50 protein-coding genes and 1 other RNA gene (2 of these 51 running past the window's edge) are annotated in these 57,671 nt (G+C 29.7%); 3 read left to right on the top strand and 48 right to left on the bottom strand.

The window, feature by feature from the left end:
• Positions 1 to 398: the 5' portion of a transglutaminase domain-containing protein gene (locus tag F3K33_RS04680; RefSeq protein ID WP_039769723.1), read on the bottom strand. It extends 370 nt beyond the left edge of the window; the window shows 398 of its 768 coding nt (coding positions 1-398); it begins with the start codon at positions 396 to 398; its stop codon lies off the left edge, out of view.
• Positions 399 to 836: 438 nt separating this feature from the next.
• On the opposite strand from F3K33_RS04680, the gene F3K33_RS04675 reads away from it, so the two are divergent.
• Positions 837 to 1,589, top strand: a complete 753-nt coding sequence (locus F3K33_RS04675) for a gamma-glutamyl-gamma-aminobutyrate hydrolase family protein (protein WP_023973994.1) — start codon at positions 837 to 839, stop codon at positions 1,587 to 1,589.
• A 141-nt stretch (positions 1,590 to 1,730) separates the two neighbouring features.
• Here the strand turns inward: F3K33_RS04675 and F3K33_RS04670 are convergent, their stop codons facing one another.
• The 9 genes from F3K33_RS04670 to F3K33_RS04630 form a co-directional block, all read right to left on the bottom strand.
• Positions 1,731 to 3,449, bottom strand: coding sequence for a S8 family peptidase (locus F3K33_RS04670; protein ID WP_023973995.1), 1,719 nt, complete (start codon positions 3,447 to 3,449; stop codon positions 1,731 to 1,733).
• On the bottom strand, positions 3,446 to 5,296 hold the full coding sequence (locus tag F3K33_RS04665; RefSeq protein ID WP_023973996.1) for a S8 family peptidase: 1,851 nt from the start codon (positions 5,294 to 5,296) through the stop codon (positions 3,446 to 3,448). The genes F3K33_RS04670 and F3K33_RS04665 overlap by 4 nt, the downstream gene beginning before the upstream one ends.
• Before the next feature lie 356 nt (positions 5,297 to 5,652).
• Positions 5,653 to 6,000: RNase P RNA component class A (gene rnpB / locus F3K33_RS04660), an RNA gene on the bottom strand.
• Between the two features lie 70 nt (positions 6,001 to 6,070).
• A complete protein-coding gene (locus F3K33_RS04655; RefSeq protein WP_023973997.1) occupies positions 6,071 to 6,376 on the bottom strand; it encodes a hypothetical protein in 306 nt (101 codons plus the stop codon).
• A 156-nt stretch (positions 6,377 to 6,532) separates the two neighbouring features.
• A complete protein-coding gene (locus tag F3K33_RS04650) occupies positions 6,533 to 7,324 on the bottom strand; it encodes a Nif3-like dinuclear metal center hexameric protein (RefSeq protein ID WP_039769724.1) in 792 nt (263 codons plus the stop codon).
• An 11-nt stretch (positions 7,325 to 7,335) separates the two neighbouring features.
• Positions 7,336 to 8,028: a tRNA (adenine(22)-N(1))-methyltransferase gene (locus tag F3K33_RS04645; protein WP_039769725.1), complete on the bottom strand. Its 693-nt coding sequence runs from the start codon at positions 8,026 to 8,028 to the stop codon at positions 7,336 to 7,338.
• A 304-nt stretch (positions 8,029 to 8,332) separates the two neighbouring features.
• A complete protein-coding gene (gene rpoD, locus F3K33_RS04640; protein WP_011968196.1) occupies positions 8,333 to 9,463 on the bottom strand; it encodes an RNA polymerase sigma factor RpoD in 1,131 nt (376 codons plus the stop codon).
• A 5-nt stretch (positions 9,464 to 9,468) separates the two neighbouring features.
• The gene (dnaG, locus tag F3K33_RS04635; protein ID WP_039769726.1) at positions 9,469 to 11,259 is read right to left on the bottom strand and encodes a DNA primase; all 1,791 of its coding nucleotides are present in this window, start codon (positions 11,257 to 11,259) and stop codon (positions 9,469 to 9,471) included.
• A 273-nt stretch (positions 11,260 to 11,532) separates the two neighbouring features.
• A complete protein-coding gene (locus F3K33_RS04630) occupies positions 11,533 to 12,558 on the bottom strand; it encodes a deoxyguanosinetriphosphate triphosphohydrolase (RefSeq protein ID WP_017211787.1) in 1,026 nt (341 codons plus the stop codon).
• A gap of 339 nt (positions 12,559 to 12,897) precedes the next feature.
• Here F3K33_RS04630 and F3K33_RS04625 point away from each other — a divergent pair, with 339 nt between their 5' ends.
• The gene (locus F3K33_RS04625) at positions 12,898 to 13,965 is read left to right on the top strand and encodes a CotS family spore coat protein (RefSeq protein ID WP_011968193.1); all 1,068 of its coding nucleotides are present in this window, start codon (positions 12,898 to 12,900) and stop codon (positions 13,963 to 13,965) included.
• A 278-nt stretch (positions 13,966 to 14,243) separates the two neighbouring features.
• Here the strand turns inward: F3K33_RS04625 and ppdK are convergent, their stop codons facing one another.
• The 28 genes from ppdK to gpr form a co-directional block, all read right to left on the bottom strand.
• Entirely contained in the window at positions 14,244 to 16,871 is a 2,628-nt protein-coding gene (gene ppdK / locus F3K33_RS04620; RefSeq protein WP_023974002.1) for a pyruvate, phosphate dikinase, read from the bottom strand.
• Positions 16,872 to 17,113: 242 nt separating this feature from the next.
• Positions 17,114 to 17,752: a transcriptional regulator CcpN gene (gene ccpN / locus F3K33_RS04615; protein ID WP_017211784.1), complete on the bottom strand. Its 639-nt coding sequence runs from the start codon at positions 17,750 to 17,752 to the stop codon at positions 17,114 to 17,116.
• Between the two features lie 199 nt (positions 17,753 to 17,951).
• Positions 17,952 to 18,581 carry a DUF4342 domain-containing protein gene (locus F3K33_RS04610; protein WP_023974003.1) on the bottom strand — a complete coding sequence of 210 codons (630 nt, stop codon included), beginning with the start codon at positions 18,579 to 18,581 and terminating at the stop codon, positions 17,952 to 17,954.
• Between the two features lie 6 nt (positions 18,582 to 18,587).
• On the bottom strand, positions 18,588 to 19,337 hold the full coding sequence (gene recO / locus F3K33_RS04605) for a DNA repair protein RecO (RefSeq protein ID WP_039771895.1): 750 nt from the start codon (positions 19,335 to 19,337) through the stop codon (positions 18,588 to 18,590).
• 47 nt (positions 19,338 to 19,384) lie between these two features.
• On the bottom strand, positions 19,385 to 20,281 hold the full coding sequence (gene era / locus F3K33_RS04600; RefSeq protein WP_011968188.1) for a GTPase Era: 897 nt from the start codon (positions 20,279 to 20,281) through the stop codon (positions 19,385 to 19,387).
• Positions 20,282 to 20,536: 255 nt separating this feature from the next.
• Positions 20,537 to 21,238, bottom strand: coding sequence for a diacylglycerol kinase (locus tag F3K33_RS04595; RefSeq protein WP_011968187.1), 702 nt, complete (start codon positions 21,236 to 21,238; stop codon positions 20,537 to 20,539).
• A 35-nt stretch (positions 21,239 to 21,273) separates the two neighbouring features.
• A complete protein-coding gene (ybeY, locus tag F3K33_RS04590; protein WP_011968186.1) occupies positions 21,274 to 21,777 on the bottom strand; it encodes an rRNA maturation RNase YbeY in 504 nt (167 codons plus the stop codon).
• 26 nt (positions 21,778 to 21,803) lie between these two features.
• A complete protein-coding gene (locus F3K33_RS04585; protein WP_011968185.1) occupies positions 21,804 to 23,888 on the bottom strand; it encodes an HD family phosphohydrolase in 2,085 nt (694 codons plus the stop codon).
• Positions 23,889 to 23,948: 60 nt separating this feature from the next.
• A complete protein-coding gene (gene yqfD, locus F3K33_RS04580) occupies positions 23,949 to 25,076 on the bottom strand; it encodes a sporulation protein YqfD (RefSeq protein WP_039771893.1) in 1,128 nt (375 codons plus the stop codon).
• A gap of 6 nt (positions 25,077 to 25,082) precedes the next feature.
• Complete coding sequence (yqfC, locus tag F3K33_RS04575; RefSeq protein ID WP_011968183.1) at positions 25,083 to 25,361, bottom strand: sporulation protein YqfC; 279 nt, start codon at positions 25,359 to 25,361, stop codon at positions 25,083 to 25,085.
• 288 nt (positions 25,362 to 25,649) lie between these two features.
• Positions 25,650 to 26,102, bottom strand: a complete 453-nt coding sequence (locus F3K33_RS04570) for a GatB/YqeY domain-containing protein (RefSeq protein WP_011968182.1) — start codon at positions 26,100 to 26,102, stop codon at positions 25,650 to 25,652.
• 30 nt (positions 26,103 to 26,132) lie between these two features.
• Positions 26,133 to 26,309, bottom strand: coding sequence for a 30S ribosomal protein S21 (gene rpsU / locus F3K33_RS04565; protein ID WP_008429643.1), 177 nt, complete (start codon positions 26,307 to 26,309; stop codon positions 26,133 to 26,135).
• A 142-nt stretch (positions 26,310 to 26,451) separates the two neighbouring features.
• Positions 26,452 to 26,796, bottom strand: a complete 345-nt coding sequence (locus tag F3K33_RS04560) for a histidine triad nucleotide-binding protein (protein ID WP_011968181.1) — start codon at positions 26,794 to 26,796, stop codon at positions 26,452 to 26,454.
• 149 nt (positions 26,797 to 26,945) lie between these two features.
• Positions 26,946 to 28,349, bottom strand: a complete 1,404-nt coding sequence (gene mtaB, locus F3K33_RS04555; protein WP_039771885.1) for a tRNA (N(6)-L-threonylcarbamoyladenosine(37)-C(2))-methylthiotransferase MtaB — start codon at positions 28,347 to 28,349, stop codon at positions 26,946 to 26,948.
• Positions 28,349 to 29,116 carry a 16S rRNA (uracil(1498)-N(3))-methyltransferase gene (locus F3K33_RS04550; RefSeq protein ID WP_039771882.1) on the bottom strand — a complete coding sequence of 256 codons (768 nt, stop codon included), beginning with the start codon at positions 29,114 to 29,116 and terminating at the stop codon, positions 28,349 to 28,351. Before F3K33_RS04550 ends, mtaB begins: the two co-directional genes overlap by 1 nt.
• Positions 29,117 to 29,322: 206 nt before the next feature.
• Positions 29,323 to 30,267, bottom strand: coding sequence for a 50S ribosomal protein L11 methyltransferase (prmA, locus tag F3K33_RS04545; protein WP_011968178.1), 945 nt, complete (start codon positions 30,265 to 30,267; stop codon positions 29,323 to 29,325).
• A 641-nt stretch (positions 30,268 to 30,908) separates the two neighbouring features.
• Entirely contained in the window at positions 30,909 to 31,568 is a 660-nt protein-coding gene (trmB, locus tag F3K33_RS04540; RefSeq protein ID WP_011968177.1) for a tRNA (guanosine(46)-N7)-methyltransferase TrmB, read from the bottom strand.
• 420 nt (positions 31,569 to 31,988) lie between these two features.
• Positions 31,989 to 33,539, bottom strand: a complete 1,551-nt coding sequence (locus F3K33_RS04535) for a nitrite/sulfite reductase (protein ID WP_011968176.1) — start codon at positions 33,537 to 33,539, stop codon at positions 31,989 to 31,991.
• Between the two features lie 160 nt (positions 33,540 to 33,699).
• Positions 33,700 to 34,833 (bottom strand): molecular chaperone DnaJ, encoded by a 1,134-nt coding sequence (dnaJ, locus tag F3K33_RS04530; protein ID WP_011968175.1) that lies wholly within the window; start codon positions 34,831 to 34,833, stop codon positions 33,700 to 33,702.
• 313 nt (positions 34,834 to 35,146) lie between these two features.
• Positions 35,147 to 36,991, bottom strand: a complete 1,845-nt coding sequence (gene dnaK, locus F3K33_RS04525; protein ID WP_011968174.1) for a molecular chaperone DnaK — start codon at positions 36,989 to 36,991, stop codon at positions 35,147 to 35,149.
• 105 nt (positions 36,992 to 37,096) lie between these two features.
• The gene (grpE, locus tag F3K33_RS04520) at positions 37,097 to 37,720 is read right to left on the bottom strand and encodes a nucleotide exchange factor GrpE (RefSeq protein ID WP_011968173.1); all 624 of its coding nucleotides are present in this window, start codon (positions 37,718 to 37,720) and stop codon (positions 37,097 to 37,099) included.
• 37 nt (positions 37,721 to 37,757) lie between these two features.
• Positions 37,758 to 38,786, bottom strand: coding sequence for a heat-inducible transcriptional repressor HrcA (hrcA, locus tag F3K33_RS04515; protein ID WP_011968172.1), 1,029 nt, complete (start codon positions 38,784 to 38,786; stop codon positions 37,758 to 37,760).
• 238 nt (positions 38,787 to 39,024) lie between these two features.
• Positions 39,025 to 40,152: a radical SAM family heme chaperone HemW gene (hemW, locus tag F3K33_RS04510; protein WP_023974009.1), complete on the bottom strand. Its 1,128-nt coding sequence runs from the start codon at positions 40,150 to 40,152 to the stop codon at positions 39,025 to 39,027.
• Positions 40,153 to 40,368: 216 nt separating this feature from the next.
• Entirely contained in the window at positions 40,369 to 40,809 is a 441-nt protein-coding gene (locus F3K33_RS04505; protein ID WP_023974010.1) for a hypothetical protein, read from the bottom strand.
• A gap of 182 nt (positions 40,810 to 40,991) precedes the next feature.
• Complete coding sequence (lepA, locus tag F3K33_RS04500; protein WP_039771898.1) at positions 40,992 to 42,797, bottom strand: translation elongation factor 4; 1,806 nt, start codon at positions 42,795 to 42,797, stop codon at positions 40,992 to 40,994.
• A 171-nt stretch (positions 42,798 to 42,968) separates the two neighbouring features.
• Positions 42,969 to 43,298: a sporulation-related protein NgaS gene (locus F3K33_RS04495; protein ID WP_011968168.1), complete on the bottom strand. Its 330-nt coding sequence runs from the start codon at positions 43,296 to 43,298 to the stop codon at positions 42,969 to 42,971.
• A 338-nt stretch (positions 43,299 to 43,636) separates the two neighbouring features.
• Complete coding sequence (locus F3K33_RS04490) at positions 43,637 to 44,710, bottom strand: stage II sporulation protein P (RefSeq protein ID WP_023974012.1); 1,074 nt, start codon at positions 44,708 to 44,710, stop codon at positions 43,637 to 43,639.
• Between the two features lie 206 nt (positions 44,711 to 44,916).
• Positions 44,917 to 45,900, bottom strand: a complete 984-nt coding sequence (gpr, locus tag F3K33_RS04485) for a GPR endopeptidase (protein WP_023974013.1) — start codon at positions 45,898 to 45,900, stop codon at positions 44,917 to 44,919.
• Between the two features lie 172 nt (positions 45,901 to 46,072).
• On the opposite strand from gpr, the gene rpsT reads away from it, so the two are divergent.
• Positions 46,073 to 46,336: a 30S ribosomal protein S20 gene (gene rpsT / locus F3K33_RS04480; protein WP_011968165.1), complete on the top strand. Its 264-nt coding sequence runs from the start codon at positions 46,073 to 46,075 to the stop codon at positions 46,334 to 46,336.
• 52 nt (positions 46,337 to 46,388) lie between these two features.
• Here the strand turns inward: rpsT and holA are convergent, their stop codons facing one another.
• The 10 genes from holA to F3K33_RS04430 form a co-directional block, all read right to left on the bottom strand.
• A complete protein-coding gene (holA, locus tag F3K33_RS04475; RefSeq protein WP_039771879.1) occupies positions 46,389 to 47,423 on the bottom strand; it encodes a DNA polymerase III subunit delta in 1,035 nt (344 codons plus the stop codon).
• 60 nt (positions 47,424 to 47,483) lie between these two features.
• A complete protein-coding gene (locus F3K33_RS04470; protein WP_039771877.1) occupies positions 47,484 to 49,175 on the bottom strand; it encodes a ComEC/Rec2 family competence protein in 1,692 nt (563 codons plus the stop codon).
• Positions 49,176 to 49,179: 4 nt separating this feature from the next.
• Entirely contained in the window at positions 49,180 to 51,699 is a 2,520-nt protein-coding gene (locus F3K33_RS04465) for a P-type ATPase actuator domain-containing protein (RefSeq protein WP_039771875.1), read from the bottom strand.
• Between the two features lie 234 nt (positions 51,700 to 51,933).
• Positions 51,934 to 52,290 carry a stage V sporulation protein AE gene (gene spoVAE / locus F3K33_RS04460; protein WP_011968161.1) on the bottom strand — a complete coding sequence of 119 codons (357 nt, stop codon included), beginning with the start codon at positions 52,288 to 52,290 and terminating at the stop codon, positions 51,934 to 51,936.
• A 72-nt stretch (positions 52,291 to 52,362) separates the two neighbouring features.
• Complete coding sequence (gene spoVAD / locus F3K33_RS04455; RefSeq protein ID WP_023974017.1) at positions 52,363 to 53,388, bottom strand: stage V sporulation protein AD; 1,026 nt, start codon at positions 53,386 to 53,388, stop codon at positions 52,363 to 52,365.
• A 96-nt stretch (positions 53,389 to 53,484) separates the two neighbouring features.
• Positions 53,485 to 53,898 (bottom strand): stage V sporulation protein AC, encoded by a 414-nt coding sequence (gene spoVAC, locus F3K33_RS04450; RefSeq protein WP_406585040.1) that lies wholly within the window; start codon positions 53,896 to 53,898, stop codon positions 53,485 to 53,487.
• Positions 53,899 to 54,154: 256 nt separating this feature from the next.
• The gene (gene sigF / locus F3K33_RS04445; protein ID WP_011968158.1) at positions 54,155 to 54,910 is read right to left on the bottom strand and encodes an RNA polymerase sporulation sigma factor SigF; all 756 of its coding nucleotides are present in this window, start codon (positions 54,908 to 54,910) and stop codon (positions 54,155 to 54,157) included.
• A 10-nt stretch (positions 54,911 to 54,920) separates the two neighbouring features.
• Positions 54,921 to 55,352 carry an anti-sigma F factor gene (spoIIAB, locus tag F3K33_RS04440; RefSeq protein WP_011968157.1) on the bottom strand — a complete coding sequence of 144 codons (432 nt, stop codon included), beginning with the start codon at positions 55,350 to 55,352 and terminating at the stop codon, positions 54,921 to 54,923.
• Positions 55,353 to 55,366: 14 nt separating this feature from the next.
• Positions 55,367 to 55,702: an anti-sigma F factor antagonist gene (spoIIAA, locus tag F3K33_RS04435; RefSeq protein WP_011968156.1), complete on the bottom strand. Its 336-nt coding sequence runs from the start codon at positions 55,700 to 55,702 to the stop codon at positions 55,367 to 55,369.
• A 407-nt stretch (positions 55,703 to 56,109) separates the two neighbouring features.
• On the bottom strand, positions 56,110 to 57,671 hold the 3' portion of the coding sequence (locus F3K33_RS04430) for an AAA family ATPase (protein WP_039771872.1). Its footprint extends 745 nt past the window's final position; 1,562 of the gene's 2,307 nt are visible here — the last part of the coding sequence; its start codon lies beyond the right edge, outside the window; its stop codon occupies positions 56,110 to 56,112.

Here is a 57,671-nt window from a genome sequence, read left to right as displayed (position 1 = left end):
AACTCTGACATATCCTTATTAATTAAAGAATTAGTAATTCTCTTTAATTCATTATCTACATAATTTTCCTGTTCCTTAGTTGTCAGATATTTTACATCTAAAGTTGTCTCGATACCATTTTCAGTCACCTTTGCTTTAGGCTTTATCTCTAGCCAAGATCTCTCTAAGTAATCATCTTTTGAATATGCATCCTTAATACAATTACTTATATTCTCTTCAAATTCCGACCTTGCCCCTGTATATAAAATAGTAAAATCAGTATCTCTATTTTCGAGATGATTATAAATATGATTTTCCATACTCTTCATATTATTAACTTTATCATACGCAAATGCAGTTACAGTTATAGCTTGTATAATAACAACTGCTATCATTATTGTTTTGAAAAACTTTTTCATAATTAATATGTTCCCCCATGTCATTTCAACACTTTCAATTTCATCATATGTAGACCAAACTCGCTTGCGACTCTGACTCTTGAGATTTTTTACTCAGCTGCCTTTTTTAAGCATATGTGAGAGAAATCTGCCAAGCGAATATATTTTCCTTTTGAACGTAAATTTTAAATCAATCTTTTTCATAATTTATACTCACAAAAGGCACAATATTAGCAGATTATCTAATACCATGACTTTCTAGAGAGTAACAAATAAGTTATCATTACTTCTATTGTACTTACTTTATTCATTTTGTAAATATAAATTAATACTTTATTTATATTTTGTTTATAAATTGTTGACTTTTCCCTATTTTCCCTCCATTTATGCACAATTGACAATCTTTATTTATACATATATATTATAAGTTATATATATGCTAAGGGAGGTATACAAATCATGAATAAACCAATTATAGGCATAAATTCAAACAGAGTTATTAAACATGAAACTCAATATTCGCACTCAGTTGTAGAATCACTTGGCAATGATTATGTTGAATCCGTAATTAAAGCAGGCGGTGTTCCAATTATACTTCCTATTCTTTCTGATGAAGAATCCATTAGAAGACAAGTCGAACTACTTGACGGCATCGTTCTTTCTGGTGGAATAGATATAAATCCTTTATTATATAATGAAGAACCATCGCCTAAATTAGGTTATATTTACCCTGATAAAGATGAGTTTGATCTGGCACTTGTAAAAATAGCTTATGAACTTAATAAACCTATTTTAGCAATTTGTAGAGGTCATCAAATTCTAAATGTAGCTTTTGGCGGCACATTATATCAAGATTTATCTGATATGAGTGGTTGTTATATAAAACATCATCAACAAACAAAAGATGGAGCGGCTAGCCATACTTTAGAAATTATTGAGGGCTCAATTTTATATGAGATCTTGGGAAATACTGCGCTAATTAATTCCTTTCATCATCAAGCAATTAAAGATTTAGCTCCCGGTTTTAAAGTTACGGCTTACTCTAAGGATAAAGTGATTGAGGCTATTGAGAGTTGTGAGAAAAATTTTGTTGTCGGTGTGCAATTTCATCCTGAAATTATGACTGCTTATAACGATAAAAATATGCTTAAACTTTTTGAAGCTTTTATAAATGCTTCATATAAAAATAATTCATTAGATCATAAAAAATAATTTAAAATCCCTAAATTCAAGTTGCCTTATGCAATTAAATCTTTGTATACTTGCCTTTCATAAGATTTACTTTAGGGATTCTAATTTATCTAAACTATAAAAGAATGTGCCTATATTATACTATAAATATGGAGTTGCAATTTATCGCATATTTTGAAACATTTTCAGCACATTAAGTATTCCATACCCCCATACTGGATTTGGGTATAAATCTCCACTTCTTTGAACTGCACCTCTTTGAATATATGTTTTTATTGTTTGCGAATATATATTAGGGTCATTTCCTTCTACAATTCCCCATTGAAATAACATAGCGCAAGCCCCTGCTAATATAGCCGCTGATACACTTGTTCCATTAACGATAGCCGTTTGATTATTAGGTGCTACAGTTAATGCATTTATCCCACCTGCAGCCACATCAATTCTATTAATATAGTCTTCTAAAAATGCTATTCCAGAATAATCTAAGACATTATTATTTAGCTGATTGTACGCTGCTGCAGTAATCGTATATTCTGAACATGCTGAATTACTTATAGTCCCATAAGGATCCGAAGCAATAAACCTAGTTCCTCCGATACTAACACCTTCTTGTGGTATCCATGCATTAAATCTACCATTTAGAATTGACTGTCCTGTCAGGGTAAAACGCCAAATTCCTTCTGTTATATTTAATAACCTTACTCTCATTAACTGATCACCTGTGTATTCTTCTGGAACATAATAATTTACTACCATTGAAGTGGTTTCAAATACAAATGAATAAGTTTCTATAGCCGTTATTTCTGCATTTATAGTTCCAGTACTTTCTCCTGATGGTGATATTATATTTAGTGTCATTATATTAGGTGATTCAACCCAAATATCAACTATTATATTTTTTTGCTCTGGCGATATATATAGCTGTATTGTTCTCGATTCATTAACTTGAGATATTGTACCTGATGTATGTGTCCCACTTGCACCTTGGTTTCCTGAGCCATTAACTATTGCAATCCCACTACTTTGAGACATAAAATCCATATATTGTTCTAAAAAACCATTTCCTTTATGGCCTCCTAAATTACTTTCTAAAGGCATATATATAACCATAGGTTTATTATTTTCTAGTGAATATCTGTTTAAAAATTCTAATGCTGAGAAAACTGATAACATACTATATATAGGTATTTGTATATTATACCGCCTTTTGTAAGCAATATTTTCAAGAAGCTTTATCACCACAAAATCGCATTCTGGAACCATCCCCTTTAAATCAGGATTTTTTCCAACTGATCCAATTATTCCAGCCATATTTGTTCCATGACCTATTTCATCTTTGGTTGGAACTATATCGTAAGGAGATTGTCCAGACCTAAAAGCATCTATTGCTTGTTGTATTGTGCTTTTATTGTAGACACTTCCAAACGGAACTCCATTCTTTCCAGTTTGCTGCTCAGAATTTATAGTTTGATCCCAAATATACTCTATTTTAGTCTGACCATTTCCTCTTATAAATTCATCATTTAAATAATCAATGCCTGAATCTATAATTGCTACATCTACTCCTCTCCCTGTAAGTCTTAATGGCAGCTCTAATTGCAAAAAATTAGCTTGGGATGCTTCAATTGGAGAAACTTCTTCTAGAGTAAATATATCTGGAAAAGCCATATATATTACTGTAGAAAAAACTGGAATCGGTATACCTGTATCAAGCTCTACAGGTGCAGATAATATGGCATATTGATTATTAATTATGGTCGCATAATACCCTGGCTGTTTTGAAACTTCATCCTCAATGTTACCTTCATATTGAACTATATAATGATAATAATTTGCATCAGAAAAAATATTTATTGGAGCTCTAAAACCTTCCTTCATCTAAACTTTACATCTCCTGCCTTTGGAATTCTTATAAATAATTTATTTACATAATACTCATCAAACTCATGATTTTCATTTGTATATTTTTTATCAGTAATATTCATTCTAAATCTTTGGTTGCTATTTCTATATAAACCACTAATTATATTGAAAATACCTAGTAAATCAAAATCACCATATCCTGTTTCTCTACTGGGATATCTATTAGCTGAATTTCTGTTAGCACCATACATTATGTATGTTCTAATTTTTTTAGTATACATAGTAGGATCATTATGATCTACAATCCCCCATTGTAATAAAAGCGCACACGCCCCAGTCACTACCGCTGTAGCAGCTGAGCTGCCTGAAAATGTTGTTACTCCTCCTCCAACTTTTGTTGTTAATATATTTACACCTATAGTTGAAATATCTGGGTTAATCAATCCATTAGTATTAAATCCTTTACCAGAAGCCGCAATTAATGCATTATTATTTCCATAGTAAGATACTGTGATAACATTAACAGCTGTTGATGGTATTGTTAGAGTCGTAAAAGGATCCGATTCGAGAAATATTGTATTTTCTGGTAAAGTACTTTTGGGCGGCAGCCATATGTCATACCTACCATTTGTTATATATTCGCCTATCAAGTTGAAAGACCATGTCCCTGGCTTTATATTACTAAACGTAAGACTTATTACTTGATGTCCTGTGAAATGTTCTGGTGAATAGAATCTTACTAGCATATCTGTATTTAAAAAAACAAATCTCACCGGTTGAACCTTATTTATTTTAGATTGTATAACTGCTGAAGCCTCACCTGTCGGAGAAATTACATTTATTGATGCGATATTAGGTCTTCGTATCCATATATAAATTGGAAGAAATTTCATTTCCCTTGGTATTCTCAGTTCTATTACTTTTGCATCTCCTACATTCCTCATATATCCTGATACATGACCTTGAGAATCCCCCTCATTTCCCACTCCATTTACTACGCACAATCCTCTACTATTTCCAATTGATGTTATATATCTTGAAATCAAGTTGTTACCATCATGGCTACCTTCTGTGCTTCCAACACCTAGATAGATAACCATTGGTTGCTTACGTTCTACTGCGACTCTTCTCAAATATTCTACTCCTGCTACAATTTCAGATGCATTATATACCGGAGTATAAGGAATTCCATTTTCTTTCAATTGTCTTTTAAAATTAGTAGATTCCAAAAGCTTAACAATAACAAAATCACTTGCATTAGCAATTCCTTGAAACTCAGTATTATATCCTCTTGCTCCTATAATCCCAGCAACTTTTGTTCCATGTCCAACTTCATCTCTGGAAGGAACTATTTGATACGGATCTCCATTATTTCTTTTAGCTGCAATAGCACTATTAATTTGATTATTTGAATAAATTTGTCCTATATATACAGAGTCACTAGTATTACTTTGAACGGATTGATCCCATATACTTATTATTCTTGATGTATCATCTTCTCTTATAAACTCATCATTTAAATAATCTATACCTGTATCGACTATTCCTATTAGCACTCCCCTCCCATTCAAATCTAAAAAAGGATTTATCTTTATGTTATTTATATTATCTACAGATGATGGTGAGATATCTTGTAATACATAAATTGTCCTAAAATCATAAAATACAATTGCTGGAACATCATTTAGGAGCCTATCAAAATCATTACTTCGTACAGATATTACTCCGATAGTGCCTGTAATTATATCCCCACAAGCATAAGATAACTTATCTATTTGTTCTTTGAAATTCCCTCTATACTCAATCAAATAATTTGCCGAATCGGGATCATAATATAAATTACAGTCACGTAAATCAGACATATCTAACTCCTAATATTACTTGCATTAATATTATATATATTTTTATATTGTTTATTTGATGATTGAAATTATTTGTTCATCTCTAAATTAATAACTGTAATATTCCTTAATATTTAAATTAAATTTTTATCCTCTCATAATTTCTAATAAAGTAATCAAAAAAAGCAACAAACATTATAATGCTTATTGCTTAAAATACTTTTAATTATATATTATTTAGAAAACTTAGTCTAAACCTTTATATTCAAACCAGTCAACATCATTAACTATCTTCATGTAAATTAACACAAAAAAATAGCCGTCGGAAGAATATCGGAAGAAATTAACCTTCCATTCTCTCAACTGCCTATTTTACATATGCGAGATAAGCCATAAGCCGAGTTCTGTATTAAGCAATCATCTATCTAGGCCTACTGTTGCCAGTAAGCTCAAGCGACGCACCCAGAGGCGGGACGGGCAGCCCCTTCAATTGCCTCTCTATTCGGTCTTGCTCCAAGTGGGGTTTACATAGCCGTGAAGTCTCCATCACGCTGGTGAGCTCTTACCATCACCTTTCCACCCTTACCTAAGTAAACTTAGGCGGTATATCTCTGTTGCACTTTCCTTCAAGTCGCCTTGACTGGACGTTATCCAGCACCCTGCCCTATGGAGCTCGGACTTTCCTCTCCTAGATCAAGTCTAGCAGCGATTGCACGTCTCACTCGCAAAATCTATATTAACATATATCTTTTTAAGATGCAAATATATTTTTTATACAACATTTCTAAATTATAGTTATATTAAAAAAAATATTATTGTTAATAATAGTATTACTATTATTCCATATAAACTTACGCCACAGAATAGAAGCGTTAATAATATAAGTCCACCAACAATTAATTTAGGATAAAGTAAAAATAAAAGAGGATTCTTGCTAGGAAAAAATGGTGGAAATCTACCATTCCATCCACCATATTTACTTCTTCTGCTTCCTCCCCTAAAAAAATTTCGTACTGTTTTCTTACTATGTTTAAAGAAATTTTTCAAGTCATCTTTTAAATCTTCACTATTTTTATTATTAAAATCATGATCTTTCCCCATAATTCACCGCACAATTATTATTACACTATTAGTATATGCACCTATTCATTTTTTTAGTAAACTCTTTTTCAATTAATTATATGCATTAGAACTTAACATTTAAATAATTTAGTGCAGTTATAGCCTTAATATAAAGTTTTACTAAATATTAATTTATCAAACAAACTCATAAGGATCTTCACTTTTTTTTGAAGCGATGAACTCTACATCTTTAAATTTTCCCCTTAAAAAATCCAATGTTTTTAAGAACACAAGGTATTCTGTTGAGAAATGACCTGCATCTATTATGCTTATACCTAATTCTTTGAAATCCGATGCAAAATGATATGTTGTATCCCCTGTTATTATACAGTCTGCACCAAGATCTTTTGCTTTATAAAAGAAATCTTGCCCACTGCCATTAATTATAGCTATTGTCTTTGCTTTATTTTTTCCCCTAACAATCCTCATATTTTTTATATTTAAATTTTTTTTAATAATTTCTATAAGATCATTCAACATTATTTCTTCGTCTAATTTAACCAGTCTTCCAATTCCGCCATCTTTATAATTATTAGATTCATTAGGTTCAATAATTTCTTGTGACTCAAATCCTAGCATTCTAACTATAGTTTCGTTAATTCCACCTTTAGCACTATCTAAATTGGTATGGCAAGAGTATAATGCTATATCCTCTTTGATTAGATTTATCAACTTGTTCCCCAATAAATCTCCTTTAACTATACTCTTAGGTCTTTTGAATAGCAGTGGGTGATGAGTTATTATTAACTCACATCTTAAATCTACTGCCTCCTCAATTACTTCATTTGTGCAATCTAAAGATAATAAAACCTTGTTTATAGTCTTCTCTTCATCTCCAACCGTTAGACCAACATTATCATAAGACTCCATTAAAAACTTTGGTGCAACTCTTTCTATTTCTCTTCCTATATCTTTTACTTGGACCATAATCTCACCGCCTAAAAACTTTTTAGTAGTTTCTTTAACTTCTCATTTTTTTCTATTAACTCATTTCTTCTTGAAATTGCATGTTCAGTATTATCTTTAATAAAATCCATTACTTTTTCATTTTTTTCAATTTTACTTTCTATGTATGATTTAAATAGTGGTGATTTTTTATTTAATATAAATGGGCTTATTTCATAAAATATATTATCTAATTTTATATAATCACCTTTTTTATACTTAACTTTAAATATCTCATAATACTTGTCTTCATCCAAACAAATATCCTCTTCTAATATTTCATAATCGCTAGTATATAAATATTCTCTTAATACTTCTGGATTTTGTGCTGGTTGAAGCACTAAATATTCTAATTTTTTCACCTTATCCAAATCATTTTCTAATATATCTCTAATTAAATTACCACCCATTCCTGCAATTATTACAGATTGAGCTTCTTTATTTTTTAATACAGCTAAACCACTTCCTAATCTTAAATCTACCTTGTCTAACACTCCATCAAGTGCTGCATTAATTTTAGCTTTTTTCAGTGGATCCTTATTAATATCTGATGCAATAACTTTTTTAGCTATATCATGTTTAACTAAATATATTGGTATATATCCATGGTCTGTTCCAACATCCATTATTACTTCCACTTTATTAATTTTTTCTATAATCCATTTTAGTCTTTTACTTAATTCCATATTTACCTCTTTTTGTCTTACTTATAAATTTTAGATATCCAATTTAAGGATTCGACTTATTAGATGAATGTATTTACAAAGTTGCTAAAACCTTAAGTTCATATCTTCACTAGAAATCATAAATATATTTGTAACCTCAAGGGTCATAATATGAAGAAAATATTTGAAAATGAACTCTTAAAAGTTCTTAGCTTTTCTGAATCAAAATATTTATGATTTCGGTAAGTCACTACACAAATCTAGTTTTAAAGTTTGGTAATTCCTTATTTAAAAAGAAGCACCTAATTTTAGGTGCTTTTAGATACTAATCTAGATAATCTTTTAATTTCTTGCTTCTTGACGGATGTCTTAATTTTCTTAAAGCTTTTGCTTCAATTTGTCTAATTCTTTCTCTAGTAACATTGAACTCTTTTCCTACTTCTTCAAGTGTTCTGGCTCTTCCGTCATCAAGTCCAAATCTTAATCTTAATACTTTTTCTTCTCTAGGAGTTAATGTATCTAAGACATTGATTAATTGTTCCTTAAGCATTGTAAATGCTGCTGCTTCAGCTGGTGCTGGTGCTTCATCATCTGGAATAAAGTCTCCTAAATGAGAGTCTTCCTCTTCACCTATTGGAGTTTCTAACGAAACTGGTTCTTGTGCAATTTTTTGAATTTCGCGAACCTTATCCACTGGAAGTTCCATAACCTTCGAGATTTCTTCTGGGAATGGATCTCTACCTAATTCTTGGAGCAATTGTCTTTGTACTCTAATAAGCTTATTTATAGTTTCTACCATATGAACAGGTATTCTTATTGTTCTAGCTTGATCTGCAATTGCTCTTGTTATTGCTTGCCTAATCCACCATGTAGCATAAGTCGAAAATTTATATCCTTTTCTGTAATCAAATTTTTCAACAGCTTTAATAAGACCTAAATTTCCTTCTTGAATTAAATCCAAGAATAACATACCTCTTCCAACATATCTTTTAGCTATACTTACAACTAATCTTAAATTCGCTTCAGCTAATTTTTTCTTAGCCTTTTGGTTTCCTTCTTCAATTTCTTTCGCATAAGTTATTTCCTGTTCAGAAGACAATAAAGGCACTTTTCCAATTTCTTTCAAATACATTCGAACTGGATCATCTATAGCTATACCTTCTGGGACCGATAAATCAATTTCTTCTTCAGTTTCTGTATCCGCAATTTCACCTATTATTTCAACACCTGTCATTTCCAAAACTTCATATATTTTTTCTATTTGCTCTGGGCTCAAATCAATATGATCCATAGCTTCCATGATTTCTTTATATGTTAGTGAACCATTCTTTTTACCCTTGTCAATTAATTCCTTCACAGCCGCCATTTTAGCATTTTTATCTTTTTTATCGTCTTTTGGCTTTGTTACTTTTCCATTCGCTTTTTGTTCCATCTTATTATTGCCTCCTTCCGTCATAACCTTCAACCTCTCTCTCCCTTTTTAAGTGCTTCAGATAATTTAGTAAGCTCTATTGCAATCTTTATAGATTCTTCAATTTTCCCCTCTTTTTCGAATCTATTTTGCTTTTTCTTTAAATCCTCAATTTGCAGCTTAAGTTTAAAGCCTCTTACCTCTTTTAAATAATCTTTTATTAGTCGCTCTCTATCAGTAAAATCTAAAATCTCATGTTCCCTTATCTTGGTCAACTCTTTAGAACTTTCTATATCGTCACATCTACTTTCTACATAGGATTCTATATTACCTATATCATTAGTATCCTCACTTTTGCCTTTTAATATTAATGAATAAATTTTATTATGTGATTCTATTACAAAATCTCCTGATTTTATGGAGCTTTTAATCTCATCATAAAATTCATCTTTGAACATCAATTTTAATAATGCTCTTTCGGCCTTTAAGTATGCGGGTTCTACATATAATTTTGTTCCAAAATATTCCTTTTTATTCACAAAATTGTCTTCTTTTTGTTTTTTTGTTATTACTTGTGAAAGTAAGTCATATAATGCCTGTTCTTTAATTGCTGTTTCTTCTGAAATTTTCCTTATATATACATCTTTTTCTATAGGATTTAGATCTGCTAGAATTTCTGCAAATTTTTCTCCATATTCTACTAGATCATTTCCACTATTTAGATTTATGCCTTCAGCTGCTTTCTTAATTCTATATTCAATTAAAGGAAGCGCTTCATTTGCCAACTTCAGAAATGACTCCTTTCCATGATTCCTCACAAACTCATCTGGATCTTTTCCATCTGGTACTATCAATACTTTTACATCAAATCCAGCACCTCTTAAAATTTCTAGACCTCTTAAGGTAGCAGTCTGTCCAGCCAAATCAGCATCATAAGAAATTATTACCTTATTAACATACCTTTTAAGAAGCCTTGCTTGGTTTACTGTAAGTGCAGTTCCAAGTGATGCTACAACATTTGTTATACCAGATTGGTGAAGTGATATTAAATCCATATATCCTTCAACTATAATGATGTAATCCTCTTTTAGCTTATTCTTAATTGCAAAATTTAATCCATAAAGATTTATCCCTTTTTGAAAAATCATGGTCTCTGGTGAATTTAAATATTTTGGTTTTGAATCATCTAAAACCCTACCTCCAAATCCAATAACTTTTCCTCTTACATCAAACACGGGAAACATTACTCTATTTCTAAATTTATCATAAACATTCCCTGATTTCTCACTTTTTGAAATCAATCCAGCTTCAAGTAATAGATTATCTTTATATCCTTTTGTTCTTAAGTAGTTTGTTAATCCATGCCAACTATCTTGAGAGTAGCCTAACCCAAATCTCTTTATGGTTTCTTCTTTTATCCCTCTCTTCAAAAAATACTCTTTTGCCATTTTAATTCTTTGTAAATTAGCAAAATAATATCTAGCTGTTTCAACATTTACTTTATATAAAACTTCTTTCTTTCTAGAAACTGCGCTATTTTCATTATCATTTATCTGTAGCGGAATATTAGCTTTATCTGCTAGATACTTTGCAGCTTCTACAAAAGTGAGTTTTTTATATTTCATAACAAACGTAAGCACATTTCCTGCTTCTCCACATGAAAAACATTTGTATATCTGTTTTTCACTTGAAACACTAAATGATGGAGATTTATCATTATGGAATGGACATAATCCCATAAAATTTCTACCTGATTTTTTTAGCCTTACATCCTCTGAAATAATATCAACAATGTCATTTTGTTCTTTTATCCTTTCAAGAACTTCTTCTGATATTTGCAAGGAGACATCTCCTTCCTCTGCTTTTTTTGGCAATTATATATTATTCGACATAATAACGAGTTTTCCTTCTAAAATAATTAGAAAACTATTAATTTTTTTTAATTTAAAGTTTCACCAGTTATAAAATAATATTTATTGAATAATACTATATATTAAAGTAATTCTTTTTATTAATTTAAAATCCTCTTTTTTTATTGCAAATCTTTATTCATTGAGAATATTATTAAATTCATTATAGTTTTAAACTTTCTAAGACATGAATCTCATATATAATTAATCTATTACAAACTTAGGGATAAATATTTTATTAAATAGTGATAAGCAATAATCATCACTCATTCCCGCCACATAATCAGCAACTCCTCGTTTCAAGCCTTCGTTTTTAGCTATGCTCACATAAATATCTGGCATCTCATAAGGATTTTCCTCAAAATGTTTAATTAATTGATTTAAAACAAATTTCGCCTTATTTCTTTCAACCTTTAATGTATCCCCTAAATATATATTTTTAAACATAAATTGTCTAAGTTCAGTCATTGCTTCACTTATTTCTGGACTTAACCCAATTTCCTTTACCCCATTATTAAGATTATCATTTGATTTTTTTATAAAATCTTTAATTAAGACATTTAATCTTTCGTTTGAAGTATCTCCAAATACTTTAACAATTTCTCTTGGAATCTCTTCTTTGCTTAATAAACCTGCTCTTATAGAATCATCAATGTCATGATTCAAGTACGCCATTTTATCGCTAAATTTCACCACTATTCCTTCTAATGTAATTATATCTTTAACGCTTCCAAGCCCACTATGATTTAATATTCCATTAATTACTTCTTCAGTTAGATTAAGCCCCTGCCCGTTATTTTCGAGTTTAGTAACAACTCTAACGCTTTGTTCATTGTGACGGAATCCATCTTCTAAATATTCATTTAGCACTTCTTCTCCATTGTGTGCAAAAGCAACATGCCCAAGATCATGCCCTAACGCTATAGCTTCAATTAAATTTTCATTTAATCCGATTCCAGCTCCAATATTTCTTGCAACTTGAGATACCTCTAATGTATGAGTTAATCTAGTCCTATAATGATCTCCAAATGTTTTTATATATACTTGTGTTTTATGCTTGAGGCGTCTGAATGATTTGCTTTGAATAATTCTATCTCTATCAAGCATATAACAAGTTCTAATATCATCATCTTCTTCTCTAATTTTTCTGCCAATAGAATTTTTTGAAAAAGCAGCTTCTTTAATTAATGTCAAGCTTTCAAAATTTTGAATTTTTTCTCTTACATTCATATATTATCACCTCTTTTTATGTATTCTATCTATATCATTATATTCCTCTATTTATTAACTATATTTATTATTTGCAAATAACTAAAAAATAATATCTTTATATTCATTAATTTTTATTTTTTATTATTTTTAGTCTAATACTAAGATTAAATTAATATTATTTAATAATTAGGAATTTTTTTATATAGAAATCTTACCTATATATATATATATATATATTTCTATATCTTAATTAAAATTTAAAAACATGTTAATTTTACTTAAAGGTATAACTTTCAATCAAAGTTTACCTTGTATCATAAAAGTTCAATAAAAATCACCTTATAAAGGAGTGTATTTATGGGTACTGAAGTTTTATCTTTACAAGAATCTAATCTTTCCCCAGAAATTATAAAACAAAATGTTTTACCATACTATAATTTACAAAACTCTCAGATTTCAATAATTAAATTTAAAGATACTGATAAGCAAAGAGCAGTTTATAGGGTAAATTATAAAGATAAAAATTACTGTCTAAAAAAAGTTTATTATAATTTGAATGACTTGCTATATGTATATTCAGCTATTGAGTGGCTATATAGAAATAATATTAGGGTCTCAAAACTTTTACCTACAATTGATAATAATAGATTTGTATCTTATCGAGATATGCTTTTTATATTAACTCCTTGGATTGAGGGTGAGAAATGTAATTTCGATAATTTGGATCATGTTTTAATCTCTGTAAGAAAACTCTCTGAGATTCATTCAGTATCTCGTAAATTTAGACCTATTTTAGGAAGTTCAGCAAAAGAAGGATTTGAGGATTATTACATATCTACCTTAAAACATTTTGAAGATTTACTTAAAGCATCAAATGAATCGTTTAAATACAAAGATTCATTTTCAAGACAATTTATTTCAAGTTTTGATATAAATTTACGCCTTGCTAAACTCTCTCTAGACATATCAAATAAAATTGACAATAATGAATTAAGTAAATCTTTATGCCATGGTGACTATGTAAACAAAAACCTAATTTTTCCTCCTGATCTAGATCCTTGGGTGATAGATTTTGATAAGTGCAAAGTAGATTACAGTGCAAAAGATCTAGCATATTTTATGCGAAGATTACTTAAACGAGAAAACACAAAATGGAATGTTGAGTTAGCTCTCTCTATATTAGATGCCTATAATGAATTGTGTCCTTTAACACACTCAGATTTACGTTACTTAATTTCTTATATTTGCTTTCCGCAAAAATATTGGAGGATATCAAGAGACTACTATAGGAATATTCACAAGTGTAATAAATCTGCTTTCTTAACTTTAATAATAAACGCGACATCAAAAACAAATCTTCAATATGATTTTGCGCTAGATATAATAAATCAAGTACAAAAAAAATTCAATATGACTTTACTTTGAAATTGTTTCTGTAAAGCACCATCTTTTATTAGGTTGAGCCAATCTTCTCTTCATGATTTTATAAAAACTAACTGCATCAGGCTGTCTATATTGTAAAATATTAGGCAGCCTGCATTCTAAATAATTTCATAATAACAGCTTAAAAGTACGATAATAAAAGAGCATTGTAATTAAAATCACATGTGATTTCAAATTACAATGCTCTATATTTTTTCACTTTAAATCTTCTTTTACTAAGATTTATATGCTACTTTATCATAATCTTTAATTTTTTAAAGTTATCTTGGATTTTTTACTTGCGCTTGTGCTGCTGCAAGTCTTGCTAGTGGAACTCTAAATGGTGAACAAGATACATAGTTAAGTCCTATATTATGGCAGAATTCAATTGATGAAGGATCTCCACCATGCTCTCCACAGATTCCTAAATGGATATCTGAACGAGTAGATTTTCCTTTTTCTACTGCTATTTTAATTAGAGAACCAACTCCTGTTTGATCTAATTTACCAAATGGATCTTGTTCATAAATCTTCTTTTCATAATAAGCAGATAAGAACTTAGCTGCATCATCTCTTGAGAATCCAAATGTCATTTGAGTTAAGTCATTTGTACCAAATGAGAAGAATTCTGCTTCTTTTGCTATTTCATCAGCTGTTAATGCTGCTCTTGGAATTTCAATCATAGTTCCAACCTTATAATCTAAAGTTACTCCTTTTTCTTCCATAACAGCTTTAACTGTTGATACAATTACATCTTTAACATATTTTAATTCTTTAATTTCTCCAACTAATGGAATCATTATTTCAGGTACAATATCGTAGCCTTTAGTTGTTTTAACTTCTATTGCTGCCTCTATAATAGCTCTTGCTTGCATTTCAGCAATTTCAGGGTAAGAAACTGCAAGACGGCATCCTCTATGACCCATCATAGGATTAAACTCATGTAATTCTGAAACAGTAGATTTTAATTCCTCATAAGTTATTCCCATTTCTCTTGCTAATTCTTTTATATCTGAATCCACAGTTGGCAAGAATTCATGTAGCGGTGGATCTAATAATCTTATTGTAACTGCTTTTCCTTCTAATGCTTCATAAATTCCTATGAAATCTGATTTTTGCATTGGCAAAATCTTATCTAAAGCTACTTTTCTTTGTTCTAAATCTTTAGATGTAATCATTTGTCTTACAGCCATAATTCTATCTTCTGCAAAGAACATATGCTCTGTTCTGCAAAGACCTATGCCTTCTGCTCCAAACTCAACAGCTTGTTTTGCATCTCTTGGACTATCTGCATTAGCTCTAACTTTCAATTTTCTTATTTCATCAGCCCATCCCATGAATGTCGCAAAATGTCCTGAAATTTCTGGTGTAACTGTTTTTATTTTTTCTCCATATACATTTCCTGAAGTACCGTCAATTGAAATGTAGTCTTCAGATGTATAAACTTTTCCGTTAACTTCTACAGTTCTCTTTACTTCATCAACTTTTATAGTTCCACATCCAGCTACACAACAAGTTCCCATTCCTCTTGCAACAACCGCAGCATGAGAAGTCATTCCCCCTCTTACTGTAAGGATACCTTGTGCTGCTATCATTCCCTCTATATCTTCTGGTGAAGTTTCAAGTCTTACAAGTACAACATCTTCTCCAAGTGCTGCTCTATCTTTAGCTTCATCAGCAGTAAATGCTATCTTACCACATGCAGCTCCAGGAGATGCAGGTAATCCTTTTGCAATTGGTGTAGCTTTCTTTAAATCTTCAGTATAAAAAGCAGGGTGTAATAATGTATCTAATTGTTTTGGTTCAACTTTTAAAATTGCTTCTTCCTTGCTTAGCATTCCTTCTTCTACTAAATCAACAGCAATCTTTAAAGCAGCTTGAGCTGTTCTCTTACCATTTCTAGTTTGTAAGAAATATAATTTACCTTCTTCTATAGTAAACTCCATGTCTTGCATATCTTTATAGTGATCTTCTAGTGTGTTAACAATTCCTTCAAATTGTGCATATATTTCTGGATTTTGTTCTTTTAATTTTCCAATTTCAAGTGGAGTTCTAATACCAGCAACAACATCTTCACCTTGTGCATTCATTAGATATTCACCATATATAGCATTGTCACCATTTGCAGGGTTTCTTGAGAATGCAACTCCTGTTCCTGATGTTTCTCCCTTATTACCAAATACCATTTGTTGCACATTTACAGCTGTACCCCATTCACCTGGAATATCATTTAATCTTCTATATACTATAGCTCTTGGATTATCCCATGATCTAAATACGGCTGTAATTGCTTCTATTAATTGAGCTTTAGGATCACTTGGGAATTCCTCACCCTTTTCTTTTTTGTAGATTTCTTTGAATTCACTAACTAATTCTTTTAAATCATCTGCTGTTAAATCTGTATCAAATTCAACACCTTTCTTCTCCTTAAGTTCATCAATCTTATTTTCGAATAATCTCTTTTCTATTCCCATAACAACATCAGAGAACATTTGAATGAATCTTCTGTAAGAATCATATGCAAATCTTGGATTATTGGTCAATTCTGCCATTGCTTCTACAGCTATATCATTTAATCCTAAGTTTAAGATAGTATCCATCATACCCGGCATTGAAACTCTTGCACCAGATCTTACTGAAACTAGTAAAGGATTTGTATTATCTCCAAATTTCTTACCTGTAGATTCTTCAAGCTTTGATAAACTTTCATAGATTTGACCTATTATTTCATCAGAAATCTTTCTACCATCTTCATAATATTTATTACAAGATTCTGTTGTAACAATAAAACCATCTGGCACTGGAATTCCTAGACTAGTCATTTCTGCTAAGTTAGCGCCTTTTCCTCCAAGTAGATTTTTCATTGAAGCATTTCCTTCACTAAAAAGATATACATACTTATTTGACATCTCAATACTCCCTCTTTTCTTATTATTTCTCACTATATTTACTATCGATGCCTATCCTAAGCATATTCAACAAAAAATAAATCAGCATGCTAATCTATTTCTTGTTATACTTCGTCGTTCTGTTTACCTAATAGTCCACTATGAGATAAACAGACTTCCTTGTCTAACAAGAAATATATATCGCATCATAGACTTATTTTTTATTTCAGATGCTTAAAGACTTCGTAGTTACCCTTAATTAATTAATCCTCATTTTCTCCAATTTTAACAAATAATTTTGTTATGTTAGTCTTAGAAACCTTTCCGATTATCTTCATCTGATCTTTTCCATCAGACTTTTCTATTATTTCAACAACCGGAATACTATCGATCTCATGTTCAATAATTTTCTTAGCCAAATCATATGCGTTGTCATTCTTATTCGCACAAATTATATTTGGCATTCTTGTCATAATTACTCCAACGGGAACTCTATGTATATCAGTCCCCCCTATTGAAATTTTGAGAAAGTCTTTTCTAGAGACTGCACCTGTAAGCACCCCATTATTTTCTATAAATAATGTCCCTACATCATTCAGAAATAGGTATACGATTGCATCATATACCATCGTATCTTCACTGACAGTCACAGGTTTTGACATTATTTCGGATACTTTAATTTTGTTAATGTTTGAATAAATCAATCCATTAGATGTTTTTCCTGTATATACATATCCTACCTTCGGTCTAGCATCCAAAGTTCCTATCATAGTCAGTACTGCCAAATCAGCCCTGAGCGCAGCTCTAGTAACTCCAATTTTTTCTGCAAGAGCTTCACTAGTTATAGGTGCATTTTCTTTTACTAAGCATACTATTTCTTCTTGCCTAGGTGATAATTTCAATCTTATCCCTCTTTCTGTAAATACAAGAAATATTTAGTTCAAATTCATTAATTTTTACTACTCTCTAATTATATCATGTAATTATTGTTTGACTAGACTTAATTTTCAGAAAAATCAAATAAATTCGCTAAATATTTCTTGTATATTAATTTTATATCACTGATATATCTATTTTTCTTTATATTACTCTCAATATCACTTAATTTTCTGAATTTTCTTTATCTTCATCAAAATTAACTGTATAGGTATATACAGTATCTGAACCAGTATATACTTTTTGTTTTGAATCATCACTATGTTTACCTATGTCATTCTTCATTTCATTAACCTTAGTCTTAATTTTATCAGCAAAATCAGTAGCTTTATTTTTAACATTGCTTGCCATTTCTGAAACATACGTGTTTACAACTTCCACAGATCCATCTTCCATAGTTATCTCTATTGTAATTTGAGTCGCTATTGCCGCAATAACTCCTGCTGCAAGTATTGGTGGAATTATAATAGCTACAACTCCTGCTGCAATTCCTGCATTAACTGGAATATCTACAAGTTCCTTATCATCTTTCTTAACCTTTATCCTAGTAACATTTCCCTTTTCTATTATTTGTTTAATCAAAACCCTTAGTTCCTCTATAGATATAGGAGCCCTATTTACTTCCTCATCAACAAATTCATCATTAATATCTGATAACTTTTGAGACTTTTCAATGTATATTAAAGCCTCTAATACGTCTCCTTCGCATACTTCTAAAGCTTCCTTTGCCTTTTCATAGCTTACTCCTGTTCTCTCACGTATCATATCAACTTTTTCTAATGTTATATTTTCCATAAATCATCACTCCTTAATAAATTTTAACATCTCCAAACTTTTAGGCTTTTTAGCATAGCTATTCGATACTAAAAAAGTAATTACTTTTTCAATCTCACTTTTTATTTCATGATTTAAATTTAGTCTATATAATTTATCTATATCCATATTCATCAAAAACCTCAAGGCATTATATGCACCTTTTGAAATAAATACTCCATGTTCTTTGGGACATTCATCACATATACCTCCATAGTGGGATAAACTTATATAATTAGATGAAGATATCTTTTTTCTACATACGCTACAATTATTCAATGTTAGATTATATCCAGTTGTTTTTAATAATCTTAATTCAAATGCTCTTATTAGTAGTTCGTAATCTAGGGCATCTGTATTCAGTAGGTATAATGTTGTAATCAATGTCTTAAAAAGTTTCATATTAATTTCATTATCAGTACAAGCAATATCTATTAATTCGCATAAGTATGAGGAATATGTAAGCTTATGTAAATCATTTAAAAGACCTTGAAAAGATTGAATTATTTTTCCTTCTTGAAGAGTGTACAAGCTCTTACCTTTATATACCATATATTCTCCATAACATAATGGCAATGTCAATGCTAAGAACTTACTTTTACTTTTTTTAGCGCCTCTAACTATAGCTGTAATTTTACCTAACTTCTCAGTATAAAACCAAACTAGTTTGTCATTCTCTTTAAAATCTTGCGTTTTTATAATTACAGCTTTTGTTTCAACTATTGACAGGTCAACCATCTCCCACTTGGAATATATAAAAAAAAATAATATGTTAGGCTAATTATCTATTTCTTTGAATTCGCTTTATATCCTAATTCTTTTAATAAAAGCTGATTATCTCTCCATTCTTTTCTAACTTTCACCCATATTTTTAGATTAACCTTGGATCTTAAAAATCTTTCTAATTCATATCTTGAATTTTCGCCTATTCTTTTAAGTGTTTGACCATTCTTTCCAATTATTATTCCTTTATGGGAATCTTTTTCACAGATTAAATCTACTTCTATATGATATGTACCTATTTCATTTTGTTTCATTTGAATTATATCTACTGCTATACCATGAGGCACTTCATCTCTCAAGGTTCTTAAAGCTTTTTCTCTAATTATTTCTGATACTACAAACTTTTCTTGAACATCTGTTATCATGTCGTCTGGATAATATTTAGGTCCTTCTGGCATTGCTTTCTTCATAAGTTCTACTAATACATCAACGTTTTTCCCTTTTATTGCAGAAATAGGTACTATCTCTGCAAATTTAAATTCTTTTGAATACATTTCTAAACTTTTTGCCACTCTATCTTGTGTACTTTCATCAACCTTATTTAAAACTAAAAATACAGGACACTTTTTATCCCTTAAGGTTTCTAATATAAATTTATCGCCCTTTCCAATCTCCTCATCTGGATTTGTTAAGAATAATACTAAATCAACATCTTTAGTAGATTCTTTTGCCGAATTTACCATGTATTCTCCTAACTTATGTTTAGGTTTATGTATACCTGGTGTATCAACAAATATCATTTGATAATCATCGCCTGTCAATATTGTTTGTATGTTATTTCTTGTTGTCTGAGGTTTATTAGAAACTATTGATAACTTTTCCCCCATTATATAATTTAATAAAGTCGATTTCCCTACATTAGGTCTTCCAACTATTGTAACAAATCCTGATTTAAACATTTTTTCCTCCTCAAAATAAGCTTAAAAAAGCTTAACTAACGTTATCCTATTTTACAAATAGTATACTCTATTTATAAGTAAATTGACAATCTACTATTCTTAATTTGATCATATAATAATTTAATAATCACTTCCAATTGTTTCCTTATGAATTAAATCATTAATTCTTATAATTTAAGAAATAGGAGACAATATAAGTTTTATTTCATCTTATATCTTCTCCTATAAATATTATTTTTATTATTCTATATTTAATTAAAGCCTAAATAATGTAAAAATAAACAAAGTTAATAATATACCAAATATAGCTCCAACTATTACCTCTAAAATACTATGAACTTCTGAATCCACTCTACTTTGTGCAGTTATAAACGCCAATAAAAAACTCAATAGAATGCAAATTGGTTCCTCCGTTATTAATGATATTGCAGTTGCTATTGAAAATCCCAAAGCACTGTGGCCACTGGGCATTCCCCCTTTTAACGGAGTTCCTTCTCCAAATATTGCTTTCGCTATTATAGTTACTATACATACTATTACTAGAACAATCAATATCGTATATGGCTCTGAATTCTTTACTTTATTAATTAAAGAAAATGAAAATCTACTGAGCCTATCCCAAAATATAATATAACCAACTAATAATGCATTTATGGCTGTTATTAATACCGCACCTGCCGCCGCATTCTTAGCGATTTTAGCCAAAGGGTGGTAATAATTAGTTGTCATATCTATAGTCGCCTCTATGGCTGTATTTATAAGTTCAGCAGCTATTACCATAGTTATTGTAACAGCTAATATCAGAAACTCATATTTTGTTATGTCAAAGAAAAAGCTTGCAATTAGTACTACTAACGCCACTATTAAATGGATTTTCATATTTCGTTCAGTTCTTACAGTATCGATAATCCCAGTTATGGCATTATTGAAGCTTTCCAGTGTTTTTTTCATTTTCATTATTTACCCCTACTTCTATTACATAATAAAAAATATTACCCTCTGATTATGTTAAGTTTATTTAAAATATCTTCTTCTCTACTTCTCATAATTATTTTATCATCATCCTCCATATGATCGTATCCCAATAGATGCAATACTGAATGTACAACTAAGTATGAGGCTTCCCTTTCATATGAATGATTAAATTCTTTACTCTGTTCTAATGCTTTTTCTAATGAAAGAACTATATCCCCAAGTACAAGTTCGTCACCATCAAAATCAGATTGAGAAAACTTATAATCTTTATACATATCCTTAAATACTTTCTTATCTTCGTATTCTAACATAGGAAAAGATAATACATCTGTTTCTCTATTTATTCCTCTTGTTTCATTATTAATTTCCTTTATTTCATTATTATCAACGAACAATAATGAAATTTCACATTTCATATTTACTTCCTCTTCTTTTAATGCAAATTCTATTACTTCTGTTAATCTTTCTATTAATTTTTCACTTGCTTCCACTTTATTTTGTCTATTATCTACATAAATCATTATTTAAATTACTCCTTAGTTTTAAATTAACCTTTATTGCTTTCACCATTGAAATCCTTCATTTTTTCTTTAGGGTATTCTATTCTTTGATGGTATATGCTATTTAACGAAGTCAAAAAACATACTCTTATTTTTTCTATATCTTTTAATGTTAAATCACAATCATTTAATTGTCCTGATGATAATTTATCATCTATAATGCAATTAACCATTTGGTTAATTGCATCCTTAGTAGGTTTCTTAATTGATCTTACAGCCGCTTCAACACTATCAGATAGCATTACTATCCCAGCTTCTTTTGAGCTTGGTATTGGGCCTTCATATCTATAATCTTCTTCTTTTATTTCCTCTGGATTTTCAGCACTATTTTTCATAGTATAGTAAAAATACTTTACTAATGTTTTACCATGATGCTCTAATATAATATCTTGGATAACCTTAGGAAGCTTATATTTTTTAGCTAACTCCAGACCATCTTTAACATGAGATTTTATTATCATAGCACTTAAATTTGGAGGTATATTCTCATGTGGATTATCTATCCCCATTTGATTCTCTCCAAAGAAATATGGCCTCTCTGTTTTTCCAATATCATGATAATATGATCCTATCCTTGTAATTACCGAATTAGCACCAACTTCTTCTGCTGCCATTTCTGAGAGATTTGCAACAAGCATACTATGGTGATATGTTCCTGGAGCTTCCATTAATAATTTTTTTAACAGTGGTGTATTAGGATTTGATAATTCTAGCAGCTTTAATGTAGTAACCTCATTAAATGTACCTTCTAAAAACGGTAATATTCCTAATGCAAATATACCTGATAAAAGGCCTCCAATGAATGTGATTCCACCCTTTACTAACACATCTCCGAAATTGCTCGATATTAATATTCCCGTAGACAATGTAAGTATTACGGTAACAACAGCAGTATACAATGTTGAATATAGCAATTCATTTCTTTGTTGCATCTTTTTCAAAAATGCCGCTCCTAATACCGAACTTACTATTCCTAGAATAATAATCTGAACATCAAAACCATTTAATGCTCCTATAACTATTGCATTTAAAGCGCTAAGTACAAATGATATCTTATAATTTAGTAATAGCGTAAGCATCATAGGCGCGCACGCAAACGGAATTAGAAAAGGCGATATAACCCCTACAGTTCTAGCTAACACAAGTGAAATCAAATTAATTGTACTTATAAGAATAAGCTTTTTATTGTTCTTATATATTTCACCATAATTTATTCTCACATATCCATATTGAAGAAACAATATTATCATCCAAAATATTGCAAGCGCTAAATAAATATATACATAAGCGGTTACATTTTCATCGTTAAGCATTCCAAGATCTGATAGAATATCAATTTGATCTTGTGTTACAGGCTCTCCTTCTTTAACTATAATCTGATTTTGTTTTATTATTACTTTAGATACATTCTTCTTGACTTCCTGTATCTTTTCTTGTGTTTTTTCTTCATCAAAAAACACATTCGGGTTTATTTGTGTTTGAGCTATTTGCTTTAAAGCACTTGATACATCTTTATCCAAGTTTAAATTATCTATTTGAGTTGAAACAGCTCCTTTTGCTTCTTTTAAGGCACCTTCATCTTTTTCCTGTATATTTTTTTCATATGCACTGTCAATTATATTTACTATTTTGTCTTCTATGCCCGGCAAAGTATCTTTTGATATTCCTATCAACGCCTTACATTGTTCATCTGTTAATTGAAATATAGTTAATTTCTTAAGCTCAGTTTGCTTATCAGCTACGGTAGAGCTCGCCATATTGCTTAATGATACAAGTTTATCGAACAATGCCCTTACATTATCCTCAGCTTCTTTCTTAACTTCTGGCTTTGATGTATACTGTTTCCCTACCTTTTCGGCCGCTTGATCTTCTTTTTCCTTTGTAGCTTTTTCATCCACTATATCTCTTGGAGCTTTTATATCTACTCTTGGTATATCTCCTTCTTTTAAGCTATATTGCTTAGGAGTTATTGCGGTAACAAGCAATAAATAGCCTATACTAAATACAAGTATAAATAATACAATTCTTTGAATTCTATTATTTTTCCATTTATTATTTTGTTTTATATCCATGTAATTCACCTTTTCATCTTAATAATAAGTAATAGGCATAAAAACAACTTTGAATACCCCTTATGATACGTTTTTAGCAATATCCTGTTCTACAGTAAATTTAACATTAATTAAGATCTTTCCGCCTTCAATATCTTCTACTGCAGTTTTCTTATCTATTATCTTTGCATCGTTGCTAAGTGTTTTTCTCAATGAACCCTCTAACTTTTCTGTAGCTTCTTTAACTGTACTTTCTTTATCTAAGTTTACATTTATACCTTTTTTTTCGAAATATGTTATCTTATTAACGAAACCATCCTTCTCTTCTATTTTATCATAATATTCAAATTGATTTATAGCTTTTTTCAAGTAAACTTTTTTCCCAAAAAAGTTTAAGTATATGTCACTATTCTTGTTACCAGTTCTCTCAAGCTTTTCTCCACTTATTTGAACCTCCATAAATTTATCATAAAAAGTATTTGCTATAACTGTTCCACTCGGTTTTACTTCCATCTGAAAGCCTTCCCTTCCTTGGATAGGCAATATTAGATCGTCACCTTTCTTTACTATATCTCCTGGCACAACTGCTGGATTTCCTGAATTCGTATATACTCTCTTTACTTCTCCATCCATTTTAGCAACAACTTGATTATATAATGTTTTTTCTGTAGACGGAGGATTTACTTTTTCCTTTATAACCAATTTTAATGTAGACCCCTCTATCCTAACCCTAATCCACATTATCTGGCTATTTAAATCTTCCATCTTTTTTTCTATTTGATATACATTAACTTGTGATTTGCTAAGCCCTGGTTTGATTCCAATTGATGAGAGCTGTTGTCTAACTTCAAATGGACTTAAATTCCTCTGTGTCTCTATATCTATAGCCCATATATAATTTGATAATATATATATCACAGCAAAAAATAATCCCATTCCTATAACTAGAGAAATCTTTCTTCTCATTTTCATAAGTAAAACTATTATTCCACTAGTTCTTACTATCTTAACTTTTCCTTTATATTTTTTTATTAATATTTCTGCATCTTTATAATCTCTGTAATATATAGTTACTCTTACCGTTGTCAAGCTTACTTTCACTATATTACAGGTATAGATTTGGCTATTCCAAAAGGCATTTAATATTTTTTCTGGCACTAAAGCATTAATTTCTATGGTTACTTGTCCCGATTTCAAGCTGCTAAACATAATATTCTACCTCTCATATGAAATACCTTTAAAGATTCCGCTTATTGTTATACTCGTTTCTGCAATAAAAAGTATTTCGAACTCTTTCCCCTCAATTATGATTGCACCTATTCTGGAATTTATTTTGACCATATTAGTTTCGAAAAATATAATGCCCTTATGATTTTCAATAGTTATTTCTCTGTTTCCCACGACTATTATCTTTGGTAGATCTAATGAAATGTCACTTGGAAAATCTAACTTGCTAAGTATCTTTTCTTTACCTCTTTGAAATTTTTCTTCCATACTTTCCTCCCACATAAACTTTCTCATTGTAATTTATGATAGGATTTGCGAATTAATTCTATAATTTAATAATAATGATAATTTCCTGCAAAAAAATAAAGCCAATCATTACTATTATGGCTTTATCTAATTCATTTACGATAATGTATTCTAGTTATATGAACCAAATATTATCCTTTCATTGCTAGTCCAATTTTAGATAACAATGAAACAGGACATAGGATACTATTTATAATCCTATGTCCTGTTATATTAGTATAAAACTCAAAACAATCTTGAATTTTATTCTTATTTATTATTTAAATATTCCTTAACAAGCTGACTTACAAGTTTACCATCAGCTTTTCCTACTACTTTAGGTTTAACAGCTGACATAACTTTTCCCATATCTTTAATGCTATTTGCACCCACTTCTTCAGCTGATTCTTTTACTAATTGTTTTATCTCTTCTTCACTTAACTGCTGAGGAAGGTATTTCAACAAAATTTCAATCTCAGCCTTAGACTGATCTATTAAATCTTGCCTATTCCCCTTTTCAAATTCAAGCATAGCTTCTCTTCTTTGCTTGATTTCTTTAGCTAATATTGTAATAACTTCATCATCTTCAAGCTTTCTATTATCAGTTTTTTCAACCAATAATACTGCAGCTTTAGCTGTACTAATTACACTAGATGTGAACTTATCTTTTGCTTTTAAAGCAATTTTCCAATCATCTTGCAATCTATCTTTAATTGATGACATTTTTGTACCTTCTTTCAAAAGAAAATATCATTATTTGAACTTTCTCTTTCTAGCAGCTTCTGATTTCTTCTTTTTCTTAACGCTTGGCTTTTCATAATGTTCTCTCTTCCTAACTTCAGAAAGAACCCCAGCTCTAGCACATTTTCTCTTAAATCTTCTTAACGCACTTTCAAGTGTTTCGTTTTCTCCAACTTTAATTTCTGACATTTACTATCCCTCCCTCCGCTAGCTTAAATTAACTCAGCTATGGGCTTAATAACACATGCTATATTATACAATATTTAAATTAATAATGTCAAGAAATTAAGAAAAAATCTCCAGTTACTATTGATCAAATAACAACTCAAATTTAGCCTGGTGGCCACTGTAAACTTCGCCCTCCAAGTACATGGAAATGAATATGTTTTACTGTCTGTCCTGCATCCTCACCACAATTATTTACAACCCTATATCCTTTATCTGATATTCCAAGATCTACTACTAATTTACCAATAACTTTAAATATATGTGATACAATATCAATATTGCTGTCATCTAAAGTATTAGCACTTTCGATATGTTCTTTTGGAATAACTAAGAAATGAGTTGGAGCTTCAGGATTTATGTCATAAAAAGCATAAACTTTATCATCTTCATATATTTTTTTACTAGGGATATCCCCACTTATAATTTTGCAAAATATACAACCTTCCATAAATTCACCTCCTTCTAAGTAACAATCTCAATTCACAAACGTAAGAATCGAGATTTTATAATTCATATTTAGAAATTCTCTTTGAATTATATATCTTATTCCAAAAATGATCCTTAATCAATCTTATCTTGATTTATATTATACCAAAACTATATAATTTTTCCAACAACATATTCCGCATCTGAGGCCATTATTTTACATAAAATTATTTTTCCTATCATGTCTCTGCTTCCATTTGGAATTTCAACTTTTACATAATTTCTTGTATACCCCTCAAATACCCCAGGCTTATTAGATACTTCTTGCTCAACTAATACATCTAGTTCTCTTCCAACTAAAGATTTACTAAAATCGCCTTCATTCTTTGCATTTAGTTCAATTAAAGCCTTACTTCTCTTGTCTTTTACATTTCCATCTATTTGATTAGGCATATCTGAAGCCTTCGTACCTTTTCTTGGGCTGAATTTGAATATATGTGTTTTAGTTAATTTAATTCTCTTTAAGTATTCATAAGTTTCGTTAAATTCCTCATCAGTTTCACCTGGGAAACCTACGATTACATCAGTAGTTATTGAGGCATCTTTAAGGTTTTCTCTTATTCTATTAACTGCATCTTCGTATTCTTTAGCAGTATATCTTCTATTCATTCTTTTTAAAGTTGCATCACAGCCGCTTTGAAGTGATAAATGAAATTGTGGACATAGTTTTTTCATTTTTTTCATTTTCTCGATAACTTCATCTGTAAAGAAACTAGGCTCTATAGAACCTATCCTAACTCTTTCAATTCCATCCAGTTTCTCTATTTCTTCTAATAAAGTTATTAAAGTTACATTTCCATCTAAATCAACACCATAAGATGCTGTATGTATTCCTGATAATATTATTTCTTTAAATCCATGTTCACTTAAATTCTTTATTTCATCCAATACTTTTTGAGGGTCTTTTGAGCAAGTTGTTCCTCTGGTATAAGGTATGAGACAATATGCACAAAATCTATTACAACCATCTTGTATCTTTAAAAATGCTCTTGTTTTATCTTGATACTCTTCTATATTTAATTCTTCAAACTGTTTATTCTTTAGAACTTCTCCAACCATTAACTGAGGTTTTTGCTCATCCTTAGCCTTATTCACATAATAAACAATATCGCCTTTATTTCTAGTCCCAAGTACAACATCTACCCCTTGTATTTTAGAAACTTCTTCTGGAGCAACTTGTGAATAGCATCCAACAGCTGCAATTATTGCATTTTCATTTCTTCTTCTAGCTCTGCTAATTATTTGCCTTGATTTTTTATCACTCATATTAGTTACAGAACAAGTATTTATAACATAAACATCAGCAAAACCTTCGAAGTCAGTTACTTCATAACCTTCTCTTATGAACTTTTCCGCCATAGCTTCTGTTTCATAATGATTTACCCTGCATCCAAGAGTTGCAAAAGCCACAAGACTCTTCCCCTCTGTATTTTTTATTGGTTCTCTGTTAGATAACTTCTTAAGCTTAGTCTTGTCACTACCTGCTCTGACTAATTTCATTTGGTTCTCTCCCATTATGATAGCTTTCCTCCTAAATCTCCTAATTCATATTGAATTAATGCCGTAGCTGTAAATCCAGCCGTCTCTGTACGTAATATTCTATTTCCAAGAGTCACTATATAAGCACCCTGTTCTTTTAAATCATCAATTTCAGATTCCTCAAGTCCGCCCTCAGGCCCTATCAATATTCCAACATTATTTATAGTATCTAAATCCACACTATCTCTTTCTAATTTTCTCACAAGAGTTTTAATCCCAAAATCTTCTGCATTTTCATAAGGTACAATAATCAAATCCATCTTTTTTAATTCACTTATTGCCTCATTGAAATCTATAACTTCTTTAACTTGAGGAATTACACTTCTTTTTGATTGTTTGCATGCCTCAAGAGCAATTCTATTTAGTCTATCAAGCTTTTTAAATTCGCCTTTAAGTTTTACATCTACTCTTGCAGTTGTTACAGGAATAAACTCAGATACTCCAAGTTCTGTTCCCTTTTGTACTATCAGGTCCATTTTCTGACCTTTTGGTAGTCCCTGAAACAGATGTACTTTAACTTTACTTTCATTATTTATATCTAATCTTTTAATAATTTTAACTATAACTTCACTTTTAGTTATAGTTTCTATCTCACCTAGATACTCAATTCCTTCGCAATTGTTTAATACTATTTCTTCACCTTCAGATAATCTTAAAACCTTATAAATATGTTTTACATCATCTCCAAGTATTTTACCTTCAGTTTCACTAATATTATGAGGTTCTGTAAAAAACTTATGCATATGACTCCTCTCTAATTCACAGTTCACAATGCTCAATGCACAGTTAAATAATAATTGATTACGGTATATCAACTATAGATTTTCCAAAAAATCTCTTAGAAATTTCTCCCAAACTGTGCATTGTGAATTGTACATTGTGCATTATTTTAATAATTACATTTTCAAACCGTTAACCAAAATTTGCATTGCAAATATCTATATTTATACTAATTAATTGCTTTAGCAACTATACAGTTCCATTCTCCATCTTTATTTATCTCAATAACTTCAAAACCACATTCAGCAAACTTTTCTGTAACCATATCTACCCTATCATGAATTATACCTGAAGTTATAAATAATCCACCTTCATTTAGAGCCTTTTTAACATCCTCAGTTAGTACACAAATAATTTCTGCTATTATATTTGCAACTACTATATCGGCTTTTCCATCAACTACATCTAAAAGATTTCCTTCTAATACTTCAATATTATTCAAATTATTAAAGCTTATATTTTCTTTAGAAGAATCAACAGCAACAGGATCTAGGTCAACCCCAACAACATGTTTAGCTCCAAGCTTCGCTGCTGCTATCGCAAGTATTCCTGATCCACATCCTACGTCAAATACTGTTGTATCAGGCTTTACATACTTATCTAAAGCTTGAATACACATCCTTGTAGTTTCATGAGTTCCAGTTCCAAATGCCATTCCTGGATCCAACTCTATAATTAGTTCTTCATCATTTTTTTCATATTCTTCCCAAATTGGTTTAACAACAATCTTATCTGTTATTTTAACTGGTTTATAATATTGCTTCCAATTATTAGCCCAGTCCTCTTCGTGCATCTTCTTAGCTTCTACTGTACCTTCACCAATATCTATTCCAAATTCTTTAATTTCAGAAAGTTTTTCCTTAACATATTCAACAATCTCTTCAACCTTATCATCTTGAGAAAAATAAGCTTTAACTACAGCTGCATTTCCTTTATGTTCTAAGATATTTATATCTGCAAAATCCCAAGTTAATGGTCCTTGATCTCTTGAAAGTAAATCCTCCGGATCTTCTATTGCAACATTAGGGCAATTTAATCCATAAAATATTCCTGATATAGGCTCTAACGCCTCGCTCTTTGTTATTACACTAACTTCAATCCATATTCCATCCATGTTTATCAACCTTTCTAATTCAGTTTCAGTAACAGTTTGCAATTTAGGAATACATTTTTTTCAAAATTTATTAAAAATATTTTTAAATTCCATAGAATTTTTTCCTACAATTGCTCTTTGCTAACTATATAATTTTATTTTTTTAAAGTCATTGTAACCCTTACAATAACTATAAATATTTACATATTTATCTTTATTTATATTTAACATTGATATATATTTACATAGTTAACTATTTATATAGATTTCTATTTAACTACTTACATATATATCTAGTTAAATTTATATATTTAAAAATATTTTTATTGATATCTAGTTTAATATTTAAATTTTAAAATATTAAACTTCTTAATTGTGAACAATAATTTCCGTATTGTGCTTAGAAGATCTTAACTTTGCTTCGCACTTTTTTTATAGGTGAACTGATCTTAATTGTGCTTCGCACTTTTTTTATAGGTGCGTATCTTTTCATATGTTTAAATTCTTAAGTGAGAGTCCAAAAGTGATGCTTCAAATCTTGTATTTGGTTCCTCGAACTTACTCATCAAACACATGTGAATCGGGTAAATTCTTAAATTCTTAAATTCTTAAATTCTTAAATTCTTAAATTCTTAAATTCTTAAATTCTGGTCATTATAAATCTAATTGTCTTTCATGGCAATCAAAAATTTTATTTTTATTCCTTGTTCACTAAACATTTTTTCATGCTCAGTCTGAACATTTCCTTCAACATCACTATTGTGAAGATCATATGTTATATATTTAATTCTAAACCCTGCTTCATTAAAATATTCAAGCGATTCCTCAAATAATTCATCATCGTCAGTTTTAAAATAAATTTCACCTTCACTCTTTAAAAATGTTTTATACTGTTCAAGCTGCCTCATATGTGTTAATCTTCTCTTTTTATGCTTTTCCTTTGGCCACGGATTGCAAAAATTTATGTATATTCTACTTACAACATCTTCTTCACTTAAGATTTCACTGATAAGCCCTATCTCTTGAGCCATTAATTTTACATTATCAGTCTTCCTATTTTTTTCTTCATAAGCCTTTTCAATATTTCTTTTTGCTAATCCTAATACCTCATCCTTTATGTCAATTGCAATATAATTTATATCTGGATTCTCGGAGGCATGAACTGCCATAAAAGTTCCCTTCCCACATCCAAGTTCTAGATATATTGGTTTATCATTACCGAAAAATTCTTTCCACTTACCTTTATATTCTTTCGGATTTATAACAAAAAAATCGCAACCTTCAAGCTCAGGTCTTGCCCACGGTTTTTTTCTCATTCTCATGTTAGTTCACTCCATCTTTTATAAGCTTTTAAAAAATAGCATTTCACTGCAATTAAGTTTTTTAGATCATTAAATTGAACTTATCGACACAATACCATATAAACAAGACGCTCATACCGTCTTATTGTTCTATTAATCGGCCGTATCCTTCATAATAATTATACCTATAAAAATTTATATTGCAATTTTTATCTCAAAAATATACAGGTATTGCAAATAACTCAAATATCTGTACTGAATCTTTTATCTCAAAGTATTTTTATACTTTCTTAATACTAATTAAGAATTCTCTCCCCCTCAAGTTGTTTATCTAAAAAATCATCCAATTTAATACTTAACACCCTATCATTATTAAATATAAAAAAATAGCACACCTCATACTTAAGAGAATGTACTATTTTAACTACTTTATCTTATGACTTATTTTTTATATTTCTCTATTATTTTTAATAGTTCTTCCTCGTTATTTTCTACAAACTCATAAAAATTCATATTTTTATTCTCTATATATAATGATAATTCATATAAAAACTCTGGTATTTCACTGGCAAGTAAGTCACCATAAACTTTTCCGAGCCTTGCACTTCCTGTTTCAAATGATCCGTTAATATGTAATTCAAATACATCTTCAACAACATCGACAACTTTTTTACGTTTTCCTGTAAGCCCGATACCAACGACTTCATGAACTGCACATGAATTTCCACATCCTGATATATGAACTCTTGGAAGTATATCTTTATTATAACCCTTTTCTGCAAAGTAATTAATTATATTGTTAAGCATTTTTTGACTCTCTAAAATTCCAACTTGACATATTGGCACTCCAATACATGATACACTTTGCTGAAGAGCTGTTTCTCCTCCAATATTTTGTGTTAAATCTAAAATTTCTTTAGCTTCATCACCATTTAAGTTTCTAAAATATAAACCTTCTGTCATAGTAAGTCTTATTTCTAAGTCTTTTACTACTTTTAATTTATCTAAAATTTCTCTTAATGTCTTAACAGAAATTTGTCCGCCAATTGGATGGAAATATACGCTGTATAATCCTTTTTGCTTTTGTGAATATAATCTTGAATGTTTTAATTCAATTTCTTTACCTTCTTTAGTAATTTCCTTAGATTCTACAAATAAATCTAACGCATTATTATCTAACACATATTTTAAATGTTCTTTATATGTTTCTATGAATTTCTCTTTGCCCATTCTCTCTAATATATATCTTATACGAGCTTTATTTCTATCTTCATAGTTACCTTCTTTTATAAATAAACTAGTCATGGCTTCTACGTGGTATAATACATCACTTGGTTTTATAAGCTCATCATATTCGACTGCAACTTGAGGATTTCTTCCAATTCCGCCTCCCATAAAAACTCTAAAATACTTTTCATTATCTTTAATTGTTGCTAAGAACCCTAAATCAGCTACATTACAATGCCCCTGATCTGAGTCGCTGCTTGAAAAAGATACTTTAAACTTTCTTGGAAATTTATATGATGTTATTTTGTTTAAAAAATGTTTATTTACAGTTAATGCATATGGTGTCACATCAAACGCTTCATCTTTATCTACACCTGATAGTGGAGACATAGCTACATTTCTTGGAAAGTTTCCGCCGCCTCCTCTAGAATATATATCATTATCTATACCATCCTTCATTATTCCACAAACTTGATCTATCGTTAAATTATGATACTGCACTGCTTCTCTTGTAGTTAAATGAAATTTATCTAAATTATATTTATCAGCTATATCACATAACCAATTCATGTTCTCAAAGCTACTAATTCCTGAAGGAATTCTTAGTCTTATCATGAATTCTTTTTTATTACGTTCTGAGTATACCCCCATTCCCCCAGAAACTTTTTTAAAATCCATAATAGATACTTCACCAGATAAAAATTTATTTCCTAATTCTCTAAACTCTTCTATTTCAATTAATAATTTTTCCTTCAATTCCTTCACTTTTTCTCCTCCTAAATATAATTATTTTAATATATTATAACCTATAATTTAAAATATGACTATAACTATAGGTTTTGTCGGGGAATTTTTATTTAAAAAAGAAACTATTGAAATAATGCTAATTGATAGACATTATTCAAATAGTTTCTCAGATATAATTCTATTTATTTTTTCCAAATAATTTTTTCTTAGGAACATTAGCTTCATCAAACTCTTCACCAGATGCTCTCATAAAATCATATAAAGCTTCCTTTTGTTCCTTATTTAAGGTTTTAGGAATATCAACAATAACTTTTACGTATTGATCTCCTTTTCCGTTTGAGTTAACTCTTTGTATTCCTTTGCCTTTTAATCTAAACATAGTTCCTGATTGTGTACCTGGTGGAACAGTATATTTAACATTTCCATCAACTGTAGCTACAGTTATTTCTGTACCTAATGCTGCTTTAGGCATAGAAATATGAGCATCTATATAAACATCGTTTCCTTTTCTTGTAAACACCTTTGATGGAGTAACATTAATTCTTACATACAAATCTCCAGGACTTCCACCTCTTAACCCATGTTCTCCTTGTCCTCTTAAAGGCATTACATTTCCTGTATCTACACCTGCTGGTATGTTAACTTTTATCTTTCTTGTTTTTCTAACACTGCCTTTTCCTCTACACTCTGAACATGGCTTTTCAATAATTTTACCAGTACCTCTACAAGTATCACATGTAGAAGTTGATACAAAACTTCCAAGAGGAGTTTGTCTTTGAACTCTTACTTGACCTGATCCACTACAAGTTGGGCAAGTCTTAGCATTAGTTCCAGGTTCGGCTCCACTTCCATGACAATGTTCACAGTTTTCATTTCTAGTAACAGAAATTTCTTTCTCTACTCCAAAAACAGCTTCTTCGAAAGTTAATGTTATTGTATACTCAATATCATTTCCTCTTACTGGACCATTTCTTCTTCTAGAATTTGATCCTCCGCCTCCAAAGAATGATTCAAAAATATCTCCAAATCCGCCCATATCAAATCCGTCAAAGCCACCAAAGCCTCCTCCTCCGAATCCGCCACTACCATCAAAAGCAGCTGATCCGAACTGATCATATTTAGCTTTCTTTTCTGGATCCGAAAGTACTTGATAAGCTTCATTTATTTCTTTAAACTTTTCTTCTGCCTCAGCATTTCCTTGATTTCTATCCGGATGATATTTTACAGCTAATTTTCTAAAGGCTCTTTTTATTTCATCATCACTTGCACCCTTTTGAAGACCAAGCAATTCATAATAGTCTTTATTTGCCATTCGTTTAAATTCACCACCTAGTTTTATTTACTTTAGGCATAATCAAAAAAATAACGAATCCACCTACCAAGAAAAGTTCCTTTTTGCAGCATAGCTGCTCTTTTCATAAGTGCCTATTTTCCATTATGCTTCATCAGCAGATTCCACTAATAGGCTCGCTATGAGTCCAATCTGCTTCTTCTCCTAATGAAAAATAATCATGGCATTTTGGGCTCGTTATTTTCTTTCATATGCCTTAGAAAAGGGAAGACGAGCTTGCCTTCCCTATCCTATTATATTAGATAACTGTAGTTTAGTACACCTAATTTATATCTTATTTATCTTCATCTACTTTGAAATCAGCATCTACTACATTATCATCATGTGGTGCACTTTGAGCTCCTCCAGCTGCTGCATTTGGATCAGCTGCTCCTTCTGCTCCACCAGCTTGTTGATACATCTTTGTAGCTATTGGATAGAATGATTGATTTACTGCTTCGATTGCAGCTTTAGTAGCTTCTACATCATCTCCATCTTTAACTTTCTTAAGATCTTCAATTTTAGCTCTTACTGCTGCCTTTTCATCCTCAGTAGCTTTATCTCCAACTTCATTTAAAGTCTTTTCTATTTGATATATAGTTTGGTCTGCGTTATTTACAGCTTCAACTTTTTCTTTTCTCTTCTTATCTTCTTCAGCAAATTTTTCTGCTTCTTTTACAGCTTTATCTACTTCATCATCACTTAAGTTAGTTGAAGCAGTAATTGTGATATTTGCTTCTTTACCAGTTCCTTTATCTAATGCAGATACTTTAACAATACCGTTAGCATCTATATCAAATGTAACTTCGATTTGAGGAATTCCTCTTGGTGCTGGAGCTATACCTGATAATGTGAATTGTCCAAGTGACTTGTTATCCATAGCCATTTGTCTTTCACCTTGAACTACATTAATTTCAACTGATGTTTGGTTATCTGCAGCAGTTGAGAATACTTGACTCTTCTTTGTTGGAATAGTTGTATTTCTTTCGATTAATGGAGTAGCTATACCACCTGCTGTTTCAATTCCAAGTGTTAATGGAGTAACATCAAGTAATACCACGTCTTTAACTTCACCAGTTAATACACCTGCTTGAATAGCTGCACCAACTGCAACACATTCATCTGGGTTAACTCCCTTAGATGGTTCTTTTCCTGTAAAGTTCTTAACAGCTTCTACTACTGCTGGAATTCTTGTTGATCCACCAACTAAGATTATTTTATCTATATCATTTAATGAAAGTTTAGCATCAGCTAATGCCTTTCTCATAGGTTCAATACTTCTTTCAACTAGGTCATGAGTAATTTCATTAAACTTAGCTCTGCTTAATGTTAAATCTATATGCTTTGGACCTGTTGCATCAGCAGTGATAAATGGTAAATTTATATTTGTTTGTTGAGATGCTGATAATTCAATTTTAGCTTTTTCAGAAGCTTCTTTTAATCTTTGAACTGCCATTTTATCTTGCATTAAGTCAATTCCATTTGAAGCTTTAAACTCATCTGCAATATATTTCATTATCTTCTCATCAAAATCGTCTCCACCAAGCTTTGTATCACCGTTAGTTGATAATACTTCAAACACTCCATCTCCAAGATCTAGAATAGATACATCGAAAGTACCACCACCTAAGTCATAAACTAGGATTTTGTGAGCTGAATCTGTTTTATCTAAACCATAAGCTAATGATGCTGCTGTTGGTTCGTTGATTATTCTTAATACTTCAAGGCCTGCAATCTTACCTGCATCCTTAGTTGCTTGTCTTTGGCTATCATTAAAGTAAGCTGGTACAGTAATAACTGCTTGAGTTACTGTTTCACCTAAATAGCTTTCCGCATCTGCTTTTATTTTTTGTAAAACCATAGCAGAAATTTCTTGTGGTGAATATTGTTTTCCATCTATATCAACTTTATATCCAGTTCCCATATGTCTCTTTATTGAAATAACTGTTTTATCTGGATTAGTAATCGCTTGTCTTTTAGCTACTTGACCAACTAATCTTTCTCCATTTGCTTGGAATGATACTACTGAAGGAGTAGTTCTAGCACCTTCTGAGTTTGCTATAACTGTTGGTTCTCCACCTTCCATAACTGCTACACATGAATTTGTAGTTCCTAAATCAATTCCTATAATCTTTCCCATGATATTTTCCTCCTAAAACTTTATTAGTTTATTTAAACTTGAATTTTTCAGTTTATTATTTTTGAATTCTATTTATATATCTTAATAAGAAACTTGTTCCTATTTCTAATTAGCAACTTTAACCATAGTATGTCTTATTATCTTATCATCTTTCTTATATCCCTTTTGGAAAACTTCTGCTACTACATTTTTACCTAATTCTTCATCTTCTATATGCATTACTGCATTATGAAGATTAGGATCAAATTCTCCAGTAGCATCTATTTCTTCAACACCAAGTTTTGCAAATGAATCTTTGCATCCCTTTATTGTCATTTCAATTCCTTTTTTCAAGTCTTCAATACTGCCATCAGCTGCAACAGCTCTTTCTAAATTGTCAAGAATAGGAACAATCTCTTTTAATACATCTACATATGCATCGCTATATATTCCTTCTTTTTCTTTAGCTGTTCTTTTTCTATAGTTATCATATTCAGCTGTTAATCTTAAAAGTCTATCTTTTGTCGCATCTAATTCTTCTCTCAATTTCTTATTTTCCTCTTCTTGATTTTTTACTAAATCTTCTTGATCTTCCTCAGCAGCTTCTATATTTTCTGAAGCCTCTTTGCTAGCTTCATTTGTTTCTGCTGCATCATTACTTTCTTGAGTCTCATTATCCTTTTCTGCTACTTCATCTGCAATTTCTTCTTTCTCTAGTTCTTCATTTTTAACATCTCTATTTTCTTCCATGTATCTAACACACACCTCTTCTCTTTAAATCTAACATCTATTTTGGATTGCTCAATATATTATTAAGCTCTTTTATAACTTCTGACATAATCATTATTACCTTTGAGTAATTAATCCTTCTAGGTCCAATTAATCCAATTTTCCCAATAGGCCTATCCTTAAAGGAATATTCAGCAGATATTATACTACAATCTCTAGCTTGTGGCTTGTAGTTTTCATCCCCTATACTGACTGTTATATTGTCTTGAGGATTAAACAGCTCCATCAAAGCTTCTTTATCATTCAAAAGCGATAGCATTTCTTTAGCTTTATCAATATCGTTATATTCAGGATAATTAAATATGTTGGTAGTTCCCTCCATGAATACTTCTGTAGAATCCGCCGAGTTTAGAGTCTCATATAAAATAGGCAATAAAGCATTGAATATTTCTTCATAGGCTCCTAGATCCTTTTTTAAGTTATTAATTACTTCTAAATTAATTTCTTGTATAGAAAGATTCACCAATCTATTATTTATAACTTCATTTATTCGTGTTAAAGTTTCAACTTCAGGAACCCTATTATTTAGCTTCATTATATGATTCTTTATGACACCAGTATCTGTTAAAAAAACTGATACTAAATTATGATCATCAACTTTAATCAGCTGAATTGACTTTATAAAGCTCCTTTTTACTGATGGTGTCTCAATTACACAAGTTAATTTAGTAAGTTCTGACAATAAGGCGCTAGTTTGCTTAACTATTTTATCTACTTCAAGCATTGCCGAATCGATTATATATTGTTTTATCCTTAGATCTTCTTCAACTGTTAGCATCTGATTATCCATAAGCTGATCAACATATAATCTATATCCCTTACTAGAAGGAATTCTTCCTGCAGAAGCATGAGGTTGTTCTAAGTATCCCATATCTTCAAGGTCAGCCATCTCATTCCTTATTGTTGCGGACCCAATACCTAAGTTATAGTTTTTAGCAATAGTTCTTGATCCTACAGGATCTCCTGTTCGAATATAGTCATTGATAATAGCTTGAAGTATTCTTATTTTTCTGTCATCAATACTCATAACCTCACCTCTTTTTGTTAGCACTCATTAACCTCGAGTGCTAATGACTATGTTTTTAATATATTATTTATGATGTTTTTTGTCAATTCTATTTATATTTATTATAGCTACCTAACGTTAATAATAAAGCAATTTTGTTAACTTAGCTCTTTATATCTCCTATTTTCTCCATTTTTATATGTAATATATTTTTATAATTGCGCTTAATCTTTCTTTAAACTTTTCATAAGAGAATCCATTAAGATAAAATGAAATCACTCATTACATAGTTTGATATTTCTATGCCATGCGAAGTTAGATATAGATTTCCCGAATTATTAATTAATAATCCTTTTTTAATATTTTTTTCAATGATTTCTCCATACACTTCATATATATCTTTATTAAATCGCTCTTTAAATTTCTCTACTTTTATCCCTTCAATCATCCTAAGCCCCATAAATAAAAATTCTTCCATATCATCTTTAATATCATTTACGTGAATTTCTTCAATTACACTTTCTTTATTATTTATTCTTTTAATATATTCCTTAATATTGTCCATATTTTTACTTCTTTTTTTATCTATAAATGAACTAGCAGACACCCCCATCCCTAAGTATTCATCACATTTCCAATAAACTTTATTATGAAAGCACTCTTTGCCTTTCTTTGAATAATTAGATATTTCATATTGATGATATCCATACCCGTTCAATATGTCTTTAGTTGTCAAATACATAATTCGTTCTTTATCCTCTTCAGGTAAATTCAACTTATCTTCTTCATATAATTTATAAAACCGAGTTCCTTCTTCTATAATCAAGCTATATGCAGATATGTGATCTAGTTCAAGTTCTGCTACTTTTCGCAAAGAACATTCCCAATCTTCAATAGTTTGATTAGGCAATCCAAACATCAAGTCTGCATTTATATTATTAAATCCTAGCTTTCTAGCAAGAAAATAATTTTCTTCAAATTCTTCATAGCTATGTATTCTTCCAATATCTTTTAATAAAGAGTTTTTTGTTGATTGTAATCCCATGCTAATCCTATTAACATTGTGTTCCTTCATAATATTTAGATTTTTTTCATTTAATGTACCTGGATTACACTCCACTGTAAACTCAAAATCATCCTTCAAATTCAATTTATTTAAAGTACGTAGTAGTTTTTCTAGACTTAAGTCATTCAAGTAGGATGGCGTTCCTCCTCCAATAAATATGCTACTTATTCTGTATTCTTTTCCTTTTTGTAATATTTCATTACTTAACGCTTCTATATATTCGTTCATTAATCCTTCTTTTCCTGAATAAGATGGAAAATCACAATAAAAACATTTCTGTTTACAAAAAGGAATATGTATATATAAAGATATATCCCTCATTAATTTTTCCTCCAATACATTATTAAATATTTTACTTGATAAAATAAAGCAAAAATAAAGAATGAATAACTAGAGGAGCATTTACCCTTCATTTAAACCTATAAGGTGTGTACACCTTTAATTTAAATTTCAATAGATATTCTCGCTTTTATCATTCATTCTTTATTATTTATTTTTAGATAATATACATCATACTTTTTTCATATCAAAAACTATCTATACTAATAATTTTTCTGCCTGTTCTTTTAATAAGGCAATTTTACTTTCTGCATCTACAACAGAGAAACCATACACATCAACAAAATTGTAAAAATAATTAGCAAATGCTATTCTCTTACTACGTGTTATACCCAATGCTTCACCTAGCTTTTCTAAAAGTTCAACTTCTTCTTCATTATATTCTCCATCAATAAGAGCAAGGCCTATTAATTCAAAATAAATAATATTTTTGCATCTATTAGACGAACCTTTTAGAGTTTCACATACAGAATTTAGATCTGATTCTGATATTTCACTTTCATTTATATTTAGCTCTTCTAGATAGTCATTGTAAAGATTTTTTTCTTCTTTCGCAAAAACATTGTCTGAATTTGCAAGGATTTTAACCAATTGCATAAATGCAATTCCTTCATTTTTCTTTAACTCATTTAAAAACATTCAAACCCCTCCCAAACCGGCATTAAAATAATTATTTGTATAATACTAATTAATATTATACAAATAATTCCTCAAAAATAATATATTTTTATTTTATACATTCGCTAGTTTTTTAGAATTACTCTTTAAATAAATATAATTTACATGTATAAAGTATTCTATATTTATATTACTTATACTAACTAATCTACCTTTAATACCGCCATGAATGCTTCTTGTGGAACTTCAACAGAACCAACCTGTCTCATTCTCTTCTTTCCTTCTTTTTGCTTTTCAAGTAGTTTCTTCTTTCTTGAGATATCTCCACCATAACATTTAGCTAATACATCTTTTCTCATAGCTTTTACGGTTTCCCTTGCTATAATTTTAGATCCTACTGCTGCTTGAATTGGAATTTCAAATAATTGTCTTGGGATAATTTCTTTTAGCTTTTCAGCTATTCCTCTTCCTTTATGGTAAGCTCTCTCCTCTGGAACTATCATTGATAATGCATCAACTACATCCCCATTTAATAATATATCTAACTTAACTAATTTAGTTCTAATATATCCTTTAAATTCATAGTCTAAAGATGCATATCCTCTAGTTCTAGATTTTAATGTATCAAAGAAATCATATATAATTTCGTTCAATGGTATATCATAATTTACAACAGCTCTGGTTTCTTCTATATATTGCATATCTATGTATATACCTCTTCTATCTTGACACAGCTCCATAACTGCTCCAACATAGTCTTTTGGGGTTATTATAGATGCCTTAACTACTGGTTCCTCCATATAATCCACTTCTGTCAAAGGTGGTAGGTTAGTTGGATTTGTTATTTCTAATGTTTCTCCATCAGTTTTGATTACTTTATATATAACAGATGGTGCAGTAGTAATTATATCTAAATTAAATTCTCTTTCAACTCTTTCTTGAATTATTTCCATATGTAATAATCCTAAGAATCCACATCTAAATCCAAAACCTAAAGCAATAGATGTTTCTGGCTCAAAGCTTAATGCCGCATCATTTATTTGTAGCTTTTCAAGAGCTTCTCGTAATTCATCATACTTTGCTCCGTCAACTGGGTATATTCCTGAATAAACCATTGGTATAGCAGGTTTATAACCTGGAAGTGCTGTTTCGGTTGGCCTATTAGCTTCAGTTATAGTATCCCCAACTCTTGCGTCTCTAACATTCTTTATGGATGCTGTTACATATCCAACATCACCGGCACTTAACTCACTGATTGGAAGCACTCCTGGAGTAAACACTCCGACTTCAGTAACGTCATAAACTTTATTAGTAGCCATCAATTTAATTTTAGTTCCAATCTTTACTCTTCCGTCCATCACTCTAACTATACATACAACACCTTTATAACTATCGTAGTAAGAATCAAAAATTAATGCTTTTAAAGGAGCTTCTTCATCGCCATCAGGTGAAGGTATAGTTTTAATAACACACTCTAATACATCACCTATATTAAGCCCTGTTTTAGCAGATATAGTAGGAGCTTCTTCTGCTGGAATTCCTATTACATCTTCAATTTCTTTCTTAACTTCATCGGGTCTTGCAGAAGGCAGATCAACTTTATTTATTACTGGTGCAATTTCCAAATCATTATCTAATGCTAAATAGCAATTAGCTAAAGTTTGGGCTTGAATACCTTGTGTTGCATCAACAACTAATATCGCTCCTTCGCAAGCTGCTAAACTTCTTGAAACTTCATAATTAAAATCTACATGTCCTGGAGTGTCAATTAAATTAAGAATGTATTCTTCACCATCGTCTCTTCTATATACAAGCCTCGCTGCTTGAGACTTTATTGTAATTCCTCTTTCTTTTTCTATCTCCATATTATCTAGAACTTGCTCTTCCATTTCCCTTTTAGTTAAGGTTCCTGTAGTTTCAAGTAATCTATCCGCAAGGGTTGATTTACCATGATCAATATGTGCTACAATTGAAAAATTTCTGATATGTTTTTGTCTTTCACTTTTCATACGCATAACTGTTATCCTTAACAAAAAACAGTCCTTTCACCCCCGTTATAATTAAATCAGCTAAATTATAACATATATCCATAAAGAAAGGCTATCAAAACTTTCCCTCAATGCTCTATGTCTAATATGCCCTATATATATTTTAAAATCAACTAAATAATTTAACTAATATTATGGTTTTATTCTTTCAATTATATCCTCTATTTTTTTAATAAAAGAAGATTGATTATTTATCCTAAAATCATTACTTCCTATCTTAACTAAAACATCTTTTTCAGATTCTTTATAAATTTTAAGAAATGAATTATCCTTGATAAAATTCGAGAAATCTTCTCCAAATTCATTGCTTACAAGTTTATAATTTTCATTAGTATTCCCAAGAGGAGATAATGCCTTAGTATTAATCATATCTATTTTAATTATTCCAATAAAAATAATAAATAATATAAAAATCATTGGTGATATTCTTCTTAAAATGTTACTTTTAATAATTTTCTTCAATGTCGAAACACCCTTTTTAATTTATTTTTTGATTTTTATTTAGATTCTTTCCATATAGTCAAACTATTATTCACCCTCAACTTTCTTAGTCAAACAATCTACTCACCAATTATCTCAATATTATGTATTAATAAATTAAAATAAAGAAAAGACTAGAGATCTAAATTCTAGCTTTAGATTCCTAATCTTTTCTTTAATTTTCACCATCAAGATTATATTTAAATCTCAACTTGAAATATCTATTTAAATACTTAGTGCTAAAAATCAAACTTGCATGTTATCTAATTTTTCATATGCACTCAATATAACTTCCAAACCTTTTCCATTTAACTTTATACTTATTTCTTATTCAAAACTTCCGCAATTACTCTAGCCATACATTCTGCCGTAACTTTTGACTCATCTGGTGTATTAGTATGAGATCCTATTTCAAAAAGTAAACATCCGTCACTTTTACTTTGATTAAATGCATTTTTCCCTCTATGATATGTTAATATTTTTATAGGTAATCCTGGGAATAATTCAGATGTTTTATTAAATACTTTCTCTGTAAGCTCTTTATTTTTAGGATATCTCGTACTATTTTCAGCATTTACAAACATTATTTTAGATGCGCTCATTCCATCAACTTCTGTTGTTGTCGCAGCTTTATCTTCTACGGAATCTCTATGCAGATCTATAACCATTTTAAAATCTCCATATTGTTTTAAATATTTATCAACCACTTCTCCAGATCTTGTATAACTATCATTATAAGAAATACAATTATTGGTTTTATCATGTATGACTGAAATCCCATAATTCTCTTCTAATTCATTAGCAAGAACATCGCCTACTCCCACTACATTGGTATCTTCATTTAAACTATCTGGTTCTGATGCATTATAATTTTCTGTAGTATGACTATGATATATTAATACTTCTGGCTTAGATTTATCCAATGTCTTCTTTAAGCTAGGATCATATATTGGGGTATTCTTACTATCAGTGTTTACTTGTACTTTTGATATACTGTCTTCGCTTATTTGAAACGGATTAAAACTAAAATTAGTTTCAGTATTGCTAGAACTTTCTCCATCACCAAAGAAACTAAGTTCATTTTGAATTATTCCTTTATAGCTAAGATTATTTAATCCTAATACTTGAAAACAAACATTCTTTAATGAAAGTTTATTTTCAGCATAGGTTCCTTCATCATAAACTTGGGATTCTATTATCGGCATTCCTAGATTTAACAATTGAACATAGGCAAATGCTCCTCTTTCCTTGCTATTTTTCAAAACATTACCTAATCTTATGAAAAATACACCTATAATTAAAATGAGGATTATTAAGCCTATATTAATGTTAGGTTTTGCTTTTATCCTTTTATTAATTTCACCTTTTTTTCCTCTTCTGCTCATATATATCACGGTAATCCCCCCCTTGCCCTTTTTTATATTTATATTAACGGATTTACATAATTATTCTAATAAATATCATTCTATCTATTTAAAAATTAGAATAGATTAAAATATACATTGATAATCAATCTAAAATAAAAAGATCCCAAAATAATTCAAATTACTTTGAGATCTTTTCTTCTCATTCTAAATTTCAAGAAATAAATTATTAATAATCAACCCATAAACTTATTAATCTCATCCATATCCATATTAGGTTGGACTGCCATGTTTATCCCATTGGCTATTATTCTTGATAAAGAATTAACCATTAAATCAATGTCCTTAGGTGTAACTATCATATCCATACTTGCTTTTGATGACATCACTTCCTTAATGAGTCTTTCCTTCTCATTTTTATCAAGAGATTTTAACATTTTATAAAATTCATTTCCACTTGATGAATTATTTATTAATGAATCTATTACAGAGTCTATAGTATCATTAGCAATTGTTGTTGCATCTACAACTGTTGGAATACCTACTGCAATAACCTTAACTCCTAAATTTTCTTCATTTATTTGTTTTCTATTATTGCCTACTCCTGCACCCGGCGATATTCCAGTATCTCCAATTTGAATTGTTGTGTTGACTCTTTCAACTCTTCTTGCAGCTAGAGCATCTATACATATCACTAGGTCTGGTTTAATTTTTTCTACAACGCCTTTAATTATTTCCACAGTTTCGATTCCTGTAACTCCAAGCACTCCAGGCGCTATAGAGCAAACAGGTCTTACAGACTCATCAATTGCTTCTGGCATAACTGTTTGTAAATGCCTAGTTACCATAATCTTTTCTGTCACTTTAGGACCTAAAGCATCTGGTGTCACTTGCCAATTTCCAAGTCCTACAACTAATACTGTTTTCTCTGTATCAATCTTAATTAATCTTTGCAGAATCTCTGATACTACTTGTGAAACTCTATCCATAGTTTCACCATCATATGCTGTAAAGTCTGGCATTCCTATAGTTATATAATTTCCCTTTGGCTTTCCAATTTTTTTAGCACCTTCATCATTTTTTACCTTTACTGTAGTTACCTTAATATCATCATCACTTTCTTCTATAACTTCTATTCCATCTATATCTACTTCATCCTTGTGACTTTCTTTATAAATTTCTCTCGCTTCAAGTACTAAATCTGTTCTTACATTTATCATACCAACACCTCTTTATAAATTTACTCAGTCTTATTTTTCCTTTTTCTTTGAATTTAATACTTGAATTACATAACTTCTGATGCTATAATAAGGTTTGTTGAATATGAACTCGTACGCAGATTTCCCCAAAAACTGCAGAGACCCTATAAAAATTTAAGGGGGTGAATTAAGAATGGCAAATATAAAATCAGCAAAAAAGAGAATTAAAGTTACTGAAACTAAGACTTTAAAGAACAGAATGATTAAGTCTGCTTTAAAGACTACTATAAAGAAATTTGAAGCTGCTATAGAAGCTAAGAATAATGAAGAAGCTAAAGCTTTATTTACATCAGTTGTTAAGTCATTAGATATGGCTGCTACTAAGGGAGTTGTTCATAAAAATATGGCTGCTAGAAAGAAATCAAGATTAGCTGCTAAGTTAAACTCTATGGCATAATCTTAAAACCCATCTAAGTAGATGGGTTATTTTTTTATATTCTTAATAAATATTATTTTTTAACTGTAAGTGTATTTATTAAAAGGAATTCCATTTCCATATTCTTATCTATTCCAGTTGATTTTAACTTTGTTTCTGTATTAACGCAAAGCTTAATTAACTCTGATAACTGCTTTTGTGTGAATTTATTTGTCTGCATTATTAATTTTTCACAAACAAACTGCGGCAACCTATAGTCTGACATAAAATCATCTACTTTTTTTCCATTGCTAAGTTTTATCTTTATCTCATATAATCTCAAGAAATGCTTTTGAATAGCACTTATTATCAGCATATGCTGGTCTGATTTATATAAAATTTCCTTCATAGTATCTATAGCTTTATCAATTTTTTTGGTAGCTATTAATTCAACTAAATCAAAAGTATCATCCTCACTTGATTTTGAAATAAGTATATCAATATCCTCTTTTTTTATCTCTCTTTCACCACAATACGATATAAGCTTGTCAGCTTCTCTTTTTATAATGTCAAAATTATTATAGACTTTCTCACAGAAATAAGATAACTCAGTTCTTCCAATTTGTTTTCCCTTCTCTTTAAATACTTCCGATACTTTCTTTAAATATTTGTCCCTTTTTAATTTATCACAATATACTATTGTTAATGATTTACCAATAGTAGCTAATTTCTTATTTTTATTTGGTCTATCTCTCTTATCATTCAATAAATAATACATTATTAATACTGTATATGGAGGTAAATTTGATATATAGCTCTTAATATCATTGTATATTTTAGTTCCTGACGAATCAGTTTTGTCCTGTAAAAAATTAGACCTATAAACAACCACAACTTTTTTTTCTCCCATGAATGGCATTGTTTCACACGCATTCATGATAGCATCAAAACTTGTATTCATTCCATCTATCCTTATTAAATTAAGATCCATAAATTCTTCAGCTATATTCTTTTTTATAATCAGACTTATTCCATCTTTAATAAATTCTTCATCTAACCCACAAAATATATATCCATTTTTTATATTTCCTTTTTCAATCTCTTGCTCATAAACTTCGTAATTAATCACTTTAATTTTCCTTTCGTATAAAATGTGCTTCTAATTTAATTCTAATATAAATCTATAAACCTATACTAATATTCCGTCTATTATAAATATGTTATTAGTGATCCTATCATTAAAATTTATTATATCATACTCTTCATGTTGAGTTTTATCACTTGTAACTTTTAATAGATATTTTTTAGTACCAGTATCTAGAACGTAATCTTTTCCTTTGAAACTTATTTTATAAATTCCATTCATAATAATCATACTTCTCTGTCTAAAATATTTTGTTGCAAGTGCTGATTTAGAAAGTCTATTTAAATCAATTTGATTTTTATTGGACATTAGTATTCTATCACCTTTATAAGAAAATAAAATAGCACCTTCTTTATAATACCTTATACTTGGAATTGGACTATATATCTGAATTGTAATTATAAAAATAGCTATAAGAGGAAGATAAACAAACTTTTTATATCCTTTATTCACAAAGTAAGCACTAAACATTAAAAATAGATAGAAGAAAACTACATTTTCATTTCCATAAAACATTGGCAATGAAAAGTTCTCCATATAATTTAGAATACAATCAAACATATTTATTATTTTCAAGTTTATATAACTGCAAAAATCAAATAATTGAGTATAAGTATATGTCAATACCAATGCATTTCCTGTAATAACCATAAGATCTACAAATGGAGCCAAAATTAAGTTTCCAATAATAAAATTTGCTGAAAAATCCCTAAAAATTAAAATTAGATATGGTAACGTAAATATCTGAGCGCTTAATGTTAAACTTAATGCTTCTCTTAATTTAATGTTCAATTTATATAATGTATTGTTAAACTTCTTATTAAACATTGCTATTCCCAAAGTAGCTAAATAAGATAAGTGAAAAGATATATTAAAAATACTATAAGGTTCATAAAGAACCAAAAACGTTGCAGAGAAACACAGAGCAGAAATTGAATTATTATTTCTTTTTAAAATACGTCCACCTTCTACACATGCAAGCATTAAAAAAGACCTTATACTAGAATAATTGAGTCCTGTAAATACAACATATATCATAGTTACCAAAATTCCTAAATTTCTCCCAACAAAAATTCTTATAAAACCATATACTATAGCTACATGTAACCCTGAAACGCTTATGCTATGTATAATTCCAAAGTTTTTCATGTCATCTTTGTCTTCAAAATCTAAATAATCGCAATAACCAAAAGCAATTGATGATATTAACCCTGCCTTTCTTGTTCCTAAATTTTCTTCTAACCGCAAATATATATTTCTTTTAATCTCATAAAGCTTTGTTATCAAGTCTCCATTAATCTTATACAATACTTTAGGCTCTACTTCCCCAACTATCCCATTATATCTATCTTGTATGTCATCAACTTTTCCTATAATTTTATATTTTTCACCTACGCTTAAATTCTTATCATTAGTTCTTATCGTAATACTCTTACCTTCATAGCTTCCTATAACACCATAATTGCTTATTTTTATTATCCTTACTTCGCCGTCTATTTTGCTTGGAATTTTATAATAGGAACAATTAATTAAAATTCCAACAACAAAAAAAATAATCATAATAACAAAGAAACTGAAACCACAATAATAAAATATGCATATAAAAAAGAAGGCTACAATGAATATTGTAAGCCCCCTAAATTCCTTATTCATTCCATAGAAAATACAACTAATTGCAAGCGTCAAAAATATGTATATTAGTGGATTTCCTACATCTCCTATTTTTTTAGAAAACATCAACTCACCTCATTAATGAGTTTTGCCACTTTCTAGCTAAAATTTCAAAGATTAATAAAAATATTATCGATGCTGCTATTTCTATTCCTATTATATCTCTAATTAATATTCCATTAATTAGAATCATACTAATTACGGCAATAATAATTACTAACAATGATATAACAGGCATAATCAATTCGTTAGAAAATTTTCTTACAGAAATATTGCTATTAAACAATGTAAATAATAAAATTCCAATTGATAATATAGTTAATGTCACTATCGCTGCTTCCTTATCACCAAGTTTGTAAATTGAAACCATTGTAATTATGCTTAGAACAAATGATCTAACTATCATTTCATTTCTAGTAATATCTCGCCCTTTTTTAAGTAATATTATTAATGATAATGGAATGAATAAAACTCCATTTATCGTTACCACATTTCCAAATTCTAAACTTCCAGTTTGTCCCATTATAATACTTCCTACTAAAGTTAGAAGTTCTGAGAATAGAGCAATGAAATATACTTTGAATCCTCTATCTATATTGCCATCAAATACTCTGGAAAAATCTCTTATTTTAAAGAACCCATCTAGGTAATTTTCTTTAATATATACATCTGATACCTTTTTTACAATTGTAGATGCTTTTCCCTTACCTATTCCTACGTTTGATAAGTTGAGTGCTGGAAGATCGCCTAACGTTTCACCAGTAGTTGCAACTTTATGGCCATCTTTTATAAATAATGAAACAATCTTTGATTTAATTTCTGGATTTACTCTGCAAAAAACCCTTACCCTACAAAGCAAATCCTTTAATTCTTGATGATTTAAAGAATCCAGTTCTATTCCTGCTACTACCTGATTATTATTCTTTATTATATTAGCCATTTTTGCATTTGTTATAGCACTTAATTTACTTTCTTCTGTAAATAATATTGGTACTATTGCTTTATCCTTAATTCGATTTATTGTATTTTCGAGATTCTCTTCAAGTGGATTTTCCAATCCAATTATTCCAACAAAGACCATGTTGCTTTCTATATTTTCAGATTTAGATGGTTCATAAGTAAAGTTTCTATACGCAAAACCTTCTGTTATTAACCCTTCTATAGATAAATTCATATCAACTTCCTTTATTTTTGCTTTGTATTCATCCGTAATCTCTTTCTCGATACCTTCTATCATGACATGTGTACATTGTTCTAAAACATCATCTACGTTTCCTCTAGTATTAGCTCTATATCTGTTATTAAATTTACTTACAACTGTAGAGAATCTTTTATCAGAATCCATAGGTATATCTAAAATTTTAGAATTCCTACTATCTATAGCAGCTTTGTAGATTTTTTTTCTAGCAGCATAACTTAGAAAAGCAAGCTCATCTAACTCTCCTTTTCCACTATCATCACTTGGATTATAAATAGCGTTATTACATACTAATGATATTTCAACTATCCTATCAAAGGTTGTCTCTTTTACATACGGATCTTCAGTCGATATCAAATTATCGTTAATAAATAGTTTTTTGACTATCATTTCTTTTTTGCTTATTGCACCAACTTTATCTAAAAATAAAATATTAACATCTTTAATTAAATTAAATACTGAAAAATTTATTATTTCTATATTTTCATTCCTAAAGCTTTTAATTATATTTTTAAAAACTAATTTCGCGATTATAGTAACTGGAAAACAACCAAGGGCAAATAAAGCTGTGCATATGTAATTTTTGTTTGCATCTTGTCCTGTATATACAAAATATGATCCTATAATTATAATTCCTAGGAAATAAATTAATAAATATCTTTCTAAAATTTTAGATATCATTGTCCCAAAATTATGTTTTCTATTACTTGCATACGTAAGCATGGTAAGCATTCTACCTAACTGAGTAGAATTACCAGTGGATATTACTATACCTAGTCCGCTACCTGATTTTATTATAGACCCTTTAAACAATATATTTTTCATATCTGTTAAAGAAAATATATTTCCTACTATCTTACTTTCAAATTTCTCCTTATAAAATGCTTCTCCTGTTATACTCTTTTCGTCAACTTTAATTTCATTAGCACTTATTATTCTTATATCTGATGGAATAACAGAGTCTTTATTAATTTTTACTATATCGCCCATTACTAATTCTTCAGATTTTATAATTTTCTGGGCTCCATCTCTAATAACTACTGTATCTGCAGAATTCAGCCTTTCTAAAGCTCCAATTTCTTTATCTCTTTTTATAGTATGCATTACTATTAAAATTAAATTTAATAATAATATCAAGGCTGTTATTATACCAAATAAATAATGTTCAAATACGAATAAAATTATTGTAATTATCAAATTTATAATTATAGATTTTTGCTTTAAAGCATTTAGTATATGTTTATAAATTTTATTTCCACTTGGTAAATCAATCTTATTGGTCCCATATTTTAATCTTAATGCTTCACAATCATTTTCACTAAGTCCACTTTGAACATTACTATTTAGTAATTCAACTATTTGAGCCCAAGAGTTATTGCAGTATTTTTCCAAAAAAACCCCACCATTCTAATTACTTCATTAATAACTTCTTTATTATACTATATTTTTCATTTTTATATATATACATTCATTTATAGTATAATTATACGTTTAAAGACATTAAAAGGCAAAACTTTAATATCTTATATATATTTTCGATACATATTTATAAAAGTTAATTTTATTTAAGCATTTCTACTATAACAATCTTCATTGGGCTCAATTATTTTTCCATATTAAATTTATTTATTTTTTGGTTTTTGGATTAAAGATTAGTGCCATAAGATATCCAAAGAATATTGATGCTGTAATCCCTGCTGCAGCTCCTTTAATTCCACCTGTAAAAGCTCCTAATAATCCTATTTCATCTACCTCTTTTATTGCAGCTTTAGCTAATGCATTTCCAAAGCTCGGTAACGGAACTGTAGCTCCCGCTCCGCCAATAGAAACTAATTTATCATACCATCCAAAAGCACCTACTATAGCTCCAAGCACAACAAACACTACTAAGATTCTTCCTGGAGTTAATTTTGTGACGTCTATTAATATTTGACCTATAACGCAAATAATGCCCCCAACTATGAATGCACTTATATAATTCATTCACTTTTCATTCCTTTCAAACAAAAGATTTTTATAATCTAACATCTCGTTTATTTATAAGTTTCCTCTTACTTAATTTGAATTCATTTCAATAGCGACTGCATGTGCTATTCCTGGAATTGTCTCACCTTGAAGAGAAGACGTAGTGCTCATAAGTGCACCTGTAGAAACTAATAATACTCTTTTAATTTCCTTTTTCATAAGTCTTTTATATAAATAACCTGTAAAAACAACTGCTGAACATCCACAACCACTTCCACCTGACAATGTATTCTGCTTTTCATTATCAAATATAATTTCGCCGCAATCTATATGTTGATTTCTAATATTATATCCAAAGTCTTCAATTAATTTATCAGCAAGTTCTCTTCCTATTACGCCTAAATCTCCTGTAGCTATAATATCATAATCTTCCGGTTTTCTTCCTGTATCCTTAAAATGATTTACAATTGTATCTGCCGCTGCTGGCGCCATAGCTGCTCCCATATTATTAGCATCTTTTTGCCCATAATCTTTAACTTTTCCTGTTGTCACATATGTTATTTCCGGATAATTCCCCTCATGTCCTAAAACTAATGCTCCTGATCCAGTCACTGTCCACTGAGCTGTGGCTGGTCTCTGAGATCCATATTCAAGCGGAAATCTGAACTGCCTTTCAGCTGAACTAAAATGTGAAGATGTAGCTGCAACCACGTATTTAGCAAATCCTCCGTCCATAATTATTGACGCTAAACTCAAAGATTCTGACATAGTGGAACAAGCACCGTATAATCCAAAGAATGGAATACTGAATTCTCTAGCTGCAAAGCTTGATGAAATAATTTGGTTTAATAGGTCTCCTGAAAATAAATAATCTATATCTGTTTCTTTAAGGTTCCCTTTTTTTAAAGCTTGCGATATAGCTGTAAACATCATCTCGCTTTCGGCTTTTTCAAAACTTTCCTTTCCTAACATGTCATCGTTTAATATATCATCAAAATATTCACTTAGCGGTCCTTCCCCTTCTTTAGGGCCTACTATAGAATGCGTCGATATTATTTTGGGTGGATTATCTAATTTTACAGTTTGATTTCCTATCTTTTTATTCTTCATTTGCAAATTAATCACTCCTCTACATTTTTGAATTAAAAGCAACTCGATTATTTATCAAAAAAATACATATCCCCATCTTAAAATTCCAATTCCTTTTTTGATTTAAATTATTGCAATTATATAATAAATTATTCCTATTATTACTGATGTACCAATACCATATACCAATACTGGTCCCGCAATTGTAAACATTTTGGCTGCGACTCCAAATATAAATCCTTCTTTTTTAAACTCTATTGCTGGAGAAACTACAGCATTAGAAAACCCAGTTATCGGAACAACAGTACCAGCTCCACCAAAATTAGCTAATTTAGCATATACTCCAGTACCTGTTAACAAAGCTCCTAAAAATACCATTATAATAGGAACCATATTCATTATTTGTTCTTCTGCAATTCCAAATCCTGCTGCAATATTGTAAATCAATTGACCTACATCGCATATTAATCCTCCAACTAAAAACGCTTTTAAGCAATCTTTAAGTATCTTTGATTTTGGAATGGCTTCATTGGCCATATCATTATATTTTTGCTTTATGCTTTCTTCACTTACTTCTTTATTATTAGTCAAGATGATCACTCTCCTTTTTTACCTGTATATCTATCATTTGCAAAATTATTAAGATTAATCGTGTTATTTTTTGGCATATATTTTATAAAAAAAATAGAATATATATTTGATCTAATTTAATAAAAAATTATACAAATACATATTCTATAATAACTCTTTTTTATATTTATCATTTTTCTTACCAATGTGTAATTAGCAAATTTTATTCTTCTAATTTTTTCCGCATTTCAGCTAAAACCTTCTTTTCAATTCTCGATACCTGCACTTGGCTTATACCTAACATTTTAGCTACTTGAACTTGTGTTTTATCTTTAAAATAACGTAACATTATAATCTGCTTAGCTTTATTATCTAAACTATTTAATGCTTCTTTAAGAGCTATCTTTTCAATAAGATTTTCATCATCTGCACTTTTCTCACTTAGTTTATCTATTAAAAGAACTGGAGCTCCATCATCCTGATGTATTGTATCATATAAATATTGTAAGCTATTAGAAGATTCAATTGCAAATAAAATCTCCTCCTTATCAACATTTGCATAATCTGCAAGCTCTTCTATAGTAGGTGATCTCTTGAGCTTTTTTGTTAAAATCTCTTTCTGAAAATGTATCTTTCTAGCAAGGCTTTTAACATTACGACTTACCTTTATCATCCCATCATCTCTTAAAAATCTCTTTATTTCTCCTATAATCATAGGAACTGCATAAGTAGAGAACTTAACATTATAATTTAAGTCGAAATTATTAATAGCTTTAACTAACCCAATAGATCCTATTTGAAATATATCTTCATAATCATATCCCCTATTTAGAAATTTCTTACTTATAGATGACACCAATGGCAAATTCATTTCTATTAATGTATTCATAGCATCAGTATCGCCACTTCTTGCTAGAGCTAACAGCTTGGGATTCTTATCATAATTATAATCCTCTCGTTTTAAATCCTCTTTTTCCATCTTATTTCACCTAACTTACCACGTTAAATTTCTTCTTAATTACCACCTTTGTACCATTACCTTTTTCACTGTCAACCTCTAACGCATCCATAAATGTCTCCATTACAGTGAATCCCATACCAGATCTTTCCAAATCAGGTCTTGATGTATATAATGGCTCCATAGCTTGCTCTATGTTATCAATTCCAATTCCTTTATCAATAATCGCTATAGTTACTTGATCTTCATTAATTTCTGCTTCAATTCTAACTAATCCATCTTCTCTATTTTCATATCCATGTATTATAGAATTAGTAACTGCCTCAGACACTGCTGTTTTTACATCATTTATTTCATCAATTGTTGGATCTAATTGAGCAACAAAAGCTGCAACTGCAACTCTTGCAAAAGCTTCATTTTCAGATTTGCTTACAAATTCTATGCTCATTTTATTGTCAGACATGATAACCCCTCCATCTAAATGCACCTTACTGCTTCATCTACAGTATTATAATTTTTAATTAACTTGTACAATCCGGCCAGTTCAAAAATTCTATTAACATTCTTATTAGGTTCTGCAATACAAAGCATCCCCCCTTTGTTCGATAGTTTTTTATATCTACCCAAGACAGCTCCAATTCCTGAACTATCCATAAAAGTAACTCCTGAAAAATTTAAAATAACTTTTTCTATATTATCTCTATCTATCCTATCATCAATTTTTACTCTAACTTCCTCTGCACTATTATGATCTAGTTCACCACTAAGAGTAGTTATTAGAATATTTTTTTGTTTCTCAAATTTTAAATACATATTAATTAAGAATATCTCACAATGTAGTTTTAAACTTATATATTTAAGTTTTAAGATATTCTACGTTCACCTCCTCTTTTCCCTCATTTCATCTTTTACCATATTTTAACATACTATTTTATTCAACGTCAAACTATTTATTACATTTTTTTCTATTTATTACAACTCATTATCTTAATTATCCGCCTATATCACATATATTAAGGATATATAAAATAAAGATACCGATAATTACCTAAACTACATAATTATCAAATATTAAATGAATCTCTTGCTTTTATTTAATGCATAAAAAATAGAAGATAATCTCGATATACTCATATAAATATATATCATAAGATCATCCTCTATTTTATTTTCTTATAGATATCTAACTTAAAGATTTGACTTATTAGATAAGCCAATAATTACTTTTTCTTTTTTCCACCCTTATATTTTAAAATTTCATTTTCTATTTCCTTAAAGAAACTTTTTACTGATTCTCCTTCATCAAGTATTAATACTTCAATAGCATCCTCTAAAGTTTCCATGGTATATATATGAAATTTTCCATTTCTAACATCATCTTCAACTTCATATCTTAATATTAATTCATCGGCATTTGTACTTGGAATTAAGACACCCTTTCCATCTGTTTTATCAATAATGCTGCAAACTCTATGGAATCCTTCAATTTTTTCATTGGCCCCACCAATTGCCTGAATTTCCCCAAACTGATTTATAGATCCAGTGACAGCAATATTTTGTCTTATTGGCCTCTTACTTAAAGCTGATAGAATACATATTATCTCTGCCACAGAAGCACTATCTCCCTCAAGCATTCCATAAGTCTGTTCAAAACTTAATTGAAAATCTACTGGCAATTTTTCATAAGGACTTATTAAATTACTTAATAGTCCTCGCAATATTCCAATCGACTTTTCATGGATATTTCCACTCATTTTGCATTCTTTATGAACATCTATTATCCTTCCATCTCCTATATTTGATAAGCATGTTATCCTCATAGGCTTACCAAAACTATAGGATCCATTTCCAACTACAGAAAGCCCATTGATTATTCCTGTTTTTCTTCCGTTTACTGTTATCAATATTTTTTTACTTTTATAATTATCCATTATATCTTCCAAAATCTTTTCATCTTCATATGCTACATCAATTATATCTTGCTTTTCTATATTTTTTCTTTTATCTTCTTTTGCATTATTATTGGATAGATGCAGTAATTTATTTATATAATAATCATCTATAGATATTTTATTTCTTTGACCTGCGACCCTAGCAAGAAATTTAATCATTTCCTTAAGAGCATCATCTGTTATATTCAATAAGTTATCTTTTTTTATCTTTTCTTTTATTAATCCTTCAATAGAATTTTTAGTAATATCATTATATTTTAATTCGGTATCCGCTTCTATCCTGATTGGGAATATTTGTTTAAAATCTTCATCATTATCATATAATATCTGAAAACTCTCATAGTCTCCTATTAAAATAACCTTCAAATTAATAGGAATTGACTCTGGCTTTAATCCTGCGAGAGATATCATTTCTAAATAGCTCTTCGTATAATTATAGTTTATTTTGCCATGAATTAATGATTTCTTTAGATAGTAGTAGCTTACACCACTACTTATTAACGAACTTAATCTTAATATAAGACATCCTTCATTAGCCTTTAACAAACTACCAGCAGAAATCAAAGATATATCTGTACTATATCCCCCGTTATTGTTTCTATATTCAATGGTACCAATTAAGTTTCCAATAGTAGGATCTTCATCATAGATAACTCTCGGATGATCTACGGTCGAATTATCAACAATTACATTTACATTATAATTAGAGAATATATCTTTTAGACAATCTTCATCATCTTCCAAATTAATAGTATAACACTCAACTACTCTTTCTTCTATATCGTCATACATTTGAAGAAGATATTTATAAACATCATCCTGGGAAATAA

The organism is Clostridium beijerinckii, assembly GCF_008705175.1.
Lineage (GTDB): Bacteria > Bacillota > Clostridia > Clostridiales > Clostridiaceae > Clostridium > Clostridium beijerinckii.
This window is presented reverse-complemented; position numbering and strand designations above follow the sequence as displayed.

Bases quoted from the DNA above. Each gene is read 5' to 3' on its own strand.
- F3K33_RS04505 (WP_023974010.1), bottom strand. From the start codon at position 40,809: ATGTTTTTAAATGAGTTAAAGAAAAATGAAGGAATTGCATTTATGCAA.
- F3K33_RS04630 (WP_017211787.1), bottom strand. From the start codon at position 12,558: ATGAATGTAAGAGAAAAAATTCAAAATTTTGAAAGCTTGACATTAATT.
- spoVAE (WP_011968161.1), bottom strand. From the start codon at position 52,290: ATGAATTATATAAGTGCATTCATAGTTGGGGGCATTATTTGCGTTATA.
- F3K33_RS04550 (WP_039771882.1), bottom strand. From the start codon at position 29,116: ATGCATAAGTTTTTTACAGAACCTCATAATATTAGTGAAACTGAAGGT.
- hrcA (WP_011968172.1), bottom strand. From the start codon at position 38,786: ATGAGTATTGATGACAGAAAAATAAGAATACTTCAAGCTATTATCAAT.
- F3K33_RS04675 (WP_023973994.1), top strand. From the start codon at position 837: ATGAATAAACCAATTATAGGCATAAATTCAAACAGAGTTATTAAACAT.
- F3K33_RS04625 (WP_011968193.1), top strand. From the start codon at position 12,898: ATGGGTACTGAAGTTTTATCTTTACAAGAATCTAATCTTTCCCCAGAA.
- rpsT (WP_011968165.1), top strand. From the start codon at position 46,073: ATGGCAAATATAAAATCAGCAAAAAAGAGAATTAAAGTTACTGAAACT.
- sigF (WP_011968158.1), bottom strand. From the start codon at position 54,910: ATGGAAAAAGAGGATTTAAAACGAGAGGATTATAATTATGATAAGAAT.
- F3K33_RS04645 (WP_039769725.1), bottom strand. From the start codon at position 8,028: ATGGAATTAAGTAAAAGACTAAAATGGATTATAGAAAAAATTAATAAA.
- era (WP_011968188.1), bottom strand. From the start codon at position 20,281: ATGTTTAAATCAGGATTTGTTACAATAGTTGGAAGACCTAATGTAGGG.
- F3K33_RS04595 (WP_011968187.1), bottom strand. From the start codon at position 21,238: ATGAAAATGAAAAAAACACTGGAAAGCTTCAATAATGCCATAACTGGG.
- gpr (WP_023974013.1), bottom strand. From the start codon at position 45,900: ATGATAAATGTAAGAACAGATTTAGTACTTGAAGCGAGAGAAATTTAT.
- mtaB (WP_039771885.1), bottom strand. From the start codon at position 28,349: ATGGGAGAGAACCAAATGAAATTAGTCAGAGCAGGTAGTGACAAGACT.
- F3K33_RS04650 (WP_039769724.1), bottom strand. From the start codon at position 7,324: ATGGTCCAAGTAAAAGATATAGGAAGAGAAATAGAAAGAGTTGCACCA.
- prmA (WP_011968178.1), bottom strand. From the start codon at position 30,267: ATGGATGGAATATGGATTGAAGTTAGTGTAATAACAAAGAGCGAGGCG.
- trmB (WP_011968177.1), bottom strand. From the start codon at position 31,568: ATGAGAATGAGAAAAAAACCGTGGGCAAGACCTGAGCTTGAAGGTTGC.
- grpE (WP_011968173.1), bottom strand. From the start codon at position 37,720: ATGGAAGAAAATAGAGATGTTAAAAATGAAGAACTAGAGAAAGAAGAA.
- F3K33_RS04470 (WP_039771877.1), bottom strand. From the start codon at position 49,175: ATGTTTTCTAAAAAAATAGGAGATGTAGGAAATCCACTAATATACATA.
- ybeY (WP_011968186.1), bottom strand. From the start codon at position 21,777: ATGATTTATGTAGATAATAGACAAAATAAAGTGGAAGCAAGTGAAAAA.
- yqfD (WP_039771893.1), bottom strand. From the start codon at position 25,076: ATGTTTAGCAGCTTGAAATCGGGACAAGTAACCATAGAAATTAATGCT.
- spoIIAB (WP_011968157.1), bottom strand. From the start codon at position 55,352: ATGTCTGACAATAAAATGAGCATAGAATTTGTAAGCAAATCTGAAAAT.
- rpoD (WP_011968196.1), bottom strand. From the start codon at position 9,463: ATGACGGAAGGAGGCAATAATAAGATGGAACAAAAAGCGAATGGAAAA.
- F3K33_RS04585 (WP_011968185.1), bottom strand. From the start codon at position 23,888: ATGGATATAAAACAAAATAATAAATGGAAAAATAATAGAATTCAAAGA.
- rpsU (WP_008429643.1), bottom strand. From the start codon at position 26,309: ATGTCAGAAATTAAAGTTGGAGAAAACGAAACACTTGAAAGTGCGTTA.
- dnaK (WP_011968174.1), bottom strand. From the start codon at position 36,991: ATGGGAAAGATTATAGGAATTGATTTAGGAACTACAAATTCATGTGTA.
- yqfC (WP_011968183.1), bottom strand. From the start codon at position 25,361: ATGGAAGAAAAATTTCAAAGAGGTAAAGAAAAGATACTTAGCAAGTTA.
- F3K33_RS04665 (WP_023973996.1), bottom strand. From the start codon at position 5,296: ATGTCTGATTTACGTGACTGTAATTTATATTATGATCCCGATTCGGCA.
- spoIIAA (WP_011968156.1), bottom strand. From the start codon at position 55,702: ATGTATTTAAAATTTGAGAAACAAAAAAATATTCTAATAACTACTCTT.
- F3K33_RS04570 (WP_011968182.1), bottom strand. From the start codon at position 26,102: ATGTCATCAATTAAAGATAGATTGCAAGATGATTGGAAAATTGCTTTA.
- dnaJ (WP_011968175.1), bottom strand. From the start codon at position 34,833: ATGGCAAATAAAGACTATTATGAATTGCTTGGTCTTCAAAAGGGTGCA.
- ppdK (WP_023974002.1), bottom strand. From the start codon at position 16,871: ATGTCAAATAAGTATGTATATCTTTTTAGTGAAGGAAATGCTTCAATG.
- F3K33_RS04670 (WP_023973995.1), bottom strand. From the start codon at position 3,449: ATGAAGGAAGGTTTTAGAGCTCCAATAAATATTTTTTCTGATGCAAAT.
- hemW (WP_023974009.1), bottom strand. From the start codon at position 40,152: ATGAGGGATATATCTTTATATATACATATTCCTTTTTGTAAACAGAAA.
- lepA (WP_039771898.1), bottom strand. From the start codon at position 42,797: ATGAAAAGTGAAAGACAAAAACATATCAGAAATTTTTCAATTGTAGCA.
- spoVAC (WP_406585040.1), bottom strand. From the start codon at position 53,898: ATGGCCAATGAAGCCATTCCAAAATCAAAGATACTTAAAGATTGCTTA.
- recO (WP_039771895.1), bottom strand. From the start codon at position 19,337: ATGGTTGACCTGTCAATAGTTGAAACAAAAGCTGTAATTATAAAAACG.
- F3K33_RS04655 (WP_023973997.1), bottom strand. From the start codon at position 6,376: ATGGGGAAAGATCATGATTTTAATAATAAAAATAGTGAAGATTTAAAA.
- F3K33_RS04560 (WP_011968181.1), bottom strand. From the start codon at position 26,796: ATGGAAGGTTGTATATTTTGCAAAATTATAAGTGGGGATATCCCTAGT.
- F3K33_RS04610 (WP_023974003.1), bottom strand. From the start codon at position 18,581: ATGGAAAATATAACATTAGAAAAAGTTGATATGATACGTGAGAGAACA.